The organism is Gilliamella sp. W8128, from assembly GCF_016100545.1.
GTDB lineage: Bacteria > Pseudomonadota > Gammaproteobacteria > Enterobacterales > Orbaceae > Gilliamella > Gilliamella apis.
In genome coordinates, this window is the sequence record NZ_JACFSE010000003.1 from 173,014 (window position 1) to 230,684 (window position 57,671).

Sequence of the window (57,671 nt, forward strand, 5' to 3'; positions counted from 1 at the left end):
CATCAGTTTAATTTTAGGTGTTTTATGTGCCATCTTTGCCAACTCAGCGTTTGATCATATTGTTCGTATCATTATCTTTCTAGGTACTGCAATGCCTAGTTATTGGTTAGGTTTACTCTTTATTTGGCTATTTGCCAATTATTTAGATTTACTGCCAACCAACGGTTACGGAACATGGCAAAATCTCATTTTACCTACCTTAACCTTATCGTTTGTCTATATCTCAACTTATATTCGTTTTATACGTAATAACATGTTGGAAAATATGCATAATTATTCGGTATTTTATGCTCGTAGCCGAGGTTTAAAAGAAACAACGATAATTGTTAAACATGTGTTAGTTAATTCTCTACATACTACTATCACGGCTTTAGGTATGACTATTCCGCAATTAATAGCTGGATCTTTTGTCGTCGAATATATCTTTTCGTGGCCAGGACTTGGTCGTTTATGTATCGCGGCTATTATGAATCGTGATTATCCGGTCATTCAAGCTTATATTCTTATCATGGCTATTCTATTTGTAGTTTGTAATTTTATTGTTGATATCATTCATCAATGGTTAGATCCACGATTACGAGATAACGGTGGTGCCGTATGAATATAACTAAACAACTGATTAACAATAAAACAGCTTTAATCTGTTTAATCATAATCACCACAATCGTTATATTAGGTATTTTAGCACCTTATATCGCACCGTATGATCCCAATAAAGTTCGTATTGTGCGTAAATATGCCGCCATGTCTAGTCAACATTGGCTTGGTTGTGATCATCTTGGTCGCGATATTTTATCGCGTTTGCTTTACGGTATCCGTTCTACGCTGTTTTTATCCTTACTTACCATGATCATCACTATCGTAGTTGGTAGTCTGATCGGCCTTATCTCAGGTTATCAACGAGGCAAACTTGATGAATGCATTATGCGCCTTTGTGACATTATGCTGTCATTTCCTAGTCAAGTTATGATTTTAGCGATTGTTGGTGTGTTAGGTGTAGGTATTGAAAACGTCATTATCGCCAATATAGTGGTTAAATGGGCATGGTATAGCCGTATGATTCGTAGTTCAGTTATCAAATATAGCCGAAAAAATTATATTCTTTTTTCACGCGCAATTGGCGCACCACATTCGTTTATTATTTGCCGTCATTTATTACCTAATGTTATGTCAGAGCTGGTGATATTAGCAACCTTAGATACAGGTTGGGTAATTTTAAATATCTCAGCACTATCCTTTATTGGATTAGGTGTTCAAGCACCTACTGCCGAGTGGGGGTTAATGTTAAGCGAAGCGAAAAATGTCATGACTCAACATCCGATGCAGATGGTCTTTCCTGGTATCGCAATTTTAATTGTCGTTGCAGCATTTAATATGTTAGGTGATTGTTTAAGAGATATTTTAGATCCAAAGGACAAAAAGCATGAGTAGCTCGCTATTAGAAGTCAATAAACTTACGATTACCCTCGACAATGGTAACAAGCTATTAGATGATGTCTCATTTACAATTAATCGTCATTTATGTTTAGGTATTGTTGGTGAAAGTGGCAGTGGCAAAAGTTTAACATGTAAAGCCATTATCGGATTGTTAGAGCCCTATTTTGATGTGTCAGGTCAAATATTATTTAGGCCACACCAAGCTAAACTAACCTTAACTAATAATGGTGATCTATTACAACAGAATAAACAGACCTTAAAGCAGATACGTGGTAAGGTAATTTCGATAATATTACAACATCCTATGAGTGCTTTTGATCCACTGTATTGTATTGGCAAGCAAGTAGTTGAAACACTGCAAGCACATCAAGATATTAACAACAAGCAAGCCATGACAAAAGCGTTAGAAATGATTGAAAATATTGGCCTTAATAATCCACAAGAGATCTATAGAAAATATCCTCATCAATTAAGTGGTGGCATGTTACAGAGAATAATGATTGGTTTAGCATTGATGCTTGAACCAGAACTCATTATTGCTGATGAACCCACTACAGCACTTGATTCAATTAGCCAATTTCATATTTTAAAAATGTTTACCGAGATAAAACAGAACTCGAAAACAACCGTGATTTTTATCTCTCATGATTTAGGTGTGATTCATCATATTGCTGATGATATTATTGTGATGAATAAAGGGAAGATTGTGGAATCAGGTAGTCGTGAACAAATTTTTTACCATCCTCAACATGACTATACTCGTTACTTGATAGATACACGCAAACAGTTATTAAATAAGTTCAATGCTATTATTGGTTTCAATAATCCAAATTTGATCACGGAGATAACTTAATGCCACCGTTATTACACGTTGAAAATGTAAAAAAATCTTTTTTACAACCGAATCAAAATCTGTTTAGCCGAAAAAAGAATACCGTCATCAATGGCGTTTCATTCGAACTAAAACAAGGTGAATGTCTTGGCATTATTGGCGAAAGTGGTAGTGGTAAAAGCACATTAGGTAAACTGATTTTAGGTTTAGAAAAACCTGATAGTGGTAACATCTATTTTAATGGTCAGGATATAGCTAAACGGGCTTGGAAAAAGTCAGCAATGCGTAAAGATATCAGTGCGGTATTTCAAGATTATAATGCCTCAGTCAATCCGTATTTTACTGCAGCCCAGATTATTGCTGAACCGATTGACATCTATGAAAAACTAGCCAAAGATGACCGTAAGCTGCGTATTAACGCTTTATTAGAACAAGTCGGTTTAGACAGCTCTTTTTATAATCGTTTTGCTCACCAAATGAGTGGTGGTCAATTACAGCGTGTTTGCATTGCCAGAGCAATTGCCTGCTCTCCGCAATTTATCTTATTTGATGAAGCTGTGAGTTCATTAGATATCTCAGTACAAACCCAAATATTGTCACTACTTGCCGATTTACAAAAGCAATTAAATCTTACCAGTATTTTTATCACCCACGATCTAACGACCATTACTTATCTTTGTAACAAAGTGGCATTTTTTTATAAAGGTGAGATCATTGAATATATTGATAGTATAGACAAACTTAATCAAGTCAAAAACCCTTACTCTATCCAACTTCTCGAATCAGTTTTAGGTTTTTAAAAAATGGCAAACCCATCAATATCAAATCAACAGTATCAGTTTATTGATTATCTTAAATTAGTGATTCCCTTTGTACTGTCAACTATCACCACTCCCCTGCTTGGCGTAGTTGATACTGCTTTAGTTGGTCATTTACCTAATCCTGCTTTTATTGCTGGCATTGCCATAGGAACAGTAATATTCAATACCATTTACTGGTTATTTGGCTTTTTAAGAGTCAGTACCACAGGTTTCGCAGCTCAAGCCTTGGATAACGCATTATTACTAAAATCTTCGCTTATTCGCCCCCTTTTTATTGCGATTTTTTTAGGTTTGGTATTTATTATTTTTCAAAAGTTCATTTTTTCTGCTTCAATGCAGATCATTAATCCTAATCAAGAAGTTCAACACTATGCTGATAGCTATTTTTCCGTATTAATTTGGGGAGCACCTTTTGTGCTAATCAATTATGTGTTAGTTGGTTGGTTAATGGGTATCTCTAAAGTGAAAGCAGTATTATTTTTGCAAGTTTTCATCAATGTACTTAATATCATAATGGCGATGCTTTTTGTCTGGTGGTTTCGTTGGGACATCAAAGGAGTCGCATTCGCAACGTTAATCGCCCAAATAAGTTGTTCTTTAATCGGGATTTGGTTCATCTATCGATATCTACCAAAAACGCATCAAAAAACTGACTTAAAAGCTATTTTGTCATGGCAATCATTAAAAGGGGTCATTTTAGTCAATACCAATCTAATGATAAGGACTATCTGTTTATTAATCGTCACCAATCATTTTATTTCGATTGGCTCAACATTCGATACCGAAGTATTAGCCGCTAATGCCGTCTTATTTCAGATCCATTATATGATGGCATATCTGTTTGATGGTTTTGCTAATGCATCAAGTGTATTTAGTGGTCGCGCGAAGGGCAATAAAAGTATGGAGCTCTATAACCAAACTTTACGCTGGTCATTGCAAGCCTGTTTTATTTGCCCAATTATAATAATTGCTATTTGGTTGGCGTTTGACACCTCAATTATCAAGCTACTTACTAATCAAACGGAAATTATAAATCTAACTCTGCAATATCAATCATGGTTAATTATATTCCCTATCGTTGCCGCGGGTGGATTAATCTATTATGGTGTTTTTTCCGGTATTAGTTACACTTCATCCATCCGTGATTCAATGTTATTAGCGTTATTGCTTTGGTTGATAGCACAATATTTTGCAGTGCCAGTTTGGGGAAATCATGGATTATGGCTGGCTTACAGTTTATTTAGTTTTGGCCGAACAATATTTTTAGTTATTTGGATTAAAAAATCGCGCAGCTATATTACTGCTTAATGGCGCATTATCGCAGATTTTTAATCAGATAATCGTCCTAGTAGCAAGTATTTTAGTACAAATTTGAAACTATCTTTTTCGATTAAACAGGCGTAAAATTTGCCTTCATTGTTCTAATTACAGTCAATATTGTGCCTAGTTATTCTGCTATCAAAAAAAGAATTCAACTTTATCATAAAATACGTAGTTTTCAGGATAAAGCCCCACTAATCGTACTAATAGTTGCCGGTGTTATCGGCACTATCACGGGTATTGTTGGCGTATTATTTCAATATGCAGTGAATTGGGTTATCTCACTGCGTAAAACATTATTATTTGATCTAATCGACAATGAAATAATTAATTATCTGTTAATCTTTGCTATCACAGGAACAATGGGCGGGTTAGCTTACTATTTAGTCAAACGTTTTGCTCCTGAATCTGGCGGTTCAGGTATACCAGAAATTGAAGGTGCATTACTTGATTTACGTCCAGTTCGTTGGCGATCTGTCCTACCAGTTAAATTTATTGGTGGCATTGGTGCTTTGGGCTCTGGTATGGTGTTAGGTCGTGAAGGCCCTACTGTTCAACTCGGTGGTAATATTGGTGCAATGGTCTCTGATCTGCTCAAAGTTAAAAATAAAGCTTATCGGCATACTTTTTTAGCAACCGGAGCCGCCGCAGGCATTACTGCAGCATTTAATGCGCCGTTAGCTGGAATACTGTTTATTATAGAAGAGATGCGCCCACAGTTTCGCTACAATTTGACCTCAATAAAAGCCATTTTTGTTGGCGTGATTATGGCCAGTATCATGTATCAATTTTTATATAATCAGGAATCAGTCTTTCAAATCGGCCACTTTAATGCTGTTCCTATTGAATCTTTATGGCTCTATCTCTTGTTAGGGACTTTTTTTGGCGTTATTGGTGTTTTATCAAATAAGTGCATATTGACCTTACAAGAGCGATTCAAACAATTTTATCAATTTAATCAATACTACTTTGTTATCACTGGATTTTGTTTGGCAGGGTTATTTGGAGTTATAAGCTTCAACCTCCCTGAAATAACCGGTAGCGGTTTTGATTTTATTCCTAATGCAGTTGCAGGTAATTATGCAATTAATAGTTTGATAATGATTTTATGTTTGCGCTTTGTCACTACCGTTTTATGCTTTAGTTCCGGTGCGCCAGGTGGCATTTTTGCCCCAACTTTAGCCCTAGGGACAACGGTTGGGATCGCTTTTGGGGTGATTGCGCAACAAATTTACCCAAATTATCATATTGAACTCGGTGCTTGCGCTATTATTGGAATGGGTGGATTATTTGCGGCAACTATACGCGCGCCACTCACAGGGATTGTCTTGGTAATGGAAATGTCAGATAACTATCAGCTTATTTTACCGATGATTATTACTTGTTTAGGTGCGACACTCATAGCGCAAGCGTTGGGTGGAATGCCATTATATACGTCTATTTTGGAAAAAATATTATTAAGAAACAAACTTCAACTAGATAACGCTGCTCAACTAACGGCAAGTAATTCTTAATAAATTATAACCTAATCAATCTAGAAGTTTTGGATGGAAAAAAATAAGAAGAAAATTTTAATTAAGTCGTTAACTTAGTAATGAATCAAAATTAATACCTAAATGTTTCGATTCATTACTAAAATTCATCTAATAGCTAATAATCTAATATTTACCTAATCTAACTCACAGATTTCTTTGATTGATAAAGTGGTAGGAATATTACGATCATCAGAAAATTGAAAACGGAAAATAAAACGAATGTCATAAGTTTTTAAGACATTTACGACATCAGGTTTATCACAAAATTGACTATTAAGCCCTAATCTAACATTCTCCATAAAATCATTCAAAGGGGTATTTTGGCTATCTGAAGGCATTTTATATTCAAAAACCACATTATTAATATTCGCAGTAATATTGGTAACTTCATAACCGGCCTCTACTTGAATAGGAAATTTACCTTTTTCTCCTAACAATGAGCGTTTTGCACTATCTGCTAATGCTTTAGTAACCTTTACTCCCGTATTTTTATCGGCTGTAGCTGCATTTACGGTCGTAAACATAAAAAGGCTTGAAAGCAACACTGTCAATTTAATAACTTTTTTCATCATTTTTCCTTACTCTATACCTTATAACTCTATTTCTAATCAAAACTATTGATAAATAATTATATTTTTATTGTTATCTTAAATATTTTAATTTATTTAATGGTCTAAATAATAATGATTAATAAAAATATCTGCTATCTTACACAATATTTCTGATAAAAAAAGCCAACTTAACAATTTATTGTTAAAAATTTAAATGAAATTAAACAAATATTGATCATTTCAACTTTGACTATTTTTATCACTAATGCCAATTACTCAGCAAAAATTTTTCCTGAATTTAATAATCTTTAAACCAAAATTTAACTAGATATGTGGATTTTTAAGCTTTAATTTTGAGATACCCAAATATATACGTTATATATGATAATTTGAACTTTTTGACAAAATTTATTTACTAAATTTATCTATTGATAGTAAACATAATTCCAAATAAAATCTCGAAAATTAAGTGCCTTACCTTGACATAGTAAGGCACTTTATAGGTTATTGTGGGGTTAATGACATGATAACTGTTTCAAAAGGTTCAAGCGTTAACATTGCTGTTTTCGAAATAGTTGTTGGTTTTTTTGCATGTAACTTACTAGCATAATCAATTTTAATTTGAAAACGATCAGTTGCATTATTTGGTAATTCTAAATCATTTTGTAAATCTAGATAGTAAACTTGCTGTTTATCAGATGGATTACGTAAAGTGATAATTGCTTTATCTTTACTCCAACCAGCCCAACCATATACTCCTAATTTTGTCGGGTCTTTACCTATCCAATGGCTATCAAATAAAACATCTTTATTAGTTCTTGCCCATTTTGCTGCTGTAGCAAGAGTATCCCAATTTTGGGTCGTTAATAATTCAGGTGTAATATACATCTCTTGCAATTGAGTACCTGTTGCAAAGTAGCTCCATACCTGATCGGCAAAATCTGTTTCACTTTCTTTATCAAGATTTTTCGCCTGTTTTGCATAGACAATACCATGCAACATTAAGGAGTTAAGCGGGAATAGCGGGCCTTTTAGAACTATAGAACGATAAGTTTCGGCATCACGATAAGTTAACCACTGTTGCACTTTGTTACCAGGTCCATAGTAGTTAACATCATCCCCACCTCGCCATATTGAATCGGCATAGAATAACCATGATGGCGTTGCTTGAGTACCGGTGGTTAAATTGATATAGAGATTTGGGTTAGCATTGCGCATATCTTCAATTAAATGGATAGCAGCATCAAAATCACTAGTGAATTGACTACCAGCAATAACCTTATCAGCATTACCAGTTCCATCAAGTTTAAACATGGTTATGTTTTGGTTATTAATCAATTCGAGGATTCGTTTATGGAAGTTAGTATAATAATTTGGCCCTGACAAGGCTAATTTACCGTCCATAGTTTCATAACCAAATTCAGGCGCATTAGCAACACGTTTATCACGTGGTTTATTATAACCGCCCCATGGTGATAACCAAATCCCGAGTGCCGTTTGATACTTATCAGAAGCTGCTTTCAAATTATTAAATTCATTAGGGAAATTGGCACTAAATCCCCAGTTCCCTTTTAGATTATCCCAACCATCGTCAAATAAATATCCATCCAATTTTACCTGACGTTTTTTTACCAATTCCTCACCATATTGATCGATTCTCAATAAGGCTTCTTTTTCAGTATAAGGATTAAAGAATCCTATATCTAGCCATGAGTTATAGTGTAAATAAGGACTATATGGACGTTGACGAACACTATCAATGAACTGGTTAATGTTACGTCTTAACTGACCTTTTTCATAAGTACCAATGTAAGTTTTATAACTTAAAGTATGTTCAGCTTGTAATGGAATAGCTTGTGGAATTTTTTGTGATACACCACCTTCATAAGCAACCGTATTGGTTAATGGATTTTCTGGAATGATAAAGAAGGTATCACTAATAATCGGTGAACTTACCACTGAACCATACACAAATGGTGCCTGTGAACGGAATGGCATTAATGATACTGATGACATTGAAAGTGCTTTATTCTTAGGTGTGATTCTTAATTCATAACTCGCAAAATGTTTATCATCATTTAGATTAACAACAGTCTCAATCGACATATCATGACCAGTATAATTTAATATCATACCTGTATCTTGTTGTTGCACTTTATCTAGTGAAAAATCTTTATCGGTTAACTTATCTCCTGATGCTAAAACAATCTCAAACAACGTTTCAATTTTTACCGAATCATTATTCAATGGATTAATAATATTTAGTGCTATAATACTATTTTGACTATCATCCTTAGCCAATTTAACTTGAGTATTTTTTCCTGATAACTGATAATCTTTAGCCCAAGCAGCGCCTGTTGGTAAACACAATGCAGATAACACACCTAGCACAACCAATTTTTTCATATTTTTTTTCATTATTACCTCCTGAAGGACAAACAATTTTTTCAATAAGCACATATTAGACTTAGTATAAACATCAAATATTGATGAAATTGTGATCTTCTTTGCAGTTTATTAGAATCGCTAAATTGCCAAAAAATGACTGAATTTCCTTTTTACTGAAAGACATATATTTGGCGGGAAATGATTACAACTAGTTTTTTATTACCATAAATCAAGTCATTTCTAAATTAGCCATAGGTAATAATGAAAGGTAGGGTTAGCAATGAATGAAATATTGCTTTTATTTTTCGACGTGATAAAGATCACAATTTCAAAATAAACTTATTGGCAAAAGCCAAAAATTCGAGAATAAAATTTAATAACGATACTTAATAACCAAAAAGGTAACACTGAGTGTTACCTTTTAAAGTTACAACATAAAATTATTACTGTTATTTTTTAGTATGATGAGGATCTTTAACTGAATCACCTTGACCACTAACCACATACCAACCATTCTTACTATGTGGCTTTTTATTATGATCAGGACAAGGGGGTAACGATTTTTTACTTTGGTTTGAATATACATAGCCACAATCAGCACATTTATAAGTGCCAGCTGAAACATCACTACCGTATGCAGCAAATTTTTGTACCATTATAAGCTCCTCCAGTAAAATGTTATAAATAATAAGCCGATTTACTTATTACAGTTATATATAAACGCTGATTGAAACAAAAATCAAGTCAAGATTGAATAAACTCTCAATATCTTCGCTAAAAGAGCTTTAAAATATAAAAAATTTAGATTTTTAAGTTTAAATACTCGATAAAATGAGCAAGGTAATTCTGTCTTATCTCAAATTGATAATAATGGCGTATTAAAAGCAATTAACAAATAACAAATAAGAAAAAGTACTCAATCATCTTAAAATAACTGACGAATACTTAATAAAATGCAGCTAATTTTTTAAAAGGCTTTCTTAATATATTTTACTTTATGGATAAGAATCATTGGATTGTTTAACAAGGAAAAAACAACATAAACATCTTAAAGTTTTAATCAAAACTAAAATAATGTAACCTAAAAAGCAACCTAGCGCAGGAATAAACGCCGCAAGGATGAATCCCAAATCATTGTTATAACCATAATCAAAATAATCAAAATAAAAATTTAAAAAACCAAACCAGCCAAAAGAGAAAACTAATCCACAAAATAATCCTATAAAAGAAGTTAATAAATGTGTCCGAGGTGTAATAAATAATTTTATTAATTGTATTAGGAAAAAAACAATTTCAAAAACTATTGTTATACAAAATATTATCTGAAGGACATATGCAGCTACATGACTAATATAGAATATGCTTTTTAATGAAAAAATATTATAAGTAATTATAAATGCCAAATAAGTAACCCCAAAAAGACAGATCCATAATTTATCTTTAGATAAATATTTAATAATTTTGGGCATAATTAATCCTTAAAAACTTAAGTTAACTTCACTGTTAACCGGTAAAAATCTCATCCAATTAAATATGATTACACGCTAATAAAATTAATATTTAACTGCTTAGTAATCAGTTATGCATTCTACTTTAGATGGCAAAATAATTCTCTCAAGCAATATCAAAAAAACGACAGGTAGTCAAAAAAATATCATTTAGATAAAACACAATATAAAAAATATAACATTCTGATAAGTATTAAAATAATATAACTTATAAAACTGCCAATCGCAGGCAAAAACGCCCAAACGAGAAACCCTAAACCATCCCATCCCCCACCATTATATTGGTTGAAATAAACATATAAAATAAATAGCCAAACAAAAGAAAATGCTAACCCAAATATTAATCCTAAATAAGAGGTTAACCAATGTGTACTATTAACAACAAATAGTTTTATCAACATTGAGAGAAAGAAAATAATTTCAACTACAACCGCGATAGCAAATAAAACATCAACAATTGGCTTACCCATATTGCTAATAAACGAGTGGCGATTTTCTAAAACTACATAATATGTTATGTCCATACTAAAGTAGAATATGAAGAAGAGAACGATCAATACAGAATCTTTAAGCAAATATTTAATAACGTTTAACACACCTAATCCTTGAAAATATCATTAAACTTCCTGTTAATCCGTTGGAGAATTGTTTATTAATAACGTTTTTTTAAGGATTAAGATTAGTTTAATATTATTCAAAAAGCAATTTAGATATGGTGAAATTGATATCTATATTTTAAAAAATTACTGTCACTGATAGTGTGCAAACAAAATAGCCCCTAGCAAATTTTTACTTGTTTTTGTTTAAGATTGAGCTGCAAGTTTCTGTCTTGCAGCCCTTTGAATTGGCAAAATTATTCTAACTAATAAAATACTACATAATAAATAGTCATGACGTGACAATCACAATTACGTGTTCTATCAAAATGATAAAAAAATGTTTGATATCGCAGATTTTGTGACGCTATGACGCCATTGAATATTGTAAATTGAAGATAGATACGGAATATAGATTACTACTCAATATATTAAATAGTAACTACAGGCGCAATTCAGCAATCCTGTAGTTATAAATACTCTATTTTATAACAAGTTGTTTTATTATAAATGATTTCAAGAATCTACAAGAAAAATATAAAATTGTCGCAAAAACCATACTAATAATAATTGATAAAACAAATAGTAATACAACATTTATACCTGAAAATACTGAGTATTTTTTTAAACAAAACATTAGTGTAATATGTGATAAGTACAGTATGTATGATATATTGCCAATTTTTGCCAGAACTGGATTAGATAAAAATCGCAGAAAAAATTCTTTCTTATAAAAGAGCAATATTATAATAAATGCAAATGGGAAATAGATATTAAAATATTGAAAACTATCTTTTTTACTACTACACAATAGAATCAATAGCCCTACAATAGATAGTAACTCTATAAGAATCAGAATGAAATGAAGCTTTTTTTGGTTTATCCAGTTCCAATCATTTTTATTTATATAATCTGAAATCATGTAAGCAAAAATACCTACCGACAGACCTAAAAAACCTCTTACCATATCTTGTGACAAAAAACCTAATACCATTGGTACAGAATAACCTAAACCTACAACTGGACCTGTGTTTGATGTTATAGCAAATAAACAAAAAAATGATAATAACGGGATATATAATTGGAGTGCCTTTTCTTTAAAAAAGTACATTAATGCATACAATAAACAACTAAGCCAAAATAGGACAACAACGTACCAAGCACCTAGCAACATCGTCTCAATTCCGCTAACATCAGTAATCATAATAAAATTTAAAAAAAACGCTTTACCGCTACCCATGTTAACGTTTAAACATCTCATTAAAGTAAATAATAAAATCATACAAAATAAATATTCTGGATACAGCCGTTTTATTCTAGATATAAAAAAATCTATTAACCCTTTTGGGTTTTCTGTATATAGCGATTTTAAATAAAACGACCTGGCCAGCAAGAAACCAGATAAAACAAAAAAACAGTCAACAGCCAAATAAGCCGATCTAAAAATTTTATATCCTGTTCCATTAGCTAGTATTACTTGAGTGTGAAATAAACAAATAAACAAGGCCAACAAAAATCTTAAACTATTAAAAGATGTTATATTATTCATTGTAACATTTACATAAAATTAAAGTGCCAAAATATTAAGCTATTCATAATATTAACTCAAGCGTTTATTTTATTGACCGTGTTAAAAAACTAAATCTGATTTACTGTGGTTTTTCTGGCCATAGTTATATCGTGTTAGTTATACGGATTTGAGTTATATTAACACCGTATAAGTAAAAATTTTAAATCTCGTTGAATTTCATTAATGTTTGGTGAAGTTTCTTGAATTACGTAATGGTGGCCCCTACTGGACTTGAACCAGTGACCAATCGATTATGAGTCGACTGCTCTGACCAACTGAGCTAAGGGGCCATGTTTTGATGTGCTACTGACTTAGTAGGGTTGCGATTATAATAGAGTTAAAATTAATTTGCTACAATTAATTAACTAAATAGGTTGTTTTGGTTAATTATTAAGCTGACATTTGTCATAATAGCATCATTTATAATAAGCGATATTTTTTAATCAATTATCCTGATACAATGTTTTATATTATTATTACTAATGTTTTTTTATTGGTTGAGGAAATATTATGTCTATCAAAAAAACTCTTTTTATTAGTGCTGCACTGTCAGTGACATTATTTTTAAATGGTTGTAGTAGTTCAGATTATCAAGCTACCTCTGCTGGTCGCCAAGTTCAATTTATTGATACTAAACCAGCAGAAACCTGTCAATTTATTGGTAAAGCTGAAGGTCGTCGTAGTACCTTCTTTTCTGGCTTAAAAACGCATAGTGAATTAATCCGTGATGCAGCAACTGACTTAATGAATAAGGCTGCAGCTATGGGTGGTAACGTAATTTATAATGCTCAAGATGCATCTTTACAATATGTTTCCGATATTGCCCCAACAGATGCAGTTATGGTTGGTGAAGTTTTCAGCTGTAAATAGCTAATTAACAAATAAAAAGGGATATATTGATATCCCTTTTAGTAAAATTTGCCAAAATAATTAGCCATTTTGCTTTTCAAACTGTTGCATAAATTCAATAAGGTATTTGACTCCTTCAATTTCCATTGCATTGTAAATTGATGCGCGCATTCCGCCTGCAATTCGGTGACCTTTAATACCGATAATATTTGCTTGAGTAGCTTCACTTACAAACTTTTTATCGAGTTCTTCATTTGGCGATAAGAAGGTTACATTCATAATAGAACGATTTTCAACCGCTACAGTATTGCGATAAAAATCAGACTGATCAATAAATTGATAAAGTAATTGTGCTTTTGCTTGATTTCGTTGTTGCATCGCACTTAAGCCACCTAAACTCTTAATCCATTTGAAGACTAAACCTGACATATACCAGGCAAAAGTTGGTGGAGTATTAAACATTGAATCATGATCTAATAATATTTTGTAATCAAGTACTGAAGGTAACACTTTTTGCGCATAACCTATCAGATCTTCACGAACAATGACAATAGTAATTCCGGATGGGCCGATATTTTTCTGAGCACCGGCATAAATAATACCGTAACGTTTAACATCGATAGGTTGTGATAAAATACAAGAAGATAAATCAGCTACGACAGTTTTATCGGCAAAGTCAGGTTGTTCAAATATTTCAACTCCGTCGATGGTTTCATTTGGACAATAATGAACATAAGCACTATTATCGCTTAATTGCCATTCAGACATCGGTTTGATCGAGGTTATTCCTGAATCTTTAATAACAACATTTTGCTCAATTACATTACAATATTTTGCCGCTTCTTTTGCTGCACACTGACTCCAATAACCACTATTGATGTAATCAGCATGAGTGTTATTAGCTAAAATATTTAATGGTACAGCTGCAAACTGAGCTCTAGCTCCACCTTGGCAAAATAAAATTTTATAATTTTCTGGTACATTTAAAAGGTCACGAAGGTCGTTAGTTGCTTCAATCGCACATGCATCAAATTCTTTACCTCGATGACTTAGTTCCATCACCGATGCACCGGTGTTTTGCCAATTTAATAATTCAGCTTGTACTTGCTTTAAAACATCCGCCGGTAGTTTGGCCGGGCCTGCACTAAAATTATAACTTTTACTCATTGCGATTCACTTTCATCCATCAAAAAATAGAAAATCTATTTTTACACTCTATGAACCAATATACAATCAGATTTTTAGCAAAAATTTTGAGGAACGGGGTTTTTGAAGCATAAAAATACCGACATTAGTCGGCATTTGTCGCAAAGAAAATGAAATTTAGAGAGCTAGTTGCTGTTTAGCGTTTTCGATGGCGAATTTTACTTGTTGCGGTGATACGCCACCTTTTGCAGATCGTTTTGCTAAGCAAGATTCTAAAGATAATATAGGATAAACATCACCCTCAATGACTTGGCTGTATTGTTTTAATTCATCTATAGTTAGCTCTTCTAATGCTTTTTGTTTAGCTATCGCTGCTACTACCGCCTCACCAACAATATGATGAGCTTGCCTAAACGGAATACCTTTAGCAACCAGATAATCAGCAAGTTCTGTCGCATTAGAATAACCTTGTTTAGCAGCATTTTGACAATTTTGATAATTGATTTTTATATCTTCAAGTACTAATACCGCCATATCTAAACACTCTTGCCAACTGTCAAGTGCATCAAATAAGTGCTCTTTATCTTCTTGTAGATCTTTATTATATGCCAGCGGTAATCCTTTAAATGTAACTAATGCTCCAGTTAGTGCGCCAATTACTCGCCCTGCTTTACCACGAATTAATTCCAATGCATCTGGATTTTTTTTCTGTGGCATTAATGAAGAGCCTGAGGTAACGCGGTCAGATAATTCAACGAAATCCGCTTCACCACTATTAAAAATAATTAAATCTTCAGCAAAACGTGATAGGTGAACCATTCCGATTGATGCATTATTGAGTAGTTCAAGTACATGATCCCTATCAGACACCGTATCCAAGCTATTGTTGGTTGCAGTTGCAAAACCTAACCAGTTGGCTAACATATCACGATCCATAGGATAAGCTGTCCCCGCTAAAGCGCCACAGCCTAAAGGACTAACATCCAAGCGTTTTAGAGTATCTTGTAAACGACTTTCATCACGCGTTAACATTTCATAATACGCTAAGCACCAATGCGCAAAAGTTATAGGCTGAGCGCGTTGTAAGTGAGTATAACCAGGCATAACCGCATCTTGATGTTGTTCTGCAGTTAACACCAGTGTTTTACGTAATTGATTGATAGCAGAGATAAGATGAGCAATTTCATCTTTACACCATAATTTCAGATCGGTGGTTGACTGATCATTACGACTGCGACCTGTATGAAGTTTTTTACCTAAATCACCAACTTTTTCTATTAGTTTTTGTTCAACCCAACTATGAATATCTTCAGCTTCACTTTGCAAGATCTGCTGCGGATCTTGTTGTACCGAACTAAATAATTCATTTAACGCTTGTTCTAACTGTTGTTGTTCATCATGAGATAAAACGTTAACAGTGACCAATGCTTTAGACCATGCAATTGATCCAATGATATCCTGCTCTGCAAGCCGATAGTCAAAGCGCAGAGAATCATTAAAGTGTTTAAATCGTTGATCTGCTGCTTGGCTAAAACGCCCACCCCATAATGCCATAATCACCTCAAATGTTTTATTTCAAATCAGTCCTAAACAATTAAAATTTATTGTTTTTTTAATAATTTTAATGATAAGTTTATCTACAACAATACTATCGAAAAATATATACAGACCAAAGTCTGTATATATTATGTTTTATATCTAATTAAAAAGTCTTAAAAATTACTTTTTAGTTTTAGTTTTACTTTTTGATTTTGTGGTTTCTTTCGCTGACGATTTAGCTTTTTTAGTCGGCTGATTTTTCTTACCTTCATTTAAAGCACGGATACGTGAAGATAGGGAGAATAGACGAATAAAACCACCGGCATGACTGTGATCGTAAACTTCATCTTCACCAAAGGTTGCAAACTCTTCGCTATATAAGCTATTTGGTGATTTCTTCTGTACTGCGGTTGCATTACCTTTATAAAGTTTAACTACAACTTCACCAGTCATATCTTCTGCTAACACTTCTGCAGCGGCTTGAAGAGAACGGCGATATGGTGCAAACCAGCGACCATCATAAACAACGTAAGCCATTTCTAAACCAAGTTGTTCGCGCCATTTGAAGCTATCACGATCTAAGATCAGTTGTTCTAAACCACGTAACGCTGTCATCATGATAGTTCCACCAGGGGTTTCGTAACAACCTCGAGATTTGATGCCGACTAAACGATTTTCAATAATATCTACTCGACCTACACCATGTTTTGAACCAATTTTATTCAGCGTTGCAACACAGTTATATGGTGATAATTTTTTACCATTAACAGAAACAACTTCACCTTTTTCTATACCAATAGTAACAAACTCCGGTTTGTTTGGTGCATCTTCGGGTGACACAGTCCATGCCCAGCAATCTGCATTAGCCTGATTCCAAGTACTTTCAAGCACACCACCTTCGGTAGAAATATGCCAGGCATTTTCATCACGGCTATAGATTTTCTCAACTGTTGCAGTCGTTGGAATTTTTCGTACTTTTAAGTAATCAATTAAAGCTTCACGTGAACGTAAATCCCATTCACGCCAAGGTGCAATAACTTTAAGTTGCGGAGCTAGAGCGGTATAGGTTGTTTCAAAACGAACTTGGTCATTACCTTTACCTGTTGCACCGTGGCAAAGGGTATCCGCGCCAACTTCTAATGCATATTCAACTTGCGCTTTCGCAATAATTGGGCGAGCCATTGAAGTTCCAAGATAGTAAGTTCCTTCATATAACGCACCAGTTTTTAAAACAGGGTAAACATAATCTTTAACAAATTCTTCTCGTAAATCGACAACTTTACACGCTACTGCGCCAGATGCTTTGGCCTTTTTTTCCACATCTTTTAGTTCTTTAGGATCTTGTCCAACGTTGGCGACTAAAGCATAAACTTCACAATCGCCATAATTCTCTTTCAACCAAGGAATAATAGCTGATGTATCCAAGCCACCCGAATAGGCTAAAACTACTTTTTTTGTTGCACTTTTTTTCATGTTATACCCTTTCATAATTTACTGACGAAAAAAATAAATGTTTTAAACACTAATCCAAGTATATCTAACAATAAATATACTTGTTTAATATACTGACTGATTTATATTTAAGCAATAATTCTTGTACCCGTTATGCCTGATTTTCCATTAAATAATTCAATGAGTTTATCTGATTCTTTCCAGCTAGCGATATCTATTGGTCGACCTAATGTTTTAGCCGCTTCAAATGCAGAATTCACTTTCACGATCATTCCATCGGTAATAATTCCTTGAGCAATTAGATGATCTGCCTCAGCTTGTGTTAACGATTCGATTAATTGTTTGTTTTCATCTAACACACCAGATACATCAGATAGTAAAATTAAATCTGCATTTAAAGTTTTTGCCAAGGCAACAGCTGCGTGATCGGCATTGACATTCATCATCTTGCCTTCATCGGTAATCCCAATTGAACTAACAATAGGTAAATAACCATTATTAAGGAGTAAATTGATTAAGGCCGGATCGCCTTGTTCAGCTTCACCTACATAACCTAATTCTTCAGAAATTTGCTTAACTTTTACGCTATCACCATCGGCTAAGCAGAGTCCAATACTGGCTATTTGTAATTTTTTAGCTTCTGACAAAATTGTGGTATTCGCACTACCAGCAAGGCTACCAACAATGACATCTATTTGATCTGCCGGTGTAACGCGTAAACCATTACGTCGAACGACAGGTAAGGAGAGCCGATCCATTAATGAATCAACCACACTACCACCACCATGAACAATAATTAAAGGACGTTTAAAATTTTTTTTGTATTCGCTAATAACAATAAATAATTTACTTAATGCATCTTTATTATCGAGTAATACACCGCCAAACTTAATAATCAATGGTTTCATTTTTATTTCCTATTCACTCTAATAAAAGTTCACTGATATAAACTTGTCATTATTAACAAATTAGTATCTATCTTTATAATAAGGCTGTTGTTTCATCAAAACCAAATCGAATATTCATACATTGTACTGCTTGCGCAGCTGCACCTTTTAATAAATTGTCTTCCACAGAAATTAAAATCAGATGTTGGCCTTTAAGCACAAAACCAATATCACAATAAGGTAAGCCAATTACCGATTTTAGGGCTGGCCATTGTTTTTGGTAAACTCTTACTAATGGTTTATCATCATAATATTTATTTAAAGCGGTAAGAATATCTTCCTCACTCACCCCTTCTTTCACCTGACAGGTGATAGTGGCATGGATACCATCTTTAAAACAACCTAAATGTGGAGTAAAAATAACTTCCTGCCCTAAATGTATCGCAATTTCAGGTTGATGACGATGAGTAAATATGCCATAAGCATGTAAACTAACCTCACAAAATAGATTATTTGTAGAAGGTTTACGGCCTGCACCACTAACGCCACTCACAGCATTAATGACAGGCCATTGCCTTTTGTCTAGTAAATCTTCTTCAATTAATGGTTTTAGTGGCAGTTGCGATGCGGTTGGATAACAACCAGGTACAGCGATTAATTGCGCATTTTTTATCGCATCAAAATTCCATTCAGCTAGACCATAAACAGCTTTATCTAACCACTGTTGGTGCTGATGTTCAAAACCATAAAATTGGGTATAAAACGAGGGAGAGTTGACTCGAAACGCACCCGATAAATCAAATACTGTACAACCATTTTCAAGAAAGAATGGTGCGATATCGTGACTAACAGAATGTTCAGTAGCTAAAAATACAATATCAATATCTTTGACAAGAGAAGAATAATCAGCCGTGGCAATTAAAGGTAAATCAACAACACCTTTCAATTGCGGGTATAAAAATCTATCAGAAATAAGTTTACCCGCATCAAGGCTATTTTCTGATACCGTTAAAGCGACTAATTCAATATTTGGATGTTTTGTTAAATAGTAAGCTAATTTTGCACCTGCATAACCACTCGCCCCAACAATTATTGCTTTTAACATATCTTTCCTTATCTATCATTCAGATTTTTATGCAGTATAGTAGGCGATTTAAAGCAACAAAACAAGAGAAAATTGAATTTTTATTCACTTTTTGTGAATTTATTTTCAAAAAGACAATTACTGCCACGATTTTAACGTTAGCAGTGAGGTGAAAATGTCGTCCTCCTACATATAAGAGTTGTAGGAGGACGATTAATGTTTATTTTAAATAACAGGCGGATTTTAAGATTGCTATAAGTAGTTCCCAATAACGATAAACACTTTGAATATTAACTTTTTCATCAGGTGAATGAGGTGAAACAATGGTCGGTCCTATTGATATCATATCCATATCAGGATAAGACTGTTTAAATAGACCACATTCTAAGCCGGCATGAATCACCATAATTTTTGCTTGTTTTGAGAAAATCTCTTGATATTTATCTTTAGCTAATTGTAAAAGACTGGAATTTAAATTAGGCTCCCAGCCCGAATAACCACCACTAATTTCGTAATTGGCATTAACTAATTGGCTTAACGAGATTAATGTTGCAACGACAGCATCTTTCGCACTATCAACTTGAGAACGGATTAAGAAATTAACGTTTAGTTGATTATCGCTAATATTTACAATACCTAGATTTAAAGATGTTTCAACAACACCATGAATTTGCGTACTCATACTCACCACACCATTTGGCGCAACATTTAATAAATTGACAATTTTACTTTGCTGTTCAACGGCGATGACTCGTTTTATGTGATCATTATTAACCTCTTTTAGGGTTAATTCTATATTGGGTTCGACCTGTCCAAACTCATTTTGTAAAACAGAATTATATTGGTTAACAATCTGTTCTAGTTTTGGCAAATCTTGTTTATTTAAGGTTAATTCAGCGAATGCTTCTCGAGGTATTGCATTACGTAAAGAACCCCCTCTTATATCTGCTAATCGATATGAGAGATCTTGTCCATATTCCGCTAAAAATCTTGCTAGTAATTTTATTGCATTACCACGGCCAAGATGAATATCACAACCAGAATGTCCTCCTTTCAAACCTTTTAGCGAGAGTTGAATATAGCAATCATGTATTTCTGGCATTACCGCATATGTGATGGCAAAACTGGTCGTAAAATCAACACCACCAGCACAGCCAGTAAATATTTCGCCTTCATCTTCAGAATCAGTATTAATCAAATAATGACTTTTCAACCAATTTGGTTGTAGACCAAAAGCGCCATGCATCCCCGTCTCTTCCGAAGTTGTAACCAATACTTCAAGAGGTCCATGTTCAACTGAAGGATCAATCAATACAGCCAAGGCTGATGCCAAACCTACGCCATTATCTGCACCTAATGTGGTTCCTTTAGCTTTGACCCAATCACCATCAACATAAGCTTGAATTGGATCAACAAGAAAATCGTGCTGGGTACCTTCATTTTTTTGCGGAACCATATCCATATGAGCTTGCAAAGCGATTGATGGACAATCTTCCATCCCTTTAGTAGCAGCTTTACGCAGTAAAACATTACCAGCTTTATCTAGCTGACAATCAATATGATGAATAGTTGCAAAATCGACTATATATTTAGTTATCATTTGTTCATGATGAGAAGGATGGGGAATTTTACAAATATCATTAAAAATCTGCCAAACAAATTTTGGATTTAAGGTCGATAGCATATTTTATCCTCAATATTAGGTGGGTAATGAATTAATAAGTGGTTTTTTTTATCTAACCACTCTATAATAAGGTGCAATTTTACATCTATTTTTAGCCCATTAATATTAATTTATTAAATTCGTATATTCGATTAAAATTGCAGGTTACACATGTCAATAGAACAAACTTTAACAGAAGAAGAAATCAAAGCCAAAAAACAGCATAAAGCAGAGATTATCGCTGAAAAGAAAAAATTCAATGTCACTTGGGAAATGCTACAAGCTTATGGTCGTCAGCTTTCTGAGAGATTATTACCCGCCAATCAATGGAAAGGCATCATTGCAGTTAGTCGTGGTGGCTTAGTACCAGCAGCTATTTTAGCTCGTGAACTTAGTATTCGTTATGTCGATACAGTTTGTATTTCTAGCTATGATCATGATCATCAACGTGAAAAATTAATTTTAAAACAAGCAAACGGTGATGGCGAAGGCTTTATTGTTGTTGACGATTTAGTTGACACTGGTAGCACTGCACATACCATTCGTGAGATGTATCCTAAGGCTCACTTTGTCACTATTTTTGCTAAACCAGCAGGTAAACCATTAGTTGATGATTATGTTGTCGACATCGCACAAGATACATGGATTGAACAACCATGGGATACTGGTGTCATGTTTGTTAAACCAATTAGTGATAATAAATAATCATCTAATATAAATAGGTTGCTATGGTTATGACTGAAAACCTTTCTGAAAAGATATTCAAACCACAATATGACTACCCTGAAACATCATCGCTAATCAATCGTCTTGACAGCAGCAATGGCAGCAGTATTAGTCCTCTTGATGGTGAAATTGATTCAAAATGGTATCGAATCATTAACCCTCTTTTATGGTATTGGCGCGGCCTTCCTAAGTTAGAAATCGAAGCGGTTTTATCAAGAATCGCTATTTCAACTAAGCGCCATACTAATGATAAATGGTTGGATTCAGTTATTGGTTATCAATCTGGCAACTGGATATATGAATTTTTAAATCAGGCTGCAATGTGGCAAGCTAAAGCTGATAATGCCGCTCAATCTAATTTAACTGAAGAATCAAAAAATAGTTTACATCAGGATTATCTCATTGCCAGCGAATACGCCAGCATTGCCAGTTATCCTCATTTTAAGAATGATGAGCTAGCGATGTATGCTCAAACCTGTGCCTATCAATCATATATGAAGGCACTTGAATATTCACCTTATTCAACCAAGCAGTTAGAGTTTAAGGTTGAAAATCGGGTTATCAAATCCATTTTGCATTTACCAAACAATAGTAATAGTGGTGTTTGTCCTGTCGTTTTAATCTGCAATGGTTTAGGTAATTTACAAATTGATTATTATCGTTACTTTAGTGAATATCTTGCTCCACAAGGTTTTGCTATGTTAACTGTCGATTTACCAACCGTTGGATATAGTCGTAATTTTGTATTGAGCCAAAATAGTAGCCAAATTCATCAAGCAGTGATCGAACAACTACCATCGGTTCCATGGGTTGATAGTAATCGAGTGATTGTTGCTGGATTCCGCTTTGGTTCACATATTGCAACACGACTTGCCTATTTAATGCCTAATAAAATAAAAGGGTTATTTAATTTTACTCCATTTATACACCAACTCTTTGTTGATAAGGCATTACAACAAAATCTACCTAATAGCTATAAAGATATGCTGGCCAGTCGTTTAGGTTTAACTTCTGTATCAAATCAACAATTAGCGGCCGAATTGAATTATTTTTCTCTTAAAAATCAAGGGTTATTAACCCATTCTTGTCCTGTACCGGTTATGAATATTATCTTTGAAGATGATAAATTAAGTAATTTGAGTGAAGCAAAATTAATTCAATCAACAAAACAAAGCAAAATTGTCACAATCCCCAAAACACCATTGCAAAAAGGTTTACAAAACGCCTTTACTCAATCAGTTAAATGGATGGAGTCTATTTTGTAATAACTAATCTGAATAAGAGTATTGTTATGAATAATAAAAAACAACAAATTGTCGTTGTTAAACTCGGTACCAGTGTTTTAACTGGAGGAACTAAACAGTTAGACCGTGCGAGAATAGTAGAACTGATTCGACAATGTTCTTATTTACATCAAACTGGTCATAAAATTATTATCGTGACTTCGGGTGCTATTGCTGCTGGTCGAGAATACCTCAACTATCCTAACCTACCCAATACTGTTGCCACAAAACAATTACTTGCTTCAGTTGGTCAAAGTAAATTAATCCAACTTTGGGAACAGCTGTTTTCGATATATAAAATTTATATTGGACAAATGCTATTAACTCGCGCAGATCTTGAAGATCGTGAACGCTTTTTAAATGCTCAAGATGTATTAAAAGCAATGCTAGAGAATAATATTGTCCCAGTGATTAATGAAAATGATGCAGTTGCTACTGCTGAAATTAAAGTTGGTGATAACGATAATTTATCAGCACTTGCCGCAATTTTAGCTGAAGCAGATAAATTGATATTGCTTACCGATATCGAAGGTTTATATACAGCCGATCCAAGAAGCGATAGCAATGCACAATTGATAAAAGAAGTAAGTCAGATTAATGATGATCTGCGCAGTATCGCCGGTGATAGTGTTTCAGGTTTAGGAACCGGTGGCATGAGCACAAAAATTCAAGCTGCCGAAGTAGCTGGGAGTGCTGGCATAGAAGTAATTATAGCTGCAGGAAATAAAGCCAATGTGATTGTTGATGCAGTCAATAATCAATCGGTTGGTACCCGTTTTTTACCGCAAAAAACCCCATTAGAACATCGAAAGCACTGGCTATATGGCGCACCAAACGTAGGCAAAGTGATACTTGATGATGGTGCGATTAACGCCATTTTAAATAATGGTAGTTCGCTATTACCAAAAGGCATTATCGCAGTCGAAAAAGATTTTTCACGTGGTGAAGTCATTAATATTTGTGATAAATCTGGTATGCAAATAGCTCGAGGAGTCAGCCGTTATAATAGTGATGCATTACGACAAATAGCAGGACATCATTCACAAGAAATTAGCCAAATAATTGGCTATGAATATGGTCCTGTTGCCGTACACCGAGATGATATGCTGATTAAATAATAGATTTAGGATAGAGACATTCGGCCAAATCGTTACAAAAACTTACTCTATAGCGTTGTGTTCAGTATTATCCTTTATTAATAATAATGCCTACAATCAAGCTTTTGTCTATGCAAAAACTAACATCAGAGAAGGTTATTATTGGCATGTTTATATTTTTATAATATAAAAATATATTGATGATTTAATATATAACATAGAGTTCTGGATAGATTACCTATCTTATCGATAAATAAAAAAATAGATGAATAAGATAAAAGGTTTATAAAATTGAGTATTGAAGTTAATAGCTATCGCGAAAAATGGCAAAAAGATGATCAGGATTTAGTCTTTTATCGACGTAAATATATTGAACCACTTATAATAATTTTACTTGCCTGCTTTATAGCATTCTTTATTTTCTCTCACATAATCGAAATCCCTTTTCACCTCGGTCTCATTTTATTATTAATGATTGTTTTTTTGTTATTACAATGGGCTGAAAAATATATCATTTTGGGTAAAACATTTATTAGTATTAGGAATAGTCAATTTACCGTTACGGATCTTATCTTGTTTACCATGTTTTTTATTGTTTATGTCTTTTTAAAAAGAAAAGATAAAAATAAAATGACCTGTATCCTATTTAAGAATATTATTAATATCTCAGAAAAAAATCCTAATACCATAATAATAAAATATAAGACAAACGATACTATTGAGGATTATGTTATCGACCTAAATATGATGTTGGAGTCAGAAAAGCAGTTATATTTAGAAAAATATGCAATCTATTAAAAAACTTTGTGGACAAAATCAATAAAGGTTAAGCAATGATAAACGAAATGGGTAAAGCAGCCAAACTTGCTTCATATCAATTAGCACAATGCGCAACAAAAATTAAAAATCAGGCTTTAATTCATATCGCCGATTTATTAGAACTAAATGCTGACAAGATTCTTGATGCTAATCAAAAAGATATGGCTATGGCAAAAGAACAAGGATTGACCGAGGCAATACTCGATCGTCTGTTATTAACTTCCGAACGATTATCATCTATTGCTAATGATGTTCGCAATGTTGTTTCTTTAACCGATCCAATTGGCCAAGTTATTGATGGTTCGACATTAGCAAGCGGATTAAAGTTACAACGTCACAGGGTGCCATTAGGTGTGATTGGTGTTATCTATGAAGCTCGTCCTAATGTGACTATTGATATTGCGGCTCTTTGCTTAAAAACCGGCAATGCAGCGATACTGCGTGGTGGTAAAGAGACGATTAATACCAATGCTGCTATTATAGCTATCATTCAGCAAGCTTTAAAACAAGTCGGTTTACCTGAAACAGCAATTCAATCTATCGATAATCCTGATCGCAAATATATCACTGAATTACTTAAACTTGATAAATATGTTGATATGATTATTCCTCGAGGTGGCGCAGCATTACACAAACTTTGTCGAGAACATTCAACCATACCTGTTATTACTGGTGGAATTGGTGTTTGCCATATTTTTGTCGATGAAAGTGCTGATTTTGATAAAGCGCTATCAATAATACTTAATGCAAAAACTCAGCGACCAAGTACCTGTAATACTGTTGAAACAGTACTTGTTCATACTGAAATTGCCAATACTTTTTTACCAAAACTTAGTCAAATCATGGCCGATAATCAGGTGATATTGCATGCCGATCCCGATGCTTATAAGATTTTGAATGCTGGAGTGGCAAATGTTTTTGCCGTTGAGGATGATGAACTAAGACAAGAGTGGCTTTCCAAAGATCTGAATATTGTCATTGTTGATTCATTGGAATTGGCGGTGGAACATATTCGCGAATATGGTAGTGGTCATTCAGAAGCCATTTTAACGCGAAGCCTTATAAATGCAGAACAATTCGTTAACTTAGTCGATGCTGCTGCAGTTTATGTTAATGCATCGACCCGATTCACCGATGGTGCACAATTCGGTTTAGGTGCTGAAGTTGCAGTTAGTACGCAAAAATTACATGCCAGAGGACCAATGGGCCTTGAAGCCTTAACAACGTATAAATGGATTGGTTATGGCGAAGATTTAGTTCGTCAGTAATGATAACAACTAACTGTTCATAACCCTGAACAGTTAGTTATATAGTTATTAGTTATATAAGTTAAATAGATTAATCAAAATTACGCATTAAAAGCGCATAATTTAAATCAATATCTTCGGCGATTGGAATATAAACAATGTGACCATCACCAAGTCCTGCTGGAACTGGTTGACCTTTTTTATTTTCCATTCGTTCAATAATAAAGGTCATATTACCTTTAGGGGTCATCATTTCAACACTATCCCCTACTGAAAATTTATTTTTAACAATAATTTCAGCTAAGCCATTTAGACGTTGACCACTAAACTCACCAACAAATTGTTGTCTATCAGATACAGAATGACTGTGCACATAATTTTGCATATCTTCATGTTTATGGCGACGTAAAAAGCCTTCGGTATATCCTCGATGAGCCAAAGAATCAAGTTCAGCCAATAAGCGTGGATCAAATGGTTTACCTTCACTGGCGGCATCAATAGCTTGACGATAGACTTGAGCGGTTCTTGCACAGTAATAAAACGATTTGGTTCGCCCTTCAATCTTAAGTGAATGTACGCCGATCTTAGTTAAATCTTCGACTAATTCAACCGCTCTTAAATCTTTTGAATTCATGATATAAGTACCATGTTCATCTTCAAAAGCTTGCATATATTCGCCAGGGCGACCAGATTCTTCTAACATAAAGACCTGATTGGTTGTTGTACCAACACCTAATGTAGGTTCAACTTGTTGTATAGGAATCGGCTCGCATTTATGGACTATCTGCCCTACTTCGTCCTCTTTACCCTCTGATACTTTATATTCCCAACGACAAGCATTAGTACAAGTACCTTGATTTGAGTCACGTTTATTAATATAACCCGATAATAAACAACGCCCCGAATAAGCCATACAAAGCGCACCATGAATAAAAACTTCAAGTTCCATTTCCGGCACTTTTTCTCGAATTTCTTTGATTTCATCGATGGATAACTCTCGTGACAACACAACACGCGTTAATCCCATCTTATGCCAAAATTGTACCGTCGCCCAGTTAACCGCGTTGGATTGCACAGATAAGTGAATTTCCATTTCCGGAAAATGTTCACGAACCAACATGATTAAACCAGGATCAGACATGATAAACGCATCTGGCTTCATATTTACGATTGGCTCTAAATCACGAATAAAGGTTTTTAATTTCGAATTATGCGGTGCAATATTAACTACCACATAAAACTTTTTACCTTGAGCATGAGCTTCGTTGATGCCAATAGCAAGATTTTCATGATTAAATTCATTATTACGTACTCGCAAACTGTAGCGTGGCTGCCCGGCATAAACTGCATCAGCACCATAAGCAAATGCGTAACGCATATTTTTAAGAGAACCAGCTGGTGAAAGTAATTCTGGTTTTGGATATAACATTGTCATTAAAAAATGCCTCTGATTTCAAGTCAGTATTACCTTATAAGGTAATAGGTTAAGCAAAATAGGATGGGCATTTTACGCTTTAGCTATCAGATTGGCAAATTTATTGTTATAACAATCAATAACAGCTTAATAGTGAGCAAAACAGTCTAGAAAAAGTTCTTAATAATTACCTGTTATCTTCTCTTAATTGTTAAATCATTAAGGTAAATGGTCTTTATTTTTGTCAGAAATATTCACTGGTGATTTATAACCTAAAATGACTAACCCAAACCATTAATTTGAGTTGTCTAGGTCTTCGGTAACTAGTCCAATCAATGGTAAATATTCTTGCCAACGATATTCCCTTATCGGCATTGGGTTAGCATTGTCAAAATATAAAACTAATGCGGGTTTGATACCATTCCAATTATCGACAAACTCATAGTGTATCAAATACCCTTGTGAGATCAGTTTTTTGGCTTTAGCATGATAATTAAAATATGCCATGTTTTATCCTGTTTCTTGATAAACGTTATAAGTGGGCATAACTGAATCAATGGTTTACAATAAATGATGGGTACTTTTTTGATTGTTTAATTGACTAATGATTTAATAAATAACATTAAAAATCGAAAATATTTTTACAATTACAAAAATACCTGAACTACAAATGGACTTTAATGATGATATTCAGCTTTAAGATTACTAAAGAATGGTTATTTTGATTCATCTTTTAACATTTCCAAACAGTCTTTACTATCTATAGTAAAAGAAAATAAATATTTATTATTTTCTTCATTATACATGTATTTAAAAATCGCCCCTTTATTTATTGCTTTTTTTGTACTTTCTTCAGTACAAAGAAGGTTTCTTACCGTCAAAAAAAGTTTATTTTCAACAAAACCCATTTCTAAATCTTCAAAATTAATATTAAAAATTGTCATTTTGTAAACTATTGTATTTTTATATGCCATAGTTGAATCTAAAATGGTAAACTGATCTAACTGATATGGAGTATTTTTATTTATTTCTTTTGACATGGTAACTAACTGCTTTTCAATATTTTTTTTATCAAATAGGTCAAATTGATTAATAAAAAAGAAAACTGCTACTGAAGCAATAATAAATGATAACCAATATCTAAGTTTTTCTACCGTCATAATAATACTCAATTCGCTATAATTATCATTAACTATATCATATAAAGAATAAATATCTCTATTAACTTGATAGTTTATTCGAGCAAATACTGTAGGTAACTTATCGATTTTTAATGGAGGCGCGTCCCGGAGTCGAACCGAGGTAGACGGATTTGCAATCCGCAGCATGGCCACTCTGCCAACGCGCCGAAGAGGTCTATCTGAATAGGTGGCAAATATTAGCATTGGCTTACCTTATCGTCAAGTTTTAATAGGTTATAAATACAGCAGTCGCATAGAATATTTTAAATGTCCTAAATATAGGACATCAATAAGAAGGATGAGTTAAATTTATATAGCTTATTTACAACTAAAATCATAAAAATTTTGAGGAGCGGGCTTTTTTAAGGGTAAAATGAGACATAATTTCCAGTAACGCTTTTATTTATCATAAAAAAACATATGCTGCACTAAATTCACAATCTTAAAATTTAAACTGACAACGTTATAAATTATTTTCAATTAAAAGACATTTATTGCTTGAAAATTAACTCTTTTAGTATAAAAATAGCTCTGCTTTTATAATATTTATTTTTAAGGAATGGAAATGTTTAAAAAACTATTAGCTGTATCATTATTAAGTTTTGCGTTAATTGGTTGTGGTGGTGGTGATGCACCTAAAATTGATTTTACAACACAAGAAACTTTTACTAGTTCTGTAAAAACAGCTAGTGAAAAATTAAGTGATAACGATAAAATTGCTTTTGCTCGTGCCATTGTTAAAGCAACAACTGCTGCGGCAACTAATCCAGCTAATGCTGGCGATGAAGCTAAAGTAACTGCAGATCTTAAAAGCAAACTTAATGGTAAAACAGCTAAAGAAATTATCAGCGAATTTGATAAATAATTTTAACTGATTAGCGCTAAAGCCCGCATAAGCGGGTTTTTTTATAAATAAATTTCACCTCATTACGTAATTTATTTTTAATAATACATATCGTTATATACCCAATTACCATTATTTTAATTGAATTACTTTTGATTATGACAACTTGATTTGTATATAATTTAGTCTATTGAAGTTAATTTTTTTTTTAATTTCCTGAACAATTTTTATATACTTATAGCAATAGAACAGTAAATTTGAGGTATCTAGTGATTGAGTTAAAGCTTAGAGAAGTAAAAAAAGACTTATCAACTAAAGAGCTTAAAGTTGCTTACTATATTATTGATAATATCCAAGCACTCAAGAATATGAGCATCCAAACTTTAGCAAAACTCAATCACGTAAGTACCACCACTATTTTACGTTTATGTAATAAATTAGGATATAAAGGATTCAGTGATTTCAAGGTCGATCTGATTGGCTCAATCCCTAAAAAACTTAATAATGAGATATTACAAGATGATATCAATTTGAACGATTCTCTTGCTGATGTGAATAGTAAAGTCCAAGCAATGGAAAAATCCTCAATTGATGAAACCCACTCTATCGTTAATATTCATGCATTAAATAGTGCCATTGATTTAATTATTAATTGTCAAAAAATAGTTATATTTGGTGTTGGCAGTAGTGGCTTAGTTGGTAAAGAATTGGAATATCAACTTATCAAAATAAAGAAAGATGTCAATTGTCACTTCGATGCTCACATTACTCGAAGTCTCATCAGTACATTAGATAAAAATGATCTTGTTATTATTATTTCACACTCAGGAGAAACGCCTGATTGTGTTGAGTTATTAAAACTAGCAGGTCAATCTTCGGTTCCTTCTCTTGCTATCACTAAAATGGGACAAAGTCAGATTTCATCCTTAGCCACCTTAGTGTTACATACTACATCGATGGAGCATGCTTCAAGATTAATACCAATACGATCTAAAATCTCTCAAATATCTGTAGTAAATATGCTCTTAACTAACTTATTTATTCGCCAATATGATGAACGTTTACTCTTACAAACTCAAAATAGAGAAAAACGTAAATATCCAGCCAAAACAACAAAATAAACACAAAAAACGAAAACACAAGTACTTTAGCTCTAACTCGTCAGTTATAACCATCATCTTTCTTTGCATAAATTTGATCTCGTTCACAAAATCATAAAAATTTCTTAAAAAATAGATGACTATTTGCCCCTGTAGATGTAACTTTATTACTAAATAAATAAAAATATTTAGTAATAAAATTACAAAACAAGGAAATTTCTATGCCACAACCTTTACCCATCATTCTAGCCAGTCATGGCCCATTTGCTCAAGGCGCTTTAGAGTGTGCACAAATGCTTATGGGAGAACAAGACAATGTTCATGTTATATCAGTTTTAATTGATAGTAATATCGATAATCTACGTCAAGAAATGCAAAGTAGTTACAAAAAACTAAATCAAGGTAATGGCGTAATTATATTGGTGGATATCATGGGGGGAACACCCTGCAATCTAGCCACCGAACTACTCATATCACATGACGATGTATTGTTATTTTGTGGTTTTAATATTCCAGTATTACTTGAAGTTTTAAATAATCGTGAAGGGACATTAAATGATGCCAAATTGGCTATTGAGGAAACTTTTCCCGAAAGCTGTAAAGATGTTCGGCAGATTCTAAATGTTCAACAAGAACAATCTAATGAGTTGTAAGGAGAAGACAAAATGCCAATAAATGTAGCAAGAATTGATGATCGCTTGATTCATGGACAAGTTATTACTACTTGGGTAAAAAACTATGACATTGAACAAGTATTAGTTATTAATGATAAAGTCGCTGAAGATAAAGTTCAGCAATCGGTACTCACTATGTCGGCACCTCCTGGTCTAAAAGTTTTAGTATTTGGGGTCCAACAATTTATCGAAATTCTAAAAAAGACCCCTATCAAAAAAAGAACCATGTTACTTTTCACGAATAGTATTGATGTTAATGCTTTAGTTGAAGGTGGACTATCGCTAGAAAAAGTGAATGTAGGCGGAATGAGAATGCAAGATGGCCGACATCAATTATCAAGAGCGGTTTCGGTAACACCAGAAGAGGAACAAGCATTCAAAAATCTTATTGCTAAGAATATTCCAGTTGAGGTGCAGATGGTTCCTAAAGATCCAATAGTCGATCTGAAATCACTACTTAACTAAATAATCTTTCGAAATATTTATTTTTAATTTGGAGGTTAACATATGTTAACACAAGCTATTCTTGTCGCCATTTGGGCGGGAATTTGTTCTTTGGATGATGTTGGTCCGCAGATGTTACGTCGCCCATTATTAACAGGTACCATTGCAGGTATTATTATGGGCGATATGGTTCAAGGGTTAGCAATTAGTGCAACACTTGAATTAATGTGGATGGGTATTGGTAATGTAGGGGCATATTCAGCACCAGACATTGTTGCCGGTGCCATTATCGGGGTTTCACTAGGTATCACCACTGGCGGAGGTATTGCTACTGGTATTGCGTTAGGCGTGCCTGTGTCATTGTTATGTCAACAATTACTCATTATATGGCGTTCATTCGCATGTTTTTTAAATCCTTGGGCAGAACGTTCTGTTTTAAATGGTAATTATAAAGCGCTGGCTAAAGTTCACTTTTTCTCAACACCAGTTTGGTTTTTAATTCGTGCAGTTCCTTGTTTTATTGCAATTTATTTTGGTAGTGAGTTAGTTAAAACTATTTTAGATGCGATTCCAAAAAGCATCATTGATGGTATGGGCGTTGCTTCCAAATTAATTCCAGCAGTAGGTATTTGTATTTTATTACTGATGTTACTCAAAGGCAGAATGTGGTTCTTTTTCCTATTAGGTTTCATGCTAACTACCTATTTAAAATTACCAATTATTCCTGTTACCTTTATCGCTCTAGCTTTCGCAGTCCTATATGACATGGCGTCAACTAATAGCAGAAACAGTAATAATAATGAATCCGATAACCAAACATCAATGAATAGCAACACTGAAGAGGAATATGATCTATGAGTACTCTACATAAAATTACCAAAAAAGATCTGAATCGTATCTTTTGGAACTTACAAACAATGTCATTTTCATATAACTATGAAAAAATGCAAATGATAGGATTTGCTCATTGTATGATCCCTGTACTAGATCGACTTTATAAAGATGCAGATAAAGAAACTCGTATCCGAGCAATGAAACGCCATTTAGAGTTTTTCAATACACAAATTAATGCTGGCGCTTTAATTTTGGGCGTCACCGCCGCAATGGAAGAGAAAACCAGTGAAGAAGAAAAAGATGCGGTAGTCTCTGTTAAAGCTGGCTTAATGGGACCTTTTGCAGGTTTAGGTGATAGTTTACTTAAATTCACTTGGATGCCGATTTGCGGCAGTATTGGCGCAGCATTTGCGTTGCAAGGCAATATCATTGGCCCTATATTAATGTTTTTAATTTATAACCTTGTTAATGTGTTAAGTAAATATTTCTTTATTCATTATGGTTATAACAAGGGTGTAGATTTAATTGAGCAATCAAAAAATTCAAACATTATTCAAAGAATAAGTAACTTGGCTAATGTTGTTGGTGTCATGGTCTTGGGTTCGCTCATTGCATCAACGGTCAAAGTTGCTACACCACTAACAATAAATGTTGGCGAACAATCGATTAAAGTTCAAGAAATGTTCGATAAAGTCATGCCAAATTTTTTAACCTTACTTTTTGCATTAGCCACATTCTTCATCGTTAGGAAGTTTCAAGGTAAATACACAGTTAGCTTAATACTGGCGGTAATGGTGATTGGCGTAATATTTTCAATGTATGGTATTTTAAAGTAAGGAATAAATATGGTAGTTAAAATTAAAACAGCTTCATTAAATCGAAATAAGCAAGGTCAATTAACTGTCTCATTTGAAAACAATTCGAATCATCGTGTAGATTTATACTGGACAGAAGAAGCAAATGTTAATACAACAAATAAAACATTAATCAGTGAAGATATAAAATCGCCGTTTAGTTTTGAAGATCCTTTACAAGCGAAACGTCGTATTTATCTGATTTTACAAATTGGTAATGATTTCTCATATTTAGTTGCTGAACGAACTTTACCAATTACAGGTCTAAATAATTTCCGTGATTTTGGTGGTTATATTGGTGCAAATGGGAAACGGGTAAAATGGGGATTATTATATCGTTCTAATCATCTTCATGGTTTAAAACCAGATGCGCAACAATATATTAAAACATTAAACATCCAAACAATTATAGATTATCGTTGTGAAAATGAGATTAAAACTAGTCCGAATTCTTCAATTGGTGAAAAACAAACCTTTAATTTTGATGCTTCAGCACAAACAGCAGAACTTGCAGCTCAATTTGCAGCCGAGCCAAGCAATGAAGATCAAGCTTTAATTGAGAGTGTGTTAAGAGATATTCCGAAAGAATTAGTCAATGGTGAAGGCACCCAAGTTCTTGAACAATATCGTAACTTTGTATTGAGTGAAAAGTCAAAAAATGCTTATCGACAAATGTTGAGAGTGGTATTAGATGGCCACAATAGTCCAAGTATTCAACACTGTCGTGGTGGTAAAGATAGGACTGGCTATGGCGTATTACTTATTCAGGTAATGTTAGGAGTATCTGAGTCAGATATTATTTATGATTATATGCTAACTCATGATAACCGTTTAGAGCGCAATAAAATCAAAATGGAAGCTTATCGAAAAATAACCGATAATGAGGATGTTTTAGGATATCTGCTAAGTCTAATTGATACTCGTGAAAGTTTCGTATTAGAAATACTCAATACGATGAAAAAAGTTGCTGGAACACCAAGCAATTACATTAAACAAGAACTTGGTTTCACCGATCAAGATTTTGAAAAAATGCAGGCTATTTATTTAGAATCCTAACTTAATACCCTTAATCAAAAAGCGTAATAACCCATTACGCTTTTTTAGAACCACTTTAGTCTTTAGCCAAAGGCAAATTTTTAATCATAAATGCACTTAATCGTGATTAATTAATCTTGATTTTGTTATAAACCTTCCAGCAATTACTTAGTTAGTTTTCCGGATAACTATATATCCAAATAACATCTGAATAATTGGCAAAAGCGCTCGGAAATAGATAATGACCACGCAATAAAGGGAAATTAGCATATTTCCATTCTGGGTTAAAATCAGATTTATATTTGATAATAACGTCATACAATAACGTTGTGCAATATAGATGGTCTTCCTCACGAGAAGCAAGTTTAAACTCTTCTCCTTGTTTAGTTAACAACTCGGCAATAATTTGTAACTTTTGCTCATCTGTTAAAAAGTTTGGTCGCGCTATGGCATATTTCTCAGCTAATTCTGGAGCAGTAAAATCAGCCAAACTTGAAATAATAACTTGATTTGGAATATTCTCATCATCAGTTGTCGTGGCATGAATAACTTTTATTTCCGGTTCAATCGCGACAACCATGCCTATATGAGAAAATATACCACCATCAAGTTTTTTAACGATAAAACTATCTGTCTGAACACCACTACGAAAAATCCAATCACCAACATTAATTAATGAAGTCTTTTCCATATAGGAATTATCGGAATTTGCTAATTCTTGAGCATAAACTGGATTTATGATAAAGAGGAAAAAAATAAAAATATAATATGAAAATTTCATAAAATTTAGATTGGTTATCTATAACCTAAAAAGGATAGAATCACCTCTTTAGGTTATCAAATAATTATAAGAGTTATTTTATATTAATTAACCATTTACCATCAACTTTGATTAATGATAATGCTGAATTATTCTCAGTTCCATCTTTAAAAATAATGATTGTCTTGATAGTAGCTTGAGTTTTATCATTATTATATTCAGTTGAAGATATTTTGACTTGATCAAATCCACCATTTTGTTTTGCAGTGGCAACAGCTTGATCAATAGCTACTTTCATTTTACTTTTCATTAATACTTTAATATCTACACCATTAGTTTTTAATTCATCAGGAATATATAAAGCATCGAGAATACCATCAACATTACCACTGTAAGAATCTTTAATAAATTTCTCTGCAGCCACTTCAGGTGTATTATCATCTGAAGAACAAGCAGTAACGACTAATGCTAATAAAAACACACTTAAAAATTTAACTAACAATTTCATATTTTATTTCCTTTTTTGATTTTTTATCCAATAAATTGGTATTCTCATTGAACAACAAAAAAGAGTAAAAGCTACTTTACTCTTTTTTATATTTAAACGAGTAGTAATATATTATGTTTAAAATTAAAAACCGACTTCAATAAACCAATTTCCATCAACTTTGGTTAATTTAAGATCTTCATTTTTATTGGTATTATCTTTGAATATTACATTTATATCAATAATAGCACGACTTTTATCATCATTTAGATATTTAGTTGGTTGATATTCAACTTTAGCAATACCACCGTGTTGCTCAGCATAAGCTTTGGCTCTTATTGTTGCATCTTGCAATTTACCCTTAATCATCGTGCTCGCATCCGAAGATTTCTCTTCATCTGGCATATAAATCATTTTTATTATTGCATCAGCATCACCACTATACATGGCTGATACATACTTTTCTGCGACTTTTTCTAGTGAACTTTCACCTGATGAACACGCGATAGCGAATAAAGTTAAAAAGAAGATACTTACATACTGAGTTAATCGTTTCATTGTTTTTCCTAAATAATTTACTAAATTTAACTATTATTAATACTTGAAAATGTTAACAATATTTTGAAAGCATGGTGATAAGTACTCTGCAGATATTGTTTAATATTTAGATATGCGGCTTAAGGTTATAGTAACTAAATCAATAATGCAATAAAATTTGTTTTGCACATAAAAAATCAAATACCACTAATAAATTTAAATTAATTATCAATAAAGTCATTAACTTTATCTAAAATTTTTTAATACTGTTAACCACTCTTCGCTTAAATTTGCATGGATAGTTAATGGTTCATGGGTGACTGGGTGCATCATTTTGATAGTGCTAGCATGTAACATAAGACGTTTAATATCGAAATAATGATTAAAAGCACGATTTTGATGGAGATCACCATGTTTACTATCACCAATAATTGGATGGAAAATATGTTTTAAATGGCGACGTAATTGATGTTTTCGACCGGTCTGCGGTTTTAACTCAACAAAACTGTACCTAGCTGTTTGATATTTGCCTACGGCAATAGGCAATTCTATTTTACTAATGCCTTTATAAAAGGTTATTGCTTCTTGAGCAGGTTTATCTTTGTTGGCAAATTTATCAGCAATTTTATCTAACTCTTCAACTAATGGATAGTCAATGGTAGCTTCACCATCAATATAACCTCGCACAATAGCATGATAAGTTTTTTCGATCTGTTTTTCCGCAAACTGTTGTGACAATAAACGAGCAATATCGCTAGATAAGGCAAAAACTAATACCCCAGAGGTTGGTCGATCTAAACGGTGGATAGGATAAACATGTTGTCCAATTTGATCACGCAACGTTTGCATCACAACCACTGTTTCATTTTTATCAAGCCAGCTACGATGTACCAACCACCCTTCTGGCTTGTTAATTGCTATTAAATCATTGTCCTGATAAAGAACCTCAAAAACCATTTTAATTAATCCATTTGGCTATAAAAATAATTTTTTAAGCTCATTAGCGATACTAGAGCTATTATTATCACCAATCGTATAAACGGCTTTGGCTTTAACTTCATCATCAGCATTGCCCATTGCAATACCTAGTCCAGCAATAGCAAACATACTGATATCATTATAACTATCACCAAAAGCAACAATTTCACTTAATTTAATATTTTCATGTTCAGCCCAATGCTTTAAACCATTACCTTTTGTGTTACCTTTAACCGCAATATCGGCACGATTAGACCATGACCACTCACATGAGAACTCATCAAGTGCATCAACCGCATCGGAAAATTGTTTTAAGGCAGGTAAATTATGGCTACTGGTAGCAAATTTGAAAATCATATTTGCTTGTTCAATGACTTGTTCAAAATTATCAACTTTTTTGACTTCTGGTTGTAAGAATTCTGGTAATGAATTCAACCATTCAAAGAATCCTTCAAGATGATCATCAAGAACTTCATAATTCATAACTTGATCAGTATAAATCATGGTATGAATACCAAATTGGTTAACTAAATTTAACAGTTTTTTTGCTTGCTGTTTAGTCATCGGTTTAGCAGCAAAATTTTGTTGTTGTTTGAAATCATATAAATAAGAACCATTACAACAAATTGCCGGTGTTGATAATTTGAGTTGATAATAATAAGGATGTATTACAGTATGATGACGACCGGAGACTAAAATAACTTTAATGCCTTTCTCGCTAATTTTTTGGATCATATCTACTGTTTCAGGCAGAATTAAACGATTACTCGCCAGTAAAGTACCATCCATATCAAAAGCAACTGCTTTATATTTCATAACATCTCTCTTTCTAATTTTTGCTAAAATCTACGAATATTTACTAAATAATCTGTTTTATCTATTACGATAAATCATTAAATAACACTAAAATTCTATCTTTTGTCGACCAACAAATGAATGCGATAAGGTAGTACCGTCAACCATTTCAAGTTCACCACCCACAGGTACGCCATGGGCAATTCGAGTCGCAACGATATTAAACTCATTACACATCTGAGCAATGTAATTAGCTGTTGCATCACCTTCAACCGTTGGATTGGTTGCTAAAATGACTTCATGAATTGATTCTGACGCTAATCGGCTTTTTAGTAAATCAAGACCAATATCAGTTGGTCCAATACCATCTAGTGGCGATAAATGACCAAGTAAAACAAAGTAACGACCACTATACTGTCCGGTTTGTTCAATAGCAAAAATATCTGCTGGAGATTCAACCACACAGAGTTGATCACTGCTTTGACGACGAACATTAGCACAAATGGTGCAGATCTCTTGCTCTGTAAAAGTTCTACATGCTTTACAATGACCAATGTTATTCATTGCCTCATTTAGCTGATCAGCCAAATGAAGTCCTGCTTGACGGTTACGTTGTAGTAGATGATAAGCCATTCGTTGTGCTGATTTTGGACCAACGCCAGGTAAACAACGAAGTGCACTAATAAGTGATTCGAGTAACGGACTGATTTGCATGAATTATTTTGTTACCATATAGTTATATATAATTAATCAATAATACCTTGTTTCAATTATCTATAAAACAAGAAATATTCTATTATTTCAATTCCAAATTAATTAAAGTTTAAAAAAACTAACGTGAAATTAGTTGTTTTATACTTTTTAAATTTTCATCATTAATAATGATTAGCTGTTAAAAATAAATATCCCATTAAGCTATTTTTTGTTATGCCTAGTATAGCTTTTTGGCTCTTCACCTTTAAATAATCGCATAATATTACTACTATGACGAATAATAATTAAGCAAGAGAGCATTGTCACTGGTAACGTTAATTCGGGCTTGAAAAACCAAACAAATAAAGGCGCAAAAAGAAAGCCGATAATTGCAGCCACTGATGAATAGCCAGTAATAATTAACGCCAAAAACCACGTTAAAAGAAAACAGCCAGTAAAATCAAGTCCAATAGGCGCCATCATGCCTAAAGCAGTCGCAACGCCTTTACCACCACGAAAATGAAAGAAGCAAGGGAAAATATGACCAAGACAAGCTGAAATACCGATTATGCCTAAAAAGAAAGGCGATATCCCAAGTCGATAAGCGATATAAACAGGAATCGCTCCTTTTAACATATCAAAAATTAATACGATAACGGCAGGTAAACGGCCATTAATTCTTAATACATTGGTTGCGCCCGGATTATGAGAACCATGCAAGGAAGGATCATGTAACTTCATCACATGGCAAATAATCATAGCCCCAGACAGTGAACCACAGAGATAAGCAATGATGATCATTAATATAATTTGTAATGTCAAAATACCTCTCCTATGGTTACCGTAGTTTTAGTCTAGATTATTTATCTTTTTGTCGTTGCAATAATGGTTTCAAATATTGACCAGTATAGGATTTTTTCGATTTAGCAACATCTTCAGGGGTACCTTCAGCAATGATTTCACCACCACCACTACCACCTTCAGGACCTAGATCGACAATCCAATCAGCAGTTTTAACAACATCTAAATTGTGTTCAATCACTACGATAGTATTGCCCTTATCTCTTAAAGAGTGTAATTGAGCAAGTAATTGTTTTACATCGGCAAAATGTAAACCGGTAGTTGGCTCATCAAGTATGTAAAGAGTACTACCAGTATCTCGCTTAGATAACTCTTTTGCAAGTTTTACCCGTTGCGCTTCACCACCAGATAAAGTTGTTGCTGACTGACCAATGGTAATATAAGCAAGACCAACATCAATTAAAGTCTGTAATTTACGTGAAATCATAGGTACTGCATCAAAGAACTCTCGCCCTTCTTCAACCGTCATGTTTAGGATTTCATTAATCGATTTACCTTTATACTTAATCTCTAATGTTTCACGATTATATCTAGCACCATGGCACTGATCACAAGGTACATAGATATCAGGTAAAAAGTGCATTTCGACTTTTATTAAACCATCACCTTGACAAGCTTCACATCGTCCACCTTTGACATTAAAACTAAACCTTCCTGGATTATAACCTCGTGCTCTAGCTTCTGGCACACCAGCATAAAGTTCACGAATCGAAGTAAAAAAGCCTGTGTATGTAGCAGGGTTTGAACGTGGTGTTCGACCTATAGGGCTCTGATCAATTGCGATAACTTTATCAAAATAATTTAATCCTTTGATTGCTTCATAAGGCGCAATGTCACTTTTTTCCGCACCATTAAGTTCATTTTGGGCTAAAGGATACAAAGTATCATTAATCAAAGTTGATTTACCCGAACCAGAGACACCAGTAATACAGGTAAATAAGCCAACTGGGATATTCAAAGTAACATTTTTAAGATTATTTCCCGTCGCACCAATTACTGATAACATTTTTTTCTTATCGATTTTGGTTCGCTCAGCAGGAATTTCAATTTTTTCCTCACCAGAAAGGTATTTACCCGTTAATGAATTTTTACATTCCATTATCTGTTGTGGCGTACCTTGTGCAACAACTTCACCACCATGAACACCTGCGCCAGGACCGATATCAATAACATAATCAGCAGCCATAATCGCTTCTTCATCATGTTCAACGACAATAACGGTATTACCTAAATCGCGTAAGTGAGTCAATGTATCAATTAAACGACTATTATCACGTTGATGTAAACCAATCGACGGTTCATCAAGAACATACATCACACCAACTAATCCTGCACCAATTTGGCTAGCCAGTCGGATACGTTGCGCTTCACCACCAGATAAGGTTTCAGCAGAACGTGATAAGGTTAAATAATTTAAACCGACATTAATCAAAAATTGCAGCCGATCATTAATTTCTTTTAAAATCTTTTCAGCTATTTGTGCCCGTTGTCCAGTCAATGATAACTTATCAAAAAAGTCCTTCGCTTGTTGGGTACTTAAATTACTAATAGTTGGTAAATTAGTATCATTAATAAAAACATGTCGGGCTGTTTTACATAACCTTGAGCCTTCACAACATGGGCAAGGTCGATGGCTAATATATTTAGCTAACTCTTCACGAATAGTTTGCGAATCGGTTTCTTTATAGCGACGAGAAAGATTATTGATAATACCTTCAAAAGCATGTTTACGCTTCACAACGTCACCACGATCATTAGTGTAAACAAATTGTATTTCGTCACCACCTGAACCATTTAGTAAAATATCTTTCACTTTTTCAGGTAATTTTTGATATGGTTGATCGATATCAAATTTATAGTGTTCAGCTAACGATTTTAACATCTGAAAGTAATAGAAATTACGTCTATCCCAGCCTTTAATCGCGCCTGCGGCTAAGGAAACTTCAGGCATTTGTACAACACGTTTTGGATCAAAATATTGTTGTACCCCTAAACCATCACATTCAGGACAAGCACCAGCAGGATTGTTAAATGAAAACAATCTTGGTTCAAGTTCAGAAATACTATAGCCACATATTGGACAAGCAAAATTGGCAGAGAACAGATGTTCTTCAGCTTTGGGATCATCCAAATTTGCGACTTTAACAATACCATTGGTAATTGAAAGTACTGTTTCAATTGATTCAGCTAAGCGTAGTTTCAAATCATCACGAATACGAAAACGATCCACCACCACTTCAATAGTATGTTTTTTCTGTAACTCAAGTGTCGGAGGATCAGAGAGATCATAAACATCACCATCAACCCGAACGCGAATATAACCGCTAGCAGCAAGTTGTTCGAATAATTTCACAAACTCACCCTTACGCTCAGTAACCACCGGCGCAAGTAACATATAACGATTTTCTACAGGTAATGCCATAATACTGTCAACCATTTGCGAAACCGTTTGCGCAGCTAATGGTAAATTATGATTTGGACAACGTGGCTCACCAATTCGAGCAAATAACAGACGTAAATAGTCATAAATTTCGGTGATTGTGCCGACTGTTGATCGCGGATTATGTGATGTTGATTTTTGCTCAATTGAAATAGCTGGCGATAAGCCTTCAATATGATCAACATCAGGTTTTTCCATTAGTGATAAAAATTGACGAGCATAAGCTGATAACGACTCAACATATCGTCTTTGACCTTCAGCATATAAGGTATCAAACGCTAGTGATGATTTACCAGAACCAGAAAGACCTGTAATTACCACCAATTTATCTCTTGGGATAACTACATTAATATTTTTTAAGTTATGTGTTCTTGCACCACGAATATCGATATCTTTAATTGACATAGATCTCTTCTTATATGAGTGTTTAGATAAATAGATAAAAGATAAACTGTATATTATACCAGTATGGATTGATTAAATATACAACTATATAGCTCAATAGGGTCGGTTATTAGAATTTCAATAATATAAACCAAATTTGTTCATTAAATAATAAAAATAAAGCATTTTTTACTCATTCAAAAACCCCGTTCCTCAAAATTTTTCTAAATAGATCTTAGTACTAAAAAATATATTCCTATAACTTAAAATTATTTGTTTACAAAATGTAGCCATTTTACAATAGAAAAATAATCGTGTTTTATAGTGTGAGGATTAGTTTTGAATAATAATGTATTACAAGCTTTAAATTTATTAAAATCAAAAAAATGGATTGATTTAACCCATGCATTTGATCACAATTCACCACATTTTTTTATGTTTAATCCAGCCGAAATCAAAACGCTGTTTGATCATAATGATGGCTTTTTGGCACAAAACTTTAGTTTTGCTGGGCAATATGGCACTCACTTAGATGCGCCTATTCATTTTGTGCCTAACACTCGCTATTTGCATGAACTGGAGTTGCAAGAGCTTGTATTACCGTTAATTGTTATCGACCAATCGCAACGAGCACAACAAGATCCTAATTTCTCTTTTTCAGTAGCAGACGTATTAAGCTTTGAAAAGCAACATGGACAAATTGAAGCGGGTAGCTTTGTTGCATTACGAACAGATTGGAGTAAAAAATGGCCATCACAAACGGCAATGGAAAACAAAGATGCTGATGGGAATAATCAAATTCCGGGATGGGGACTTGATGCACTGAAATTTTTATTTGAGGAACGAAAAATTAAAGCTATTGGTCATGAAACTTTTGATACTGATTCAGCCAAAGCTTATAGAGAAAATAATGCTTTAAAAGGCGAATACTATGTTTTAGAGCAAGATACTTATCAAGTTGAGTTAATGACCAATTTAGATCAACTGCCAGCTAAAGGAGCGGTTATCTTTAATATTGTAGCCAAACCTAATAATGCATCAGGTTTTCCGGTTCGTTCTTTTGCTATATTACCTTAATTTATTCATCATGCCCTACTATCTATTTTGGTTAGATATTAAGGGATAATGTTTCGGCATATATTAATTTGCAATAAAAAACGGTCATTATGACCGTTTTATTTATTAATTCTCAATTAATTTCGGTGTAGCGTCCAAAGGGATTATAGCACCACGATACTGAATCACAGTTCCGGCAACTAAATGACCTTGACTGGCTGATTGTGAAGGAGTTTTACCACTTAAACGAGCAGCTAAATATCCGGCACTAAATGAATCACCGGCAGCTGTAGTGTCAATAACATCTTCTTTGGCAATTTTGTTAGCAGGAACTTCAAAACGGCCTTCTAATGAATCAATAATACAACTATCACTACCGCGTTTTATCACAATTTCTGAAACACCAAAGTTTTTAGTACGCTCGATAACTTGTTCATAAGGTAATTTACCCCATAATAGATCTTCATCATCTAAAGTTAAAAAAGCAATATCAGTGTATGACAAAATATCCGAATAAACGCGACGAGCTAAGTCAAAGCTACTCCACAAACGCGGACGGAAATTATTATCAAAAATAACTTTACCGCCATTCGCCTTAACTTGCTTTAATAGCGCTAATAATTTAACGATACTTTCTGCATCTAAAATTGCGATACTAATACCACTTAAATAAACATAATCACATTTAGCAATTTGCTCACTAACTTTGGCTGTTTCAGCTGTTTTTAACCAAAATTTAGCCGCTGCATCATTACGCCAATAATAAAAAGAACGTTCACCTTGCTCGTCAGTCACAATTGAGTAAAGTCCTGGCATTTTATCAGCCATTCTTTGAACTAGATCGGTTGAGATATGCTCTTTTTGCCAACTATCAAGCATTTCTTGGCTAAAAGGATCGGTTCCTAAGCCTGTCACATAGTGAATCGAAAAATCTTTATTGGTTAACAAACGCGATAAATAAACCGATGTATTGAGAGTGTCGCCACCAAAATTACGGGTTGTAGAATCTTGTTTTATTGAAAGTTCAATCATACATTCGCCAATAACAGCGATATTTGTAGTCATAGTGTTACCTAAAATCCTTACTCTATCTATAAATAATTCAATGCAATTTTTACCACAACCTTACGAACCGTAGCAATCATATTATCAACAGCACAAAGCGGTTTATGAACTTCATTGGGTAAAAAAACAATAAAATCGTTAGGCTGTAATACTAACATAGTTTCTTCGTTAGGCGTTTTGATAAAAGCAATATCATTTTCTGCTATTTTATCATCTAAAACTTGAGTGTGTGGAGGCAAAGTACAAATAGCCATACCTTCCTGACCTTCTAAAACAATTTGCACATCAATATACTTTTTATGATATTCAGGATTAGCGTCATGAATATATCTTGAGGAATTATCAGACACCATAAAAAACATATTATCACCATCAATATCATAACGACCAGCTGGTGTATTGCTATTAACGTTGTCCTTCACGTATTCAATCGATTGTTTAATTTTGGTCGGCAAATATGGAACTAAATCCAAATGATTAACATTACCTAAAATCATACTTAATGCTCCTTCACTTATAAATTGATGCAATAACTATTCACTATACTCTTCTACATACAACTATATGGAAGAATAAAATCTTTAGGCAAGAGTATATACTCAAGCAATAATTTTTTATAGATCATTTGTTAAAAATTAGGAAAAACAATCTATTATCGAAATTATGTAAATATTAAAAAACCGCAATTATGCGGTTTTAAAAAAGAAAATTTATAAGAATATATATAGATCAAATTATTTCTCTTTAGCAATTTTTTCCAATGCCAATGGTAAAAATTCATCTAATTGTTTTTCTACTTTAATATAAGCAGATAATGGTAATTTGTATGGGTCTGAAAGATCTTCATTTTTACCTGTGGCAAACTCCGATAATGTAAATACTTTACCTTTCGATTCAGGGAATAGACCTAAAATTTTATCTTTATGTTTTTGCGTCATTGTCAGTAAATATTCTGATTTATCGATATCTTCTTTAACTAATTGAGTTGCTTTATGTGATGATATATCAATATTTCTATCTTTTAATACTTTAACTGTATTTTCTTCTGGGGTTAATTCACTCGGATCAACATTAACCCCCCGTGATTGAACCTCAATATTGAGATTATGCTTGTTGACATAATCCTTAGCTAATGCTTCGGCCATAGGGCTACGGCCGGTGTTACCAGTACAAACAAAAGTAACAACGTGGTCGAGAGCAAAACAAGAAGCACTAAACAATGCCAATAAACCAACTAAATATTTTTTTAAATTAAACATATTTTTACCTTAATAATTAACCAAATAATGGGATTTATAATAACAAAAATAATGTTAAATCCTAATTAATTTTACTTCAATGCTTATTGACCTATATCATCCTATTTATTTCATTATTTAGATCATCTTTAATCTGCAAAAATAAATAAAGATAACCACTGTCTAGCGATATAATAGGATTATTAAAAGAAAACTACCCATAATTTTTATCAATATCGTTGTAATTAAAATGATAACCCTAACCCAAACAGGATTAAATTATCCATTGTTTTGTAAATTTAGGTAACAACCCACTCTATCTTAACATTTGGCTATTAAAAACCTATTCTGACGGTGAAAAATGAATTTTAATTTTCTTCTAACAAGGTTATTAAATGACTACGACTTTGCTGTAAAAGTTGAATTTGTTCATCTAGTTTTAACAAAGTTTCATTCAACCCCATTTTGAACTCTTTACAAGGCGAAAACTTTTTATTTTGATGTTGCCAACAAGGGAGGATCTTACATATAACTTTTAATGTTAATCCTGCATTATTTAACTTATGAATTAGTTTAACTCGGTCAATGTCCTCTATTTCAAACTGTCGATAACCTGAAACAGTACGTTTTGGTGAAAGAAGTCCTGCTTCTTCATAGTATCTAAGCATCCTTATACTAATTTGACTAAGTTTGGATAATTCACCAATTTTCATAACACCTCCTATTGACTCTAACAGCACTGTCATACTTTATCATATGCTCGTATTTATTAAAGGAGGTATTAAATGATCAAATTAATTACGTTAGTTAAACGCAAAAAGACATTAAGTTATCAAGAATTTGATGATTATTGGCGTAACCACCATGCGGCTTTAGTTAATTCACAAAAAGAAGCACTAGGAATTCTTCATTATGTCCAAAGCGTACCATTACAAGATAAAAATCCGGGAAATGCCATGCGCAATAGCAGAGATGCACCTATTTTTGATTTTGATGGAATGGCTGAAATTTACTGGCAAAGTAAAGAAAAAATGTTAAGTATCAGAACTTCACCTGAAGCCAAAAGAGCCATCCAATTATTATTAGATGATGAAAATCAGTTTATTGATCACTCACAATCGTTAATCTGGTATGCAACGGAACGAACGATTATTTAAAAGTATATGATTTACTATAATTCGTTATTATCATTTTAAATTCTAATAATTTTATTCTAAGTAAAAAAGCCATTCTGAAATGAATGGCTTTTATCCTTATTAAGTCTTGAGAGTTTTAAATTAAATGTATAATTGTATATATAATTAATAGTAAAGTATTTTATAGTGTATATAAAAATGAGCTATGCCATAATATTAGGAATTTTTGTTATATTATAGAGATATTTTGAATGTCATCACTCAAAATGCATGAAAAAAACATACTAGAAAAACTATTTAATCGCGGAGGTTATGTTTTAAATTTCAGTAATCGAACTTTTTCTAATTTTTTCCAAGAAAATGGTATAGATATTTATACTGAAAAATATAACTTCAATGGTGCTTCTAAAATAAATCGATTACGCTCATTTTGGGAGTTAGAAGATGATCAAACTACAGGTAAACTACTTGAGGCTCTTTTAGAATACGCTTGTACTATAGAAATAGTATCTAATGAAAATAAAAAAGCAGTACAAACTATTATTAATAGATTACTTAACAAATCTAGTGATGAAACAACAGAAAAAGAATTTTTAAATATAGATTATTCTTCAATTAACATTAGCAAACTAAATTTAGACACTAGTTTTGAATCAGTCATAAAACAACGACTCCATGAAATTAAATACACTATTAATAATGCACCTTTAGCTGCAATTTTTTTATGTGGTAGTACTTTAGAGGGTATATTACTTGACGTAGCAGGCAAAAACCCTAAATTATTTAATCTAGCAAACTCAGCGGCTAAAGATAAAAATACAGGTATAGTTCTTCAATTTCACGATTGGTCATTAGCGCAGCTTATAGATGTTGCTTATGAAATAGGGCTTATTTCTCTAGATATAAAGAAATATGGACACACACTGAGGGACTTTAGAAACTATATTCATCCAAGACAACAATTAGCTCAAAGATTTAATCCTGATAATTATACAGCTAAAATCAGCTGGCAAGTTTTACAAGCTGCTATTGCTAATTTGACAGGACAACGATGAATTATTTTGTGTTTTAATCTATATAATTATCATAAAAATTATGCTTTTGCTTGCCGCTGAATTGCAGTAATAACAGCTCTATTATCATCAACTATTTCATTAATTATCGTTCTCAATGCTCCAGTCGTTTTGCTATAACTTCCGATATACCCTGATTGAATTAGCCCTAAAAAAGGACCTTGCCTTAAATATTGCCCTTTTAGTTGATTGTAACTAATTCTTACTCCTTTTCTGGGACCTCTTACTCTTGAACTATCTACAATTTTTTCATAATGGTCTAGTGGAAGAATAATAGATCCATTTTTTAATGCAGCATCACGTTTTACAAATTTAAGATAAAATGCACTTTTATTAAGACGATATTCATTAGTATCAGGTCCTAAACATTGATTAAAACGTCGCATTCGAGTAAGTTCATCCCTCATTTTTTCATTAGGATAATAAATCCAATCTCTTTGTGTTGAATTCTCATTTTGTTCTAACATTTTATATTGAACCATGACTGTGTTTTTTTGAGTTAAATTAATATAAATTAAATCAACACCTAATGCTTGTTCTAAAGTTGTTCTATTTGCAGTGTAAATTTCTAGATACTCACCATTTTTTTCAAATAATGCTTTACCTGTTAGTGAATTTATTTCTAAAGAATACCTTGATAATAAGGAGTAAACATCTTTAGCAATGGCATTATCTTCAATAAATCTAGTGGGTTTTAAAAGTTTTAATTCAGGATCTCCAAAGTTTTCTGATATTAAATCGTTTTTATCCTTTAATCTAAGCAATCCTGTAGATTTATCTTCCATCAAAGTGATATCTAAAGCAAATTCATTGTTATTAATACCAAATGCTCTTAATGCTGTTTGAATTGCATCCTCTTGCAAGGCTGAATTATTACTATATTTTGTTGGAGTATTGAGAGATTCAGATATATATTGTAAAGAATTATGATTACTAGTGAAACTACTCAACAACTCTATCAATTTCACGCTAAGATTTGGTTTTACATAAGTGACTTGTTTCTTTATTGATAATATTTCACTCACAGCCAAATCATGATTCTTATCTAACAGTTCTTTTAGGTTACTAAATAATTTTTTGCCATTTTTATACTTAATTCTACTTTCAAACGTTGAAATTGCAGCATTTGAACTCAGTACACCTATATTTAATTGGGTTTTGCATGATTCGAGTGGTTGGTATAAAATGAAACAAACTAATGGCGGTGATATTTTTTTAGTTAAATCATGAAGGTAAGTTTTGGTAAACTCATTAAGACCATGTTTAGATAATGATGCCCTTTCAACCATCTCGGAATCAAACTGAAGAATTATACAACCTTTTCTTTTAACAAAAGAAATTAATCTAAAAAACCATGTATCATCCATTGTGCTTCACCATGTTTATAATTTCTTCTTCTATAATATAAAAATCTAATTCCTAATTAATTCTAAATAAACTTTTGATTTCCATGAAACTATAAAATTAAGGTATTTTATAAAAATAATGAGGAATTTATAGAAATTATTTTTAATAACTTAATTTAATATTTGTTTGTATAGCAAAATTTTATTATTGCTATTTTCTTAACCGAGAGTTAAAAGATCTAACTTTTGCTAAAATTTAATAAAATAATAATATAAATTTGTAAAAAAATAAGCAATACAAAATTAGATAATTAAAAAAGCCAGTGATATAACTAATATCACTGGCTTTTAGATACACTAATTATAATTAGTTATCAACTAAAAAAGTCTTTACTCCCACTCAATTATTGAAATTAATATCAATTCTTTTAAATTCAATTAATTATAACAATGCCAATTTGCACCTACCGTCAAAAATACCGTCATCAGTATTTATTTAAATCTCACTTCACAATTTCACATCAAAACACAATCAATATAAAATACCCAAAAAATTCTAACCTTACTCATCATGATAACAATAAACTACACGCTACCAATTTACATACGCCCGAAGATTTTATCGGGCGAGTGCTACATTATCAACAGCGACGACGAGCACAATTACGTGTTCTATCAAACGCAGAAAACACTATACGATATCGCCGATTTTGTGATGTTGTCTGATGCTGTAGAGTATTGTAAGTTGAAGATTGATGCTATGACTGCAGAGGCTATTGTGGCTTTTCTGGAAAAATAACGTTGATATCTGATACATCTAATTTTTTTAGATTAATTCGATATAGTTTCCATTTTTTTAACATTGCTACATCGTCATCAGTGGCATCATCGAACTCTATTTTATCGTTGAGTATATCTATTTCGCTGTTGGCTTCTTTCAATAACGATTCTTTAATATGCTGATTTTGAGTAATTATTTGTTCATTCGTTAACCTCATTGGCTCAGGCTCAATAAAAATTAACTTGCCATCTTTAATTTTTAACGCCTTACCAGCCTCGTTAGCTTTTATCGCAGCTTCGGCGTATTCTTGATTTGTAATTGTCATATTAATATCCTTGTACTGTCCATCTGATCCAACCGTCACACGCTATAGTTGAGTATGCAGCTAACCAAAATGATGATTGATACAATTCAGAGGACGAAAATGCATTCATTCCCCAAGCTCCACTATAGAGTTTATCAATGGAAACTCCATAGTGGAGCGTTCTCATTGGTTTCAGCAAATTAATTAATGTGCCACAAACCACATTTGCATTCGGTATTCCTATTAATGCTGTGCTTGATTGCACAATAAAACCATCTGAATAGACACGGTACCAACTATAACCATCACAATATGACTCAACAACGTAAATACGATTATTGAGAGTATTAATTTGATTTCTAGTATTAGATAACTCAGTGTTGATTAACTCAATTTTATTATCAACGTCAGTTAAATCAGTAATAACAGATTTACCACCAACTGTTAGCGTCTTTTCAAACTCAACATGATCACCTACTGAGTAGGTAGGTACGCCATTTACTACACTTCTAATAGATGGTAACGCACCTATAATGTCTGGTGTTGGTTTATTATTAGGTGAATATACTCTATCGCCATTTTCTGTTAATAAATTAACGTCTAACTGACCATTGATACATTGTTTTTCATTTCCATTTTTTTGAATAAAATTAGAATTATCAACTGTTGATGCCCATTCTTTTGCCTTATCAGCACTTGCTTTTGCTTCATCTGCAAATGATTGAGCATTAGTTTCCGATGCTTTAGCTTCAGTTGCGCTAGTTGCCGAGTTTGTAGCTGACTGACTAGATTCGGTTGCCGAATCTCTTGCATTATCTGCATAGCGATTAGCTTCATTTGAACTTGTTACTGCTATACTAGCCGCTTCTGTTGCTGTTGCTGATGATTTGTTCGCTGAACTAGCAAAATCTTTGGATTGTTCAACCAACTGTATTAATTCTTTTTGTATTGAATACTGTGACTTAATAGTGACAACTCCGCCATCGGGAGCTGTAACAGTAACTTCCCCTTCACCTGTTAATGCTGTCTGCCAACCTTCCATTTGTTGCTGATAGTAATTGAGCATTTCAGATATACGCAACGCTAATGCTTCTATTGATACTTTTGGGACGGTTGGTATTTCATAGTCTAAACCTGATTTTGTTTCGCCGTCATACTGTTTAGCTAATGTTAATTCAGTGTCAGATTGTACTGATGCAATTTCGTATATTTCGATTGTATTTTGCGTTTTTAAAATTAGCATTTGACCAGAACAAATACCAATCAGCGGATTAGTCCATTTTGTCCCGCTACCAATGACTTTTTTGCTGTTTTGCTCCAATGTTATAGAACCTTCTTTATACCACGCCATAATTTACCTCATTTTAGACGTAAAAAAACCGCTTTATGCGGTTATTAAATTTATATTTTATTTATCGACCTCTCGCGCCGCCACCTGATGGTTGGCAATCTACATGTGGTCTTGCGCCAATAGGCGCTACATCACAAGAAATTTGGTTACTATTTTTTTGCTGTTCACTCAAACCCGGTGTACAAGCGGATAGAAAAATAGATAAAATGAAACATAAATTTACTAATAAAAAATTTTTCATTGATATTTCCTCGTGTCAATGTAAGCTATATCTCCTATTTGGGGATAATTATACTGATATTTATCGCTTGATGTATAATACATCAGATGCAAACCAACTTGGCTTCCTATAGCTGTTGAGAAGATATGGTATGTAATATGCCCTCCATTAGCACCAATAGTAAAAGATTTTAAACCGTAACTAGTACAAAGAGCGGCTACTGGGAAACCTTGTTCAATCATTATCATATCTGTTAATTTCCTCTCCCCATTTTGACCAAAAAAATAATGATCAGGTTTTGGGCAAAATTTTATCTCAAGCGGTTGGCAAATATTATTGTAAACCAAATCTTGACCTTTATTATATATTTCTAGTCCATAATTCGTTAATTTTGGTATAAAATTCGCAAACAAATAAATTTCTAACTCAAAGCCCTCTGAATCAGCGTCAATTATAAATGTTTTATAGCCATTTATCGGATTAGATTGAATTAGTCTAGCACTTGCTGTCCTCCACCTCAAATTAACTGCCCGAATAAATGGTAAAACAATATATCTATCAGGAATGAAAGTATTAACACTTATTTTCTGTTTGTTCCTAGAAGCAGGTACATTTATTATGATTTTTTTTATAAAATTCATAGGAGTAACATTCGGAGTTATAAATGTTTTTTCATCATTACCCCTTATAATCAACCCATAACTCATTATATAGCCCTTAAAAAAACAAAAATATCAAAAGAATATCCACCGCAAGCCCATTTTAAAGTGTTGTTAAAAATTTCAACATTTAGAAATGCGTTAGAATCACTTTGACCAAAAGATGAAACCCAGCTAAAAGTAAATAAATCATTTTCAAAAGAGTAAGTTTTTTGTCCATTAGTCCATGCATCTATATGGAAAAAATCCAAAATATAAATAGGTTGGATGAAACTAATAACATCACGCTGATCATCATCAAAAATTTGTATTCCAAACATATTATCTACCTCAATTTACCTAATTTAACGCGTAACGTGCCTCTTTCATCAAAGACCTTTACTCCCTGATTATTAATTAATACTTTGCTTTGCCCTTCAAACATCCCATTTATTTCAAACTGTCCATTTTTGTGCAAAATCCACCCCGTTCTGCCTTGAGAGTAATTATCAGATTGAATTGAACTAGCAATTTTAGCACTAGTTATTGATGCGTCTTTAATTTTAGCGTTAGTAATTGAAGCATCACCTATAACAGCATCATTAATAATGACTTGATTGCCGTGTGTTGTGAAAACTGTTTGAGGATTTCCTCCAGCCGCATTCATTATTGAAAAACGATCTTGCAAAAAGATAACATTAGACTGCATACCTTTATCGGTATTTTCAACCCCCATCGTCATGCCAGCAACATACTGTTGACCTTTATTGTCAACTTCAACCTTCATTGTTCGATATGCGGAAATTTTTCCATCTAAATTATTTACCGTTTTACTAACATCAGATATTGAGGTTGAAACGTCACCAACTTTTGTGTTGATAGATTGAATTGCCTGCGCTGTTGCTGAATTTTGTTCCGATACTGTCTGTTTCAGCTCACTTAAATTGCTACTCACATTACCAAAATTTGACTTCAATTCGGTTAGTATCATTGCTGTAGCTTCTTTTTCAGATAATAAAACAGCGTTGGTTTCAGTAATTTCAGCGGAAAGCTGACCGTTTTCTATTCTTCGGCGTTTAGTTTCCATGTCATTAGATAATGCATTTTCAATAATTGATTTTGCATTTTCTATTGAGCTAATAGTCGAATTATCTACAGAATCTACTAATGAATTCCACGCGTCAGTTCCTTTGATTTCATTGAAAATATGATCAGTTAACTCATAAGTGTTAGTGCTTGAAATACCTCTAACCCAATCTGTCCAATCGCTTGTATTACCGACTTTATCGACTAATCGCGCTCGATAAAAAAATACCTGTCCGATTGATAACCCAGTTTGAGAATAATTAAAAATTGGATAAGTTATATTGCTCAGCAATAGTGCGTTTTCTTCGTTTTCATTAGTAGAGTATTGAATTTCTGTATGACTAGTATCACCACTACCTTTTGGAAATGACCAATTTAAATCAATTCCGAATATCACATCATCTGAAGCAGTAAAGTTTATCGGCTTATCAGGTTTCCCAACTTTTCCTTTAATTGCTGTAGATTCAGAGTAAGCCCATGGAGACGAAACATCGACAGCGTTAACCGCCCGTACACGGACATCATATACACCTGAATAAATACCGTTAACGGTGAAACTAGTGCCATTAGTTTTTCCAATATTAATCCAGTTGCAATTATCTTTACGCCATTGTGCAACGTAATTTGTAGCGCCATCCACTTTATCCCAGTTTACGTTCATAGATGCTACAGATAGACCCTGTGAAACATGGCTACTTTCAGAAATAATTATATTTTTAGGAGCTAATATAGTACCAGGAGGTGTCACCGTTATTGGTTTTGGCTCTAATCGTATGCCATCGTCAATATATTTAAATTTATCAGGATCATGTTGAACTGCTGTTATAGTAAATTGTTGGTTTTCTTTTGCTGATATAGATGTAACTCTGTAATATTGAATAGCAACATTATCACTATCAATACACCAAACTGCTTCAGCAACAGGGGGAACTTTATAATTAGCTGTTACAGTAACTGTTTTTTTATCTTCACTAATTGATTTTATAGTTCGGCTTTGTGCGGTTCCGTCGGGTAAATTAATTACTAATCTGTCCCCTACATCGTAATCAATCGGTCTATCTAAAGTGATTTTTCTGCCAGATACATTATTAATTCTACCGCCATTTTCTTTGCCCGAACGCGAAGGATCGGCGATACCAATAATACGAGTAGGTAAAGGAATATAACCGTCCAGACCTACAGTGAAGGTCACAATGCCATCTTTTACGTTAGAAAGCAATGCCCAGCGGCCTCGGCGTTGCGCCTCGCTTTGTGATGTACAGCCAATGGCAGTTAGCTTCATAACATTAACATCATAACGACGCATTAAATCATGATCCCAGACAGATTCAACATCATCACAATAATGGTCATCAGGATTAGAATAAGCAACCAAGCACGATGTATAACGGTTTTTATACGAACCGCCCGAATAGACAAAATCACCAACAACATTTGAAGAATGGTAAATAAAATCGGGTTCATCTTGTGGCATATCTGCCGTTAAATAAATTTGATCGTTTCCCCAGAAATTCATTCCTCGAAATGAAGCGACCAAATCCTTTAAGACTGTATAAGCATCACGTTGACTTTGTATAAACTCATTACAAGCAAAACGAGGCTCTTTACCACCTTTGCCATCAGAAACCATTTGATCACAATATTGAGCAATTTGATAAATAGCCCATTTATCAACCATCGTGGAATCAATTCTTAATCCCATTCCCGCTATCTCATCACGCATTAAATAATGAGCTAGCCACGCGGGATTATTAGTGTAAGCCATCTTGAAAGTACCATTCCATTCACCAAAATAATTTCGTGATACTGGATCGTAATTATTGGGAACTTGGACTAATTTTCCTTTCAATTTGCATGTTATTTTTGGTACAGACCCATTAAATTGACTTGCATCAAGCTCCACATAAAGTAGCGCTGTATTTGGATAACGTAATTTACTATCAATAACTTCAGCATAAGAAAAAACGCCAAAATCGTTCACTAATTTGCCTGATGTTGAGTCGGGAGTTATTCGTCTGACACGAATTGTCCAGCCTTGAATGGCATTAGGAAGATTTATACGGTGATCTCGTTGGTATTCTGACGTTGTTTTTCCGATGAACGCACCATTAACAACTGTTTCGAAAACACTACCATCAACAGATAAATCAATAGCATAATGCGTAATTGTTCCAAGTGAATCGCCATTATCTTGATATTGGACATGTACCGGTAGGTTTAGTTTTATTCTTATTGCATCAAGTTCCAAGTTAGAAAAGGAACGCACCCAAGGTTTGTTGGCTTTAACTTTATAACCAGCTCTCAATTCATTACTGACCTCAGGCATCCCCTGGATATAATCTTGTGTTTGACTGCCATTACGAAATTCCCAATGAACACCTTTAAAATTATACGAGTCATCAGGATTTGCCAGAGGTGTGTTATCAATAAATATATTTTGTGCCGTTAAACCACCCTCGATTTCACCTTCACTTAATGCTATAAGTGCTTTAAGTTTAGCTGTTGAAAGCAAGTTGTCTGGCTGTTCGTAAGGCTTGTGCGGTTTCTTACTTCCACCTTTTTGACCTTCAATAATTTTCATAATTCACCTATTGTTGATCTTCCGTATAAATACCTGCATTAATAAATGCGCCACCAATTTCACGTTCACCTAACAGAATAGGCACGGGGTAGCCAACAGAGTTAGTATTAACTGGTGCACCAAATGCGTAATTGGGTTTATTTTCAGCGTGAGATGATGTACCCGCTTTAAATTTAGGTTGAGGGCTTAATGCTTGAACAACACCGCCAAGCATCATACTGATACCGATACTTGTTAAAATTGAGGTGGCAGAAATAGTAGCCGCTGTCATTGCTGCCCCCCATGCGGCTAATGATGCTCCTGCTGTAAAAAATGCCGCTACTAAAGCAATTGCTCCAATAATAATTTGAAGAAAACCACCTCTTTTAGCGCCTTGTGACACAGGCATAATCATGTAGTTTTTACCAGTTGCATTAATATCAAACTCATCTATACCAATGTTTTTACCATCTACAAAAAAAGCAAATTTAACGCCTTTTAAATGCGCGGTGGACATGTATTTTTCGAAGCCTTTTTTGGTTGCGCATAACGCTCTCAATAACTCCCTAATATTTTGGACATCGTATTGATGACTTTTGCCAAATTGTTTAGCCATCGAACCTTTAAAAGTAACGCTACTTAACATCGAATCGCTCCTTGTGTCGCACAATGCGGACTGTTCTATCTCGAAAATATTTGCCGTATGGGGTTCGTGAAGATAACTGACCGAATGCATGGTGGAGAATGAGATTATCACCAACATAAAGGGCGGCGTGATTTGTTACGCTTGAATTAAGCTTCATCATTATCATGTCACCAACTTTCATGTCTTTTAATTCAACCTCAATAAATCCTTCAGCTTGCCAGTTGTCGTCATAAATATTCTCTTTTCCGTCTTCCCACCATTCTCGCGCAACCGAATAATTTTTAAGTGAGATATTAAATTCGCGTTGATAATAATCCATGATCAAAGCCCAACAATCAGCATAACCAAGTAGCCATTGACGACCAGTATAATCTCGATTAACTCGTGGTGAAATTGTACAAAAATCGCCTTCCGGATAAGACACAATGCCCCACTCAATGCCTGAATAATCACATTGAATACGGTCAAACTCAGACGGCACGAGCATTGGCGAATCTGGGTGAGAA

At 33.5% G+C, this 57,671-nt stretch carries 57 protein-coding genes, 2 tRNA genes and 1 pseudogene (2 of these 60 only partly in view); 22 read left to right on the plus strand and 38 right to left on the minus strand.

Features of this window, described 5'->3' with window-relative positions; genetic code table 11:
* The 6 genes from opp1B to clcA all read left to right on the plus strand — a co-directional run.
* A protein-coding gene (opp1B, locus tag H3U97_RS03985; RefSeq protein ID WP_198198243.1) for a nickel/cobalt ABC transporter permease crosses the window boundary here: on the plus strand, window positions 1–601 show its 3' portion. It extends 344 nt beyond the left edge of the window; the window shows 601 of its 945 coding nt (coding positions 345–945); its start codon lies off the left edge, out of view; the stop codon is at window positions 599–601.
* Between the two features lie 2 nt (window positions 602–603).
* A complete protein-coding gene (opp1C, locus tag H3U97_RS03990; RefSeq protein WP_370545674.1) occupies window positions 604–1,431 on the plus strand; it encodes a nickel/cobalt ABC transporter permease in 828 nt (275 codons plus the stop codon).
* Window positions 1,424–2,290 carry an ABC transporter ATP-binding protein gene (locus tag H3U97_RS03995; protein ID WP_198198247.1) on the plus strand — a complete coding sequence of 289 codons (867 nt, stop codon included), beginning with the start codon at window positions 1,424–1,426 and terminating at the stop codon, window positions 2,288–2,290. Before opp1C ends, H3U97_RS03995 begins: the two co-directional genes overlap by 8 nt.
* Window positions 2,290–3,069, plus strand: a complete 780-nt coding sequence (locus tag H3U97_RS04000; protein ID WP_198198249.1) for an ABC transporter ATP-binding protein — start codon at window positions 2,290–2,292, stop codon at window positions 3,067–3,069. The genes H3U97_RS03995 and H3U97_RS04000 overlap by 1 nt, the downstream gene beginning before the upstream one ends.
* A gap of 3 nt (window positions 3,070–3,072) precedes the next feature.
* Window positions 3,073–4,398 carry an MATE family efflux transporter gene (locus H3U97_RS04005; RefSeq protein WP_198198251.1) on the plus strand — a complete coding sequence of 442 codons (1,326 nt, stop codon included), beginning with the start codon at window positions 3,073–3,075 and terminating at the stop codon, window positions 4,396–4,398.
* Between the two features lie 131 nt (window positions 4,399–4,529).
* Window positions 4,530–5,924 (plus strand): H(+)/Cl(-) exchange transporter ClcA, encoded by a 1,395-nt coding sequence (gene clcA / locus H3U97_RS04010; RefSeq protein WP_198198253.1) that lies wholly within the window; start codon window positions 4,530–4,532, stop codon window positions 5,922–5,924.
* Between the two features lie 155 nt (window positions 5,925–6,079).
* Here the strand turns inward: clcA and H3U97_RS04015 are convergent, their stop codons facing one another.
* From H3U97_RS04015 to H3U97_RS04045, 7 genes are all read right to left on the minus strand, one after another.
* Window positions 6,080–6,514 carry a hypothetical protein gene (locus H3U97_RS04015; protein WP_034903049.1) on the minus strand — a complete coding sequence of 145 codons (435 nt, stop codon included), beginning with the start codon at window positions 6,512–6,514 and terminating at the stop codon, window positions 6,080–6,082.
* A 486-nt stretch (window positions 6,515–7,000) separates the two neighbouring features.
* Window positions 7,001–8,914 (minus strand): hypothetical protein, encoded by a 1,914-nt coding sequence (locus tag H3U97_RS04020; RefSeq protein WP_198198255.1) that lies wholly within the window; start codon window positions 8,912–8,914, stop codon window positions 7,001–7,003.
* Window positions 8,915–9,333: 419 nt separating this feature from the next.
* Complete coding sequence (locus H3U97_RS04025; protein WP_065578823.1) at window positions 9,334–9,540, minus strand: hypothetical protein; 207 nt, start codon at window positions 9,538–9,540, stop codon at window positions 9,334–9,336.
* Between the two features lie 339 nt (window positions 9,541–9,879).
* The gene (locus H3U97_RS04030) at window positions 9,880–10,353 is read right to left on the minus strand and encodes a hypothetical protein (RefSeq protein WP_065578824.1); all 474 of its coding nucleotides are present in this window, start codon (window positions 10,351–10,353) and stop codon (window positions 9,880–9,882) included.
* 185 nt (window positions 10,354–10,538) lie between these two features.
* On the minus strand, window positions 10,539–10,988 hold the full coding sequence (locus H3U97_RS04035) for a hypothetical protein (protein ID WP_198198257.1): 450 nt from the start codon (window positions 10,986–10,988) through the stop codon (window positions 10,539–10,541).
* A gap of 481 nt (window positions 10,989–11,469) precedes the next feature.
* A complete protein-coding gene (locus H3U97_RS04040; RefSeq protein ID WP_198198258.1) occupies window positions 11,470–12,537 on the minus strand; it encodes an acyltransferase in 1,068 nt (355 codons plus the stop codon).
* Window positions 12,538–12,771: 234 nt separating this feature from the next.
* Window positions 12,772–12,848: transfer RNA gene (locus H3U97_RS04045), tRNA-Ile, on the minus strand.
* Between the two features lie 220 nt (window positions 12,849–13,068).
* Here H3U97_RS04045 and H3U97_RS04050 point away from each other — a divergent pair.
* The gene (locus tag H3U97_RS04050; protein ID WP_198198260.1) at window positions 13,069–13,428 is read left to right on the plus strand and encodes a DUF4156 domain-containing protein; all 360 of its coding nucleotides are present in this window, start codon (window positions 13,069–13,071) and stop codon (window positions 13,426–13,428) included.
* Between the two features lie 60 nt (window positions 13,429–13,488).
* Here H3U97_RS04050 and serC read toward each other — a convergent pair whose 3' ends face one another.
* The 6 genes and pseudogenes from serC to H3U97_RS04080 all read right to left on the minus strand — a co-directional run bounded on the left by serC (window position 13,489) and on the right by H3U97_RS04080 (window position 21,199).
* Window positions 13,489–14,574: a 3-phosphoserine/phosphohydroxythreonine transaminase gene (gene serC / locus H3U97_RS04055; protein WP_198198262.1), complete on the minus strand. Its 1,086-nt coding sequence runs from the start codon at window positions 14,572–14,574 to the stop codon at window positions 13,489–13,491.
* A 156-nt stretch (window positions 14,575–14,730) separates the two neighbouring features.
* The gene (argH, locus tag H3U97_RS04060) at window positions 14,731–16,107 is read right to left on the minus strand and encodes an argininosuccinate lyase (protein WP_086361052.1); all 1,377 of its coding nucleotides are present in this window, start codon (window positions 16,105–16,107) and stop codon (window positions 14,731–14,733) included.
* A 243-nt stretch (window positions 16,108–16,350) separates the two neighbouring features.
* Window positions 16,351–17,565, minus strand: a pseudogene (locus H3U97_RS04065) (argininosuccinate synthase); the annotation flags it as partial.
* A 107-nt stretch (window positions 17,566–17,672) separates the two neighbouring features.
* Window positions 17,673–18,452 carry an acetylglutamate kinase gene (gene argB, locus H3U97_RS04070; protein WP_065651218.1) on the minus strand — a complete coding sequence of 260 codons (780 nt, stop codon included), beginning with the start codon at window positions 18,450–18,452 and terminating at the stop codon, window positions 17,673–17,675.
* Between the two features lie 73 nt (window positions 18,453–18,525).
* Window positions 18,526–19,536 carry an N-acetyl-gamma-glutamyl-phosphate reductase gene (gene argC / locus H3U97_RS04075; RefSeq protein ID WP_065651219.1) on the minus strand — a complete coding sequence of 337 codons (1,011 nt, stop codon included), beginning with the start codon at window positions 19,534–19,536 and terminating at the stop codon, window positions 18,526–18,528.
* Window positions 19,537–19,735: 199 nt separating this feature from the next.
* Window positions 19,736–21,199, minus strand: a complete 1,464-nt coding sequence (locus H3U97_RS04080; RefSeq protein ID WP_198192094.1) for an aminoacyl-histidine dipeptidase — start codon at window positions 21,197–21,199, stop codon at window positions 19,736–19,738.
* Window positions 21,200–21,349: 150 nt separating this feature from the next.
* Between H3U97_RS04080 and gpt the strand changes: the two genes are divergently transcribed.
* The 5 genes from gpt to proA all read left to right on the plus strand — a co-directional run bounded on the left by gpt (window position 21,350) and on the right by proA (window position 26,371).
* Window positions 21,350–21,883, plus strand: a complete 534-nt coding sequence (gpt, locus tag H3U97_RS04085) for a xanthine phosphoribosyltransferase (RefSeq protein ID WP_081298886.1) — start codon at window positions 21,350–21,352, stop codon at window positions 21,881–21,883.
* A gap of 29 nt (window positions 21,884–21,912) precedes the next feature.
* Window positions 21,913–23,169 carry an esterase FrsA gene (gene frsA, locus H3U97_RS04090; RefSeq protein WP_198198264.1) on the plus strand — a complete coding sequence of 419 codons (1,257 nt, stop codon included), beginning with the start codon at window positions 21,913–21,915 and terminating at the stop codon, window positions 23,167–23,169.
* Window positions 23,170–23,195: 26 nt separating this feature from the next.
* Window positions 23,196–24,305, plus strand: coding sequence for a glutamate 5-kinase (gene proB / locus H3U97_RS04095; RefSeq protein ID WP_086361057.1), 1,110 nt, complete (start codon window positions 23,196–23,198; stop codon window positions 24,303–24,305).
* 270 nt (window positions 24,306–24,575) lie between these two features.
* Window positions 24,576–25,082 carry a hypothetical protein gene (locus tag H3U97_RS04100; RefSeq protein WP_198198266.1) on the plus strand — a complete coding sequence of 169 codons (507 nt, stop codon included), beginning with the start codon at window positions 24,576–24,578 and terminating at the stop codon, window positions 25,080–25,082.
* A gap of 35 nt (window positions 25,083–25,117) precedes the next feature.
* Window positions 25,118–26,371 (plus strand): glutamate-5-semialdehyde dehydrogenase, encoded by a 1,254-nt coding sequence (gene proA / locus H3U97_RS04105; RefSeq protein WP_086356940.1) that lies wholly within the window; start codon window positions 25,118–25,120, stop codon window positions 26,369–26,371.
* A gap of 70 nt (window positions 26,372–26,441) precedes the next feature.
* Here the strand turns inward: proA and yegQ are convergent, their stop codons facing one another.
* The 4 genes from yegQ to H3U97_RS04125 form a co-directional block, all read right to left on the minus strand.
* Complete coding sequence (yegQ, locus tag H3U97_RS04110) at window positions 26,442–27,779, minus strand: tRNA 5-hydroxyuridine modification protein YegQ (RefSeq protein WP_110453584.1); 1,338 nt, start codon at window positions 27,777–27,779, stop codon at window positions 26,442–26,444.
* Window positions 27,780–28,058: 279 nt separating this feature from the next.
* Entirely contained in the window at window positions 28,059–28,271 is a 213-nt protein-coding gene (locus tag H3U97_RS04115) for a thermostable hemolysin delta-VPH (protein WP_065612892.1), read from the minus strand.
* Between the two features lie 209 nt (window positions 28,272–28,480).
* Entirely contained in the window at window positions 28,481–28,924 is a 444-nt protein-coding gene (locus H3U97_RS04120) for a hypothetical protein (protein WP_086319667.1), read from the minus strand.
* Between the two features lie 114 nt (window positions 28,925–29,038).
* Window positions 29,039–29,112, minus strand: a tRNA-Cys gene (locus H3U97_RS04125).
* 398 nt (window positions 29,113–29,510) lie between these two features.
* Between H3U97_RS04125 and H3U97_RS04130 the strand changes: the two genes are divergently transcribed.
* The 7 genes from H3U97_RS04130 (at window position 29,511) to H3U97_RS04160 (ending at window position 34,751) form a co-directional block, all read left to right on the plus strand.
* Window positions 29,511–29,810: a DUF6694 family lipoprotein gene (locus H3U97_RS04130; protein ID WP_065578899.1), complete on the plus strand. Its 300-nt coding sequence runs from the start codon at window positions 29,511–29,513 to the stop codon at window positions 29,808–29,810.
* Between the two features lie 248 nt (window positions 29,811–30,058).
* Window positions 30,059–30,910, plus strand: coding sequence for a MurR/RpiR family transcriptional regulator (locus H3U97_RS04135; RefSeq protein WP_086356941.1), 852 nt, complete (start codon window positions 30,059–30,061; stop codon window positions 30,908–30,910).
* Between the two features lie 200 nt (window positions 30,911–31,110).
* Entirely contained in the window at window positions 31,111–31,542 is a 432-nt protein-coding gene (locus H3U97_RS04140) for a PTS sugar transporter subunit IIA (protein ID WP_065612890.1), read from the plus strand.
* Window positions 31,543–31,554: 12 nt separating this feature from the next.
* The gene (locus H3U97_RS04145; RefSeq protein WP_065578902.1) at window positions 31,555–32,028 is read left to right on the plus strand and encodes a PTS sugar transporter subunit IIB; all 474 of its coding nucleotides are present in this window, start codon (window positions 31,555–31,557) and stop codon (window positions 32,026–32,028) included.
* Between the two features lie 42 nt (window positions 32,029–32,070).
* Window positions 32,071–32,865 carry a PTS sugar transporter subunit IIC gene (locus H3U97_RS04150; protein WP_198198268.1) on the plus strand — a complete coding sequence of 265 codons (795 nt, stop codon included), beginning with the start codon at window positions 32,071–32,073 and terminating at the stop codon, window positions 32,863–32,865.
* Window positions 32,862–33,677 (plus strand): PTS system mannose/fructose/sorbose family transporter subunit IID, encoded by an 816-nt coding sequence (locus tag H3U97_RS04155; protein WP_086356944.1) that lies wholly within the window; start codon window positions 32,862–32,864, stop codon window positions 33,675–33,677. Before H3U97_RS04150 ends, H3U97_RS04155 begins: the two co-directional genes overlap by 4 nt.
* Window positions 33,678–33,686: 9 nt before the next feature.
* Window positions 33,687–34,751, plus strand: coding sequence for a tyrosine-protein phosphatase (locus H3U97_RS04160; protein WP_110453494.1), 1,065 nt, complete (start codon window positions 33,687–33,689; stop codon window positions 34,749–34,751).
* Between the two features lie 151 nt (window positions 34,752–34,902).
* On the opposite strand, the gene H3U97_RS04165 is transcribed toward H3U97_RS04160, so the two are convergent.
* The 8 genes from H3U97_RS04165 to uvrA form a co-directional block, all read right to left on the minus strand.
* On the minus strand, window positions 34,903–35,421 hold the full coding sequence (locus H3U97_RS04165) for a YiiX/YebB-like N1pC/P60 family cysteine hydrolase (RefSeq protein WP_198198270.1): 519 nt from the start codon (window positions 35,419–35,421) through the stop codon (window positions 34,903–34,905).
* Between the two features lie 163 nt (window positions 35,422–35,584).
* Window positions 35,585–35,998, minus strand: a complete 414-nt coding sequence (locus H3U97_RS04170) for a DUF4878 domain-containing protein (protein ID WP_086320116.1) — start codon at window positions 35,996–35,998, stop codon at window positions 35,585–35,587.
* A 123-nt stretch (window positions 35,999–36,121) separates the two neighbouring features.
* Complete coding sequence (locus H3U97_RS04175) at window positions 36,122–36,535, minus strand: DUF4878 domain-containing protein (RefSeq protein ID WP_198192098.1); 414 nt, start codon at window positions 36,533–36,535, stop codon at window positions 36,122–36,124.
* Between the two features lie 225 nt (window positions 36,536–36,760).
* Window positions 36,761–37,471: a tRNA pseudouridine(65) synthase TruC gene (truC, locus tag H3U97_RS04180; RefSeq protein ID WP_086365328.1), complete on the minus strand. Its 711-nt coding sequence runs from the start codon at window positions 37,469–37,471 to the stop codon at window positions 36,761–36,763.
* A gap of 18 nt (window positions 37,472–37,489) precedes the next feature.
* On the minus strand, window positions 37,490–38,308 hold the full coding sequence (locus tag H3U97_RS04185; protein WP_198198272.1) for a pyridoxal phosphatase: 819 nt from the start codon (window positions 38,306–38,308) through the stop codon (window positions 37,490–37,492).
* Between the two features lie 87 nt (window positions 38,309–38,395).
* Window positions 38,396–39,001 (minus strand): recombination mediator RecR, encoded by a 606-nt coding sequence (recR, locus tag H3U97_RS04190; protein ID WP_065612883.1) that lies wholly within the window; start codon window positions 38,999–39,001, stop codon window positions 38,396–38,398.
* A 201-nt stretch (window positions 39,002–39,202) separates the two neighbouring features.
* Entirely contained in the window at window positions 39,203–39,802 is a 600-nt protein-coding gene (gene plsY / locus H3U97_RS04195) for a glycerol-3-phosphate 1-O-acyltransferase PlsY (RefSeq protein WP_232343735.1), read from the minus strand.
* Between the two features lie 37 nt (window positions 39,803–39,839).
* Window positions 39,840–42,680: an excinuclease ABC subunit UvrA gene (uvrA, locus tag H3U97_RS04200; RefSeq protein WP_198198388.1), complete on the minus strand. Its 2,841-nt coding sequence runs from the start codon at window positions 42,678–42,680 to the stop codon at window positions 39,840–39,842.
* Window positions 42,681–43,004: 324 nt separating this feature from the next.
* On the opposite strand from uvrA, the gene H3U97_RS04205 reads away from it, so the two are divergent.
* Complete coding sequence (locus H3U97_RS04205) at window positions 43,005–43,742, plus strand: cyclase family protein (RefSeq protein ID WP_232343737.1); 738 nt, start codon at window positions 43,005–43,007, stop codon at window positions 43,740–43,742.
* 105 nt (window positions 43,743–43,847) lie between these two features.
* Here the strand turns inward: H3U97_RS04205 and H3U97_RS04210 are convergent, their stop codons facing one another.
* The 4 genes from H3U97_RS04210 to H3U97_RS04225 all read right to left on the minus strand — a co-directional run bounded on the left by H3U97_RS04210 (window position 43,848) and on the right by H3U97_RS04225 (window position 46,737).
* A complete protein-coding gene (locus tag H3U97_RS04210) occupies window positions 43,848–44,786 on the minus strand; it encodes a sugar kinase (RefSeq protein WP_198198274.1) in 939 nt (312 codons plus the stop codon).
* A gap of 26 nt (window positions 44,787–44,812) precedes the next feature.
* On the minus strand, window positions 44,813–45,283 hold the full coding sequence (locus tag H3U97_RS04215) for a YhcH/YjgK/YiaL family protein (protein ID WP_198198276.1): 471 nt from the start codon (window positions 45,281–45,283) through the stop codon (window positions 44,813–44,815).
* Between the two features lie 237 nt (window positions 45,284–45,520).
* Window positions 45,521–46,045, minus strand: coding sequence for a low molecular weight protein arginine phosphatase (locus H3U97_RS04220; protein ID WP_198198278.1), 525 nt, complete (start codon window positions 46,043–46,045; stop codon window positions 45,521–45,523).
* A gap of 347 nt (window positions 46,046–46,392) precedes the next feature.
* Window positions 46,393–46,737: a MerR family transcriptional regulator gene (locus H3U97_RS04225; protein WP_198198280.1), complete on the minus strand. Its 345-nt coding sequence runs from the start codon at window positions 46,735–46,737 to the stop codon at window positions 46,393–46,395.
* Between the two features lie 72 nt (window positions 46,738–46,809).
* Here H3U97_RS04225 and H3U97_RS04230 point away from each other — a divergent pair, with 72 nt between their 5' ends.
* Both H3U97_RS04230 and H3U97_RS04235 read left to right on the plus strand, forming a co-directional pair.
* On the plus strand, window positions 46,810–47,181 hold the full coding sequence (locus H3U97_RS04230) for an EthD domain-containing protein (RefSeq protein WP_198198282.1): 372 nt from the start codon (window positions 46,810–46,812) through the stop codon (window positions 47,179–47,181).
* Window positions 47,182–47,411: 230 nt separating this feature from the next.
* Entirely contained in the window at window positions 47,412–48,215 is an 804-nt protein-coding gene (locus H3U97_RS04235; RefSeq protein ID WP_110454758.1) for a hypothetical protein, read from the plus strand.
* Between the two features lie 38 nt (window positions 48,216–48,253).
* Here the strand turns inward: H3U97_RS04235 and H3U97_RS04240 are convergent, their stop codons facing one another.
* The 9 genes from H3U97_RS04240 to H3U97_RS04280 form a co-directional block, all read right to left on the minus strand.
* A complete protein-coding gene (locus tag H3U97_RS04240; RefSeq protein ID WP_198198283.1) occupies window positions 48,254–49,600 on the minus strand; it encodes a hypothetical protein in 1,347 nt (448 codons plus the stop codon).
* Between the two features lie 752 nt (window positions 49,601–50,352).
* Window positions 50,353–50,685, minus strand: a complete 333-nt coding sequence (locus H3U97_RS04245) for a tail fiber assembly protein (RefSeq protein WP_198198285.1) — start codon at window positions 50,683–50,685, stop codon at window positions 50,353–50,355.
* A 1-nt stretch (window position 50,686) separates the two neighbouring features.
* Entirely contained in the window at window positions 50,687–52,015 is a 1,329-nt protein-coding gene (locus H3U97_RS04250; RefSeq protein WP_198198287.1) for a hypothetical protein, read from the minus strand.
* A gap of 61 nt (window positions 52,016–52,076) precedes the next feature.
* The gene (locus H3U97_RS04255) at window positions 52,077–52,256 is read right to left on the minus strand and encodes a hypothetical protein (protein ID WP_198198289.1); all 180 of its coding nucleotides are present in this window, start codon (window positions 52,254–52,256) and stop codon (window positions 52,077–52,079) included.
* The gene (locus H3U97_RS04260; protein ID WP_198198291.1) at window positions 52,253–52,942 is read right to left on the minus strand and encodes a hypothetical protein; all 690 of its coding nucleotides are present in this window, start codon (window positions 52,940–52,942) and stop codon (window positions 52,253–52,255) included. Before H3U97_RS04260 ends, H3U97_RS04255 begins: the two co-directional genes overlap by 4 nt.
* The gene (locus H3U97_RS04265) at window positions 52,942–53,214 is read right to left on the minus strand and encodes a hypothetical protein (protein WP_198198293.1); all 273 of its coding nucleotides are present in this window, start codon (window positions 53,212–53,214) and stop codon (window positions 52,942–52,944) included. Before H3U97_RS04265 ends, H3U97_RS04260 begins: the two co-directional genes overlap by 1 nt.
* A 5-nt stretch (window positions 53,215–53,219) precedes the next feature.
* On the minus strand, window positions 53,220–56,540 hold the full coding sequence (locus tag H3U97_RS04270) for a host specificity protein J (RefSeq protein ID WP_198198295.1): 3,321 nt from the start codon (window positions 56,538–56,540) through the stop codon (window positions 53,220–53,222).
* 7 nt (window positions 56,541–56,547) lie between these two features.
* Window positions 56,548–57,165: a tail assembly protein gene (locus H3U97_RS04275; RefSeq protein WP_065578841.1), complete on the minus strand. Its 618-nt coding sequence runs from the start codon at window positions 57,163–57,165 to the stop codon at window positions 56,548–56,550.
* Window positions 57,155–57,671, minus strand: the 3' portion of a protein-coding gene (locus H3U97_RS04280; protein WP_198198297.1) for a C40 family peptidase. Its footprint extends 206 nt past the window's final position; 517 of the gene's 723 nt are visible here — the last part of the coding sequence; the start codon falls outside the window, past its right edge; it ends in the stop codon at window positions 57,155–57,157. Before H3U97_RS04280 ends, H3U97_RS04275 begins: the two co-directional genes overlap by 11 nt.

Bases quoted from the DNA above. Each gene is read 5' to 3' on its own strand.
- H3U97_RS03995 (WP_198198247.1), top strand. From the start codon at position 1,424: ATGAGTAGCTCGCTATTAGAAGTCAATAAACTTACGATTACCCTCGAC.
- H3U97_RS04000 (WP_198198249.1), top strand. From the start codon at position 2,290: ATGCCACCGTTATTACACGTTGAAAATGTAAAAAAATCTTTTTTACAA.
- H3U97_RS04005 (WP_198198251.1), top strand. From the start codon at position 3,073: ATGGCAAACCCATCAATATCAAATCAACAGTATCAGTTTATTGATTAT.
- H3U97_RS04015 (WP_034903049.1), bottom strand. From the start codon at position 6,514: ATGAAAAAAGTTATTAAATTGACAGTGTTGCTTTCAAGCCTTTTTATG.
- H3U97_RS04020 (WP_198198255.1), bottom strand. From the start codon at position 8,914: ATGAAAAAAAATATGAAAAAATTGGTTGTGCTAGGTGTGTTATCTGCA.
- H3U97_RS04025 (WP_065578823.1), bottom strand. From the start codon at position 9,540: ATGGTACAAAAATTTGCTGCATACGGTAGTGATGTTTCAGCTGGCACT.
- H3U97_RS04030 (WP_065578824.1), bottom strand. From the start codon at position 10,353: ATGCCCAAAATTATTAAATATTTATCTAAAGATAAATTATGGATCTGT.
- H3U97_RS04040 (WP_198198258.1), bottom strand. From the start codon at position 12,537: ATGAATAATATAACATCTTTTAATAGTTTAAGATTTTTGTTGGCCTTG.
- H3U97_RS04050 (WP_198198260.1), top strand. From the start codon at position 13,069: ATGTCTATCAAAAAAACTCTTTTTATTAGTGCTGCACTGTCAGTGACA.
- serC (WP_198198262.1), bottom strand. From the start codon at position 14,574: ATGAGTAAAAGTTATAATTTTAGTGCAGGCCCGGCCAAACTACCGGCG.
- argH (WP_086361052.1), bottom strand. From the start codon at position 16,107: ATGGCATTATGGGGTGGGCGTTTTAGCCAAGCAGCAGATCAACGATTT.
- argB (WP_065651218.1), bottom strand. From the start codon at position 18,452: ATGAAACCATTGATTATTAAGTTTGGCGGTGTATTACTCGATAATAAA.
- argC (WP_065651219.1), bottom strand. From the start codon at position 19,536: ATGTTAAAAGCAATAATTGTTGGGGCGAGTGGTTATGCAGGTGCAAAA.
- H3U97_RS04080 (WP_198192094.1), bottom strand. From the start codon at position 21,199: ATGCTATCGACCTTAAATCCAAAATTTGTTTGGCAGATTTTTAATGAT.
- gpt (WP_081298886.1), top strand. From the start codon at position 21,350: ATGTCAATAGAACAAACTTTAACAGAAGAAGAAATCAAAGCCAAAAAA.
- frsA (WP_198198264.1), top strand. From the start codon at position 21,913: ATGACTGAAAACCTTTCTGAAAAGATATTCAAACCACAATATGACTAC.
- proB (WP_086361057.1), top strand. From the start codon at position 23,196: ATGAATAATAAAAAACAACAAATTGTCGTTGTTAAACTCGGTACCAGT.
- proA (WP_086356940.1), top strand. From the start codon at position 25,118: ATGATAAACGAAATGGGTAAAGCAGCCAAACTTGCTTCATATCAATTA.
- yegQ (WP_110453584.1), bottom strand. From the start codon at position 27,779: ATGTTATATCCAAAACCAGAATTACTTTCACCAGCTGGTTCTCTTAAA.
- H3U97_RS04115 (WP_065612892.1), bottom strand. From the start codon at position 28,271: ATGGCATATTTTAATTATCATGCTAAAGCCAAAAAACTGATCTCACAA.
- H3U97_RS04120 (WP_086319667.1), bottom strand. From the start codon at position 28,924: ATGACGGTAGAAAAACTTAGATATTGGTTATCATTTATTATTGCTTCA.
- H3U97_RS04130 (WP_065578899.1), top strand. From the start codon at position 29,511: ATGTTTAAAAAACTATTAGCTGTATCATTATTAAGTTTTGCGTTAATT.
- H3U97_RS04140 (WP_065612890.1), top strand. From the start codon at position 31,111: ATGCCACAACCTTTACCCATCATTCTAGCCAGTCATGGCCCATTTGCT.
- H3U97_RS04145 (WP_065578902.1), top strand. From the start codon at position 31,555: ATGCCAATAAATGTAGCAAGAATTGATGATCGCTTGATTCATGGACAA.
- H3U97_RS04150 (WP_198198268.1), top strand. From the start codon at position 32,071: ATGTTAACACAAGCTATTCTTGTCGCCATTTGGGCGGGAATTTGTTCT.
- H3U97_RS04155 (WP_086356944.1), top strand. From the start codon at position 32,862: ATGAGTACTCTACATAAAATTACCAAAAAAGATCTGAATCGTATCTTT.
- H3U97_RS04160 (WP_110453494.1), top strand. From the start codon at position 33,687: ATGGTAGTTAAAATTAAAACAGCTTCATTAAATCGAAATAAGCAAGGT.
- H3U97_RS04165 (WP_198198270.1), bottom strand. From the start codon at position 35,421: ATGGAAAAGACTTCATTAATTAATGTTGGTGATTGGATTTTTCGTAGT.
- H3U97_RS04170 (WP_086320116.1), bottom strand. From the start codon at position 35,998: ATGAAATTGTTAGTTAAATTTTTAAGTGTGTTTTTATTAGCATTAGTC.
- H3U97_RS04175 (WP_198192098.1), bottom strand. From the start codon at position 36,535: ATGAAACGATTAACTCAGTATGTAAGTATCTTCTTTTTAACTTTATTC.
- truC (WP_086365328.1), bottom strand. From the start codon at position 37,471: ATGGTTTTTGAGGTTCTTTATCAGGACAATGATTTAATAGCAATTAAC.
- H3U97_RS04185 (WP_198198272.1), bottom strand. From the start codon at position 38,308: ATGAAATATAAAGCAGTTGCTTTTGATATGGATGGTACTTTACTGGCG.
- recR (WP_065612883.1), bottom strand. From the start codon at position 39,001: ATGCAAATCAGTCCGTTACTCGAATCACTTATTAGTGCACTTCGTTGT.
- H3U97_RS04210 (WP_198198274.1), bottom strand. From the start codon at position 44,786: ATGACTACAAATATCGCTGTTATTGGCGAATGTATGATTGAACTTTCA.
- H3U97_RS04215 (WP_198198276.1), bottom strand. From the start codon at position 45,283: ATGATTTTAGGTAATGTTAATCATTTGGATTTAGTTCCATATTTGCCG.
- H3U97_RS04220 (WP_198198278.1), bottom strand. From the start codon at position 46,045: ATGTTTAATTTAAAAAAATATTTAGTTGGTTTATTGGCATTGTTTAGT.
- H3U97_RS04225 (WP_198198280.1), bottom strand. From the start codon at position 46,737: ATGAAAATTGGTGAATTATCCAAACTTAGTCAAATTAGTATAAGGATG.
- H3U97_RS04230 (WP_198198282.1), top strand. From the start codon at position 46,810: ATGATCAAATTAATTACGTTAGTTAAACGCAAAAAGACATTAAGTTAT.
- H3U97_RS04235 (WP_110454758.1), top strand. From the start codon at position 47,412: ATGTCATCACTCAAAATGCATGAAAAAAACATACTAGAAAAACTATTT.
- H3U97_RS04240 (WP_198198283.1), bottom strand. From the start codon at position 49,600: ATGGATGATACATGGTTTTTTAGATTAATTTCTTTTGTTAAAAGAAAA.
- H3U97_RS04245 (WP_198198285.1), bottom strand. From the start codon at position 50,685: ATGACAATTACAAATCAAGAATACGCCGAAGCTGCGATAAAAGCTAAC.
- H3U97_RS04250 (WP_198198287.1), bottom strand. From the start codon at position 52,015: ATGGCGTGGTATAAAGAAGGTTCTATAACATTGGAGCAAAACAGCAAA.
- H3U97_RS04255 (WP_198198289.1), bottom strand. From the start codon at position 52,256: ATGAAAAATTTTTTATTAGTAAATTTATGTTTCATTTTATCTATTTTT.
- H3U97_RS04260 (WP_198198291.1), bottom strand. From the start codon at position 52,942: ATGAGTTATGGGTTGATTATAAGGGGTAATGATGAAAAAACATTTATA.
- H3U97_RS04265 (WP_198198293.1), bottom strand. From the start codon at position 53,214: ATGTTTGGAATACAAATTTTTGATGATGATCAGCGTGATGTTATTAGT.
- H3U97_RS04270 (WP_198198295.1), bottom strand. From the start codon at position 56,540: ATGAAAATTATTGAAGGTCAAAAAGGTGGAAGTAAGAAACCGCACAAG.
- H3U97_RS04275 (WP_065578841.1), bottom strand. From the start codon at position 57,165: ATGTTAAGTAGCGTTACTTTTAAAGGTTCGATGGCTAAACAATTTGGC.